Source organism: Desulfobulbus elongatus DSM 2908, assembly GCF_000621145.1.
In the GTDB taxonomy this organism is placed as follows: Bacteria; Desulfobacterota; Desulfobulbia; order Desulfobulbales; family Desulfobulbaceae; genus Desulfobulbus; species Desulfobulbus elongatus.
Map to the genome: position 1 here is coordinate 1 of NZ_JHZB01000030.1, position 48,501 is coordinate 48,501.

Annotated in this window: 44 protein-coding genes; 18 read left to right on the forward strand and 26 right to left on the reverse strand. The window is 60.1% G+C overall.

Features of this window, described 5'->3' with window-relative positions; translation table 11 throughout:
- The first annotated feature begins 94 nt into the window (after positions 1 to 94).
- A complete protein-coding gene (locus tag Q362_RS0113550; RefSeq protein ID WP_157470131.1) occupies positions 95 to 397 on the forward strand; it encodes a hypothetical protein in 303 nt (100 codons plus the stop codon).
- Positions 398 to 807: 410 nt separating this feature from the next.
- On the opposite strand, the gene Q362_RS0113555 is transcribed toward Q362_RS0113550, so the two are convergent.
- The 10 genes from Q362_RS0113555 to Q362_RS0113595 form a co-directional block, all read right to left on the reverse strand.
- Positions 808 to 1,845, reverse strand: coding sequence for an FAD:protein FMN transferase (locus Q362_RS0113555; RefSeq protein WP_028319129.1), 1,038 nt, complete (start codon positions 1,843 to 1,845; stop codon positions 808 to 810).
- Positions 1,846 to 1,869: 24 nt separating this feature from the next.
- On the reverse strand, positions 1,870 to 2,745 hold the full coding sequence (gene rnfB, locus Q362_RS0113560; RefSeq protein ID WP_028319130.1) for an RnfABCDGE type electron transport complex subunit B: 876 nt from the start codon (positions 2,743 to 2,745) through the stop codon (positions 1,870 to 1,872).
- 46 nt (positions 2,746 to 2,791) lie between these two features.
- Complete coding sequence (locus Q362_RS22335; protein WP_051554330.1) at positions 2,792 to 3,730, reverse strand: Rnf-Nqr domain containing protein; 939 nt, start codon at positions 3,728 to 3,730, stop codon at positions 2,792 to 2,794.
- The gene (gene rsxE / locus Q362_RS0113570) at positions 3,727 to 4,359 is read right to left on the reverse strand and encodes an electron transport complex subunit RsxE (RefSeq protein ID WP_028319132.1); all 633 of its coding nucleotides are present in this window, start codon (positions 4,357 to 4,359) and stop codon (positions 3,727 to 3,729) included. Before rsxE ends, Q362_RS22335 begins: the two co-directional genes overlap by 4 nt.
- A gap of 20 nt (positions 4,360 to 4,379) precedes the next feature.
- Complete coding sequence (locus Q362_RS0113575; protein WP_028319133.1) at positions 4,380 to 5,276, reverse strand: FMN-binding protein; 897 nt, start codon at positions 5,274 to 5,276, stop codon at positions 4,380 to 4,382.
- Positions 5,273 to 6,331, reverse strand: coding sequence for an RnfABCDGE type electron transport complex subunit D (locus tag Q362_RS0113580; RefSeq protein WP_342670241.1), 1,059 nt, complete (start codon positions 6,329 to 6,331; stop codon positions 5,273 to 5,275). Before Q362_RS0113580 ends, Q362_RS0113575 begins: the two co-directional genes overlap by 4 nt.
- A gap of 124 nt (positions 6,332 to 6,455) precedes the next feature.
- Positions 6,456 to 7,775, reverse strand: coding sequence for an electron transport complex subunit RsxC (rsxC, locus tag Q362_RS0113585; protein WP_028319135.1), 1,320 nt, complete (start codon positions 7,773 to 7,775; stop codon positions 6,456 to 6,458).
- A gap of 101 nt (positions 7,776 to 7,876) precedes the next feature.
- Complete coding sequence (locus Q362_RS0113590) at positions 7,877 to 8,860, reverse strand: dihydroorotate dehydrogenase-like protein (protein ID WP_028319136.1); 984 nt, start codon at positions 8,858 to 8,860, stop codon at positions 7,877 to 7,879.
- A 211-nt stretch (positions 8,861 to 9,071) separates the two neighbouring features.
- A complete protein-coding gene (locus Q362_RS23690) occupies positions 9,072 to 9,359 on the reverse strand; it encodes a hypothetical protein (protein WP_157470133.1) in 288 nt (95 codons plus the stop codon).
- An 816-nt stretch (positions 9,360 to 10,175) separates the two neighbouring features.
- Entirely contained in the window at positions 10,176 to 11,066 is an 891-nt protein-coding gene (locus Q362_RS0113595) for a LysR family transcriptional regulator (RefSeq protein WP_028319137.1), read from the reverse strand.
- A 121-nt stretch (positions 11,067 to 11,187) separates the two neighbouring features.
- On the opposite strand from Q362_RS0113595, the gene Q362_RS20700 reads away from it, so the two are divergent.
- Entirely contained in the window at positions 11,188 to 12,429 is a 1,242-nt protein-coding gene (locus Q362_RS20700; RefSeq protein ID WP_051554332.1) for an MFS transporter, read from the forward strand.
- 680 nt (positions 12,430 to 13,109) lie between these two features.
- On the opposite strand, the gene Q362_RS0113605 is transcribed toward Q362_RS20700, so the two are convergent.
- From Q362_RS0113605 to Q362_RS22910, 4 genes are all read right to left on the reverse strand, one after another.
- A complete protein-coding gene (locus Q362_RS0113605; RefSeq protein WP_028319138.1) occupies positions 13,110 to 14,132 on the reverse strand; it encodes a TOBE domain-containing protein in 1,023 nt (340 codons plus the stop codon).
- 63 nt (positions 14,133 to 14,195) lie between these two features.
- A complete protein-coding gene (locus Q362_RS24095) occupies positions 14,196 to 14,534 on the reverse strand; it encodes a hypothetical protein (protein WP_169737428.1) in 339 nt (112 codons plus the stop codon).
- A 46-nt stretch (positions 14,535 to 14,580) separates the two neighbouring features.
- A complete protein-coding gene (extKL, locus tag Q362_RS0113615) occupies positions 14,581 to 15,939 on the reverse strand; it encodes a multiheme c-type cytochrome (seleno)protein ExtKL (protein WP_248595817.1) in 1,359 nt (452 codons plus the stop codon).
- A 105-nt stretch (positions 15,940 to 16,044) separates the two neighbouring features.
- Positions 16,045 to 16,458, reverse strand: a complete 414-nt coding sequence (locus tag Q362_RS22910; RefSeq protein ID WP_084312731.1) for a cytochrome c3 family protein — start codon at positions 16,456 to 16,458, stop codon at positions 16,045 to 16,047.
- Positions 16,459 to 16,605: 147 nt separating this feature from the next.
- On the opposite strand from Q362_RS22910, the gene Q362_RS24100 reads away from it, so the two are divergent.
- The 3 genes from Q362_RS24100 (at position 16,606) to Q362_RS0113635 (ending at position 19,342) form a co-directional block, all read left to right on the forward strand.
- The gene (locus tag Q362_RS24100) at positions 16,606 to 16,878 is read left to right on the forward strand and encodes a hypothetical protein (RefSeq protein WP_169737429.1); all 273 of its coding nucleotides are present in this window, start codon (positions 16,606 to 16,608) and stop codon (positions 16,876 to 16,878) included.
- 599 nt (positions 16,879 to 17,477) lie between these two features.
- Positions 17,478 to 18,191 (forward strand): Bax inhibitor-1/YccA family protein, encoded by a 714-nt coding sequence (locus Q362_RS0113630; protein WP_035216793.1) that lies wholly within the window; start codon positions 17,478 to 17,480, stop codon positions 18,189 to 18,191.
- Positions 18,192 to 18,421: 230 nt separating this feature from the next.
- Positions 18,422 to 19,342, forward strand: coding sequence for a manganese-dependent inorganic pyrophosphatase (locus Q362_RS0113635; protein WP_028319144.1), 921 nt, complete (start codon positions 18,422 to 18,424; stop codon positions 19,340 to 19,342).
- Positions 19,343 to 19,424: 82 nt separating this feature from the next.
- On the opposite strand, the gene Q362_RS0113640 is transcribed toward Q362_RS0113635, so the two are convergent.
- From Q362_RS0113640 to Q362_RS0113650, 3 genes are all read right to left on the reverse strand, one after another.
- Positions 19,425 to 20,162: a bifunctional UDP-sugar hydrolase/5'-nucleotidase gene (locus Q362_RS0113640; protein ID WP_028319145.1), complete on the reverse strand. Its 738-nt coding sequence runs from the start codon at positions 20,160 to 20,162 to the stop codon at positions 19,425 to 19,427.
- Positions 20,163 to 20,282: 120 nt separating this feature from the next.
- Positions 20,283 to 20,432: a hypothetical protein gene (locus Q362_RS23695; protein WP_157470135.1), complete on the reverse strand. Its 150-nt coding sequence runs from the start codon at positions 20,430 to 20,432 to the stop codon at positions 20,283 to 20,285.
- The gene (locus Q362_RS0113650; RefSeq protein ID WP_028319146.1) at positions 20,407 to 21,771 is read right to left on the reverse strand and encodes a replication-associated recombination protein A; all 1,365 of its coding nucleotides are present in this window, start codon (positions 21,769 to 21,771) and stop codon (positions 20,407 to 20,409) included. The genes Q362_RS23695 and Q362_RS0113650 overlap by 26 nt, the downstream gene beginning before the upstream one ends.
- 146 nt (positions 21,772 to 21,917) lie before the next feature.
- On the opposite strand from Q362_RS0113650, the gene Q362_RS0113655 reads away from it, so the two are divergent.
- The gene (locus Q362_RS0113655; RefSeq protein WP_211248498.1) at positions 21,918 to 23,474 is read left to right on the forward strand and encodes a GAF domain-containing protein; all 1,557 of its coding nucleotides are present in this window, start codon (positions 21,918 to 21,920) and stop codon (positions 23,472 to 23,474) included.
- Positions 23,475 to 23,511: 37 nt separating this feature from the next.
- Here Q362_RS0113655 and Q362_RS0113660 read toward each other — a convergent pair whose 3' ends face one another.
- Complete coding sequence (locus Q362_RS0113660; RefSeq protein WP_028319148.1) at positions 23,512 to 23,946, reverse strand: PilZ domain-containing protein; 435 nt, start codon at positions 23,944 to 23,946, stop codon at positions 23,512 to 23,514.
- Positions 23,947 to 24,138: 192 nt separating this feature from the next.
- Between Q362_RS0113660 and Q362_RS0113665 the strand changes: the two genes are divergently transcribed.
- Positions 24,139 to 25,602: an NAD-dependent succinate-semialdehyde dehydrogenase gene (locus tag Q362_RS0113665; RefSeq protein ID WP_028319149.1), complete on the forward strand. Its 1,464-nt coding sequence runs from the start codon at positions 24,139 to 24,141 to the stop codon at positions 25,600 to 25,602.
- A gap of 7 nt (positions 25,603 to 25,609) precedes the next feature.
- Here the strand turns inward: Q362_RS0113665 and Q362_RS20705 are convergent, their stop codons facing one another.
- A complete protein-coding gene (locus Q362_RS20705; RefSeq protein WP_281172891.1) occupies positions 25,610 to 26,371 on the reverse strand; it encodes a GTP cyclohydrolase I FolE2 in 762 nt (253 codons plus the stop codon).
- Positions 26,372 to 26,542: 171 nt separating this feature from the next.
- On the opposite strand from Q362_RS20705, the gene Q362_RS0113675 reads away from it, so the two are divergent.
- From Q362_RS0113675 to Q362_RS0113715, 9 genes are all read left to right on the forward strand, one after another.
- A complete protein-coding gene (locus Q362_RS0113675) occupies positions 26,543 to 26,923 on the forward strand; it encodes an RNA-binding S4 domain-containing protein (protein ID WP_035216810.1) in 381 nt (126 codons plus the stop codon).
- 17 nt (positions 26,924 to 26,940) lie between these two features.
- Positions 26,941 to 27,570 (forward strand): IMP cyclohydrolase, encoded by a 630-nt coding sequence (locus Q362_RS0113680; RefSeq protein WP_028319151.1) that lies wholly within the window; start codon positions 26,941 to 26,943, stop codon positions 27,568 to 27,570.
- Positions 27,563 to 28,144: a phosphoribosylglycinamide formyltransferase gene (gene purN / locus Q362_RS0113685; protein ID WP_028319152.1), complete on the forward strand. Its 582-nt coding sequence runs from the start codon at positions 27,563 to 27,565 to the stop codon at positions 28,142 to 28,144. The genes Q362_RS0113680 and purN overlap by 8 nt, the downstream gene beginning before the upstream one ends.
- Positions 28,141 to 28,674 carry a bifunctional pyr operon transcriptional regulator/uracil phosphoribosyltransferase PyrR gene (pyrR, locus tag Q362_RS0113690; RefSeq protein WP_028319153.1) on the forward strand — a complete coding sequence of 178 codons (534 nt, stop codon included), beginning with the start codon at positions 28,141 to 28,143 and terminating at the stop codon, positions 28,672 to 28,674. The genes purN and pyrR overlap by 4 nt, the downstream gene beginning before the upstream one ends.
- Positions 28,675 to 28,740: 66 nt before the next feature.
- Positions 28,741 to 30,192 (forward strand): sensor histidine kinase, encoded by a 1,452-nt coding sequence (locus Q362_RS0113695; protein WP_084312737.1) that lies wholly within the window; start codon positions 28,741 to 28,743, stop codon positions 30,190 to 30,192.
- 83 nt (positions 30,193 to 30,275) lie between these two features.
- Positions 30,276 to 32,558 carry a peptidase U32 family protein gene (locus tag Q362_RS22340; protein WP_157470137.1) on the forward strand — a complete coding sequence of 761 codons (2,283 nt, stop codon included), beginning with the start codon at positions 30,276 to 30,278 and terminating at the stop codon, positions 32,556 to 32,558.
- A gap of 60 nt (positions 32,559 to 32,618) precedes the next feature.
- Entirely contained in the window at positions 32,619 to 34,370 is a 1,752-nt protein-coding gene (gene msbA, locus Q362_RS0113705; protein ID WP_028319155.1) for a lipid A export permease/ATP-binding protein MsbA, read from the forward strand.
- Positions 34,370 to 35,611, forward strand: a complete 1,242-nt coding sequence (locus Q362_RS0113710) for an O-antigen ligase family protein (RefSeq protein WP_028319156.1) — start codon at positions 34,370 to 34,372, stop codon at positions 35,609 to 35,611. Before msbA ends, Q362_RS0113710 begins: the two co-directional genes overlap by 1 nt.
- 38 nt (positions 35,612 to 35,649) lie before the next feature.
- On the forward strand, positions 35,650 to 36,735 hold the full coding sequence (locus Q362_RS0113715) for a glycosyltransferase family 9 protein (RefSeq protein WP_028319157.1): 1,086 nt from the start codon (positions 35,650 to 35,652) through the stop codon (positions 36,733 to 36,735).
- Here the strand turns inward: Q362_RS0113715 and Q362_RS0113720 are convergent.
- The 6 genes from Q362_RS0113720 to Q362_RS0113745 all read right to left on the reverse strand — a co-directional run bounded on the left by Q362_RS0113720 (position 36,722) and on the right by Q362_RS0113745 (position 44,823).
- Entirely contained in the window at positions 36,722 to 37,525 is an 804-nt protein-coding gene (locus Q362_RS0113720) for a glycosyltransferase family 2 protein (protein WP_028319158.1), read from the reverse strand. The genes Q362_RS0113715 and Q362_RS0113720 overlap by 14 nt on opposite strands.
- A complete protein-coding gene (gene pilB, locus Q362_RS0113725) occupies positions 37,522 to 39,768 on the reverse strand; it encodes a type IV-A pilus assembly ATPase PilB (protein WP_035216800.1) in 2,247 nt (748 codons plus the stop codon). Before pilB ends, Q362_RS0113720 begins: the two co-directional genes overlap by 4 nt.
- A gap of 182 nt (positions 39,769 to 39,950) precedes the next feature.
- Positions 39,951 to 40,886, reverse strand: a complete 936-nt coding sequence (locus tag Q362_RS0113730; RefSeq protein ID WP_028319160.1) for an FAD-dependent thymidylate synthase — start codon at positions 40,884 to 40,886, stop codon at positions 39,951 to 39,953.
- A gap of 73 nt (positions 40,887 to 40,959) precedes the next feature.
- Positions 40,960 to 42,144, reverse strand: a complete 1,185-nt coding sequence (nifS, locus tag Q362_RS0113735; protein WP_035216803.1) for a cysteine desulfurase NifS — start codon at positions 42,142 to 42,144, stop codon at positions 40,960 to 40,962.
- The gene (gene nifU / locus Q362_RS0113740) at positions 42,144 to 42,980 is read right to left on the reverse strand and encodes a Fe-S cluster assembly protein NifU (RefSeq protein ID WP_028319162.1); all 837 of its coding nucleotides are present in this window, start codon (positions 42,978 to 42,980) and stop codon (positions 42,144 to 42,146) included. Before nifU ends, nifS begins: the two co-directional genes overlap by 1 nt.
- Positions 42,981 to 43,065: 85 nt before the next feature.
- The gene (locus tag Q362_RS0113745; protein WP_028319163.1) at positions 43,066 to 44,823 is read right to left on the reverse strand and encodes a phosphohexomutase domain-containing protein; all 1,758 of its coding nucleotides are present in this window, start codon (positions 44,821 to 44,823) and stop codon (positions 43,066 to 43,068) included.
- Positions 44,824 to 45,092: 269 nt separating this feature from the next.
- Between Q362_RS0113745 and ppsA the strand changes: the two genes are divergently transcribed.
- On the forward strand, positions 45,093 to 47,543 hold the full coding sequence (gene ppsA, locus Q362_RS0113750; RefSeq protein ID WP_028319164.1) for a phosphoenolpyruvate synthase: 2,451 nt from the start codon (positions 45,093 to 45,095) through the stop codon (positions 47,541 to 47,543).
- 63 nt (positions 47,544 to 47,606) lie between these two features.
- On the opposite strand, the gene Q362_RS0113755 is transcribed toward ppsA, so the two are convergent.
- The gene (locus Q362_RS0113755; RefSeq protein WP_028319165.1) at positions 47,607 to 47,786 is read right to left on the reverse strand and encodes a Trm112 family protein; all 180 of its coding nucleotides are present in this window, start codon (positions 47,784 to 47,786) and stop codon (positions 47,607 to 47,609) included.
- 311 nt (positions 47,787 to 48,097) lie between these two features.
- On the opposite strand from Q362_RS0113755, the gene Q362_RS0113760 reads away from it, so the two are divergent.
- Positions 48,098 to 48,501 (forward strand): hypothetical protein (locus tag Q362_RS0113760; protein ID WP_028319166.1); only part of this gene is annotated, 404 nt, incomplete at its 3' end.

Consider the following 48,501-nt stretch of genomic DNA (forward strand, 5'->3'; position numbering starts at 1 on the left):
AGGACAGGCGGATATTGCAATATTTTTACTGAAATTTCAATATGTTGATTTTAACTTTGCGTTGATTTTGTAGATGTTTTTTCACTGAACCAGGATGGAACCTGGCGTTATGCTTTGTTATAATGAGGCGGTTTTGCTCAATGAAGTAAAGGCATTGGGGGTATTGTCCAAAGCCGCGAAAGTCGCAAAAATAAATGCCGCCCACGCCCGTGAGTTGATTAGAGAAATGAACAGGACATTTTCTCGGCCAGTCGTTTATTTCACAGGTGATGCATCGGATTCCGACATGGTCATGTTATCTGGATTTGGAGAAAAAATCGTGAATGCATATTGGCTGAAATTCGAACCGATATGGTTGGATATTATTGATGAACGGTGCAGGCATATCAAGACTTAGTGGATCGTTTCAAATTGCACAGGGAAACGATAATGGCGCGGAAAACAATGCGAGCACCGCTGGCACTCTCCGATGACAACAACAAGAAATTCCTTTCCGAACTTTCAGGCGCAATGACGCCATCGGCACGAGAAGTAAGCAGGGGTGCAGGCTATCGATCTGACGATGCCTGACCTGTCGTCGGCTTCTGTGAAAGATTTTTTTCCGGTAATCCCCGGCGAAGCCGGGGATTATGAGCGAAAGTCAACGGTTGGCTGAGTCGTGAATGGTTTGCGTAGACGCCATGAGAGATGACGACATGGATGGAGGAGGGGGGAGTCCTTGAGATGATGAATCTGTTGCGCACGCAGTTTTTTGAACGGCACCAGATCGGTTCACATCACCGGCTTCACCGATGGCGAACTCACTGCTTATGCAGGCCATCCAAGCGACTGCATGATTTTGCCTTCACGGTCCACAAGACAACATTCATAATCCGGACGGGCATTGATGAAATGCATGCCGTCCTTTGGTTCCATGACAAAGACGGCAGTGGAGAGAATATCGGCATCCATCGCCGTGGGCGCAGTGACGGTGACACTGGTTGACTGGAGCGGTGAGTGACCGCTCTTACCGTTGACAATATGATGAAATAACCGTTCCCGGTCGTAGTAGATCTCATAATTGCCCGAGGTGGAGACGGCACCTTCCCTTAGGCTGATCATACCAGGATATTCCTTTTTCTTGTTCGGGTCTTGAATAGCCACCGTCCATGCCGCGCCCTTGGCAGCATTGCCGCCCACCGTGATCTCACCTCCGGTATTGACCATATAATTCACGATCCCGTTCTCAGCGAGAACCCGTGCCGCGCGATCGGCAATATAACCGGGGGCGACGCCATCCAAGGTAATTCCCATCCCGGAATCAGGGAGAATAATGGAGCCGTTCGCAAAACGCAGGCGCTCGGCACCAATCCGGCCAATGACGGTTTCGATCTCTGTTTCGCTGGGCTGTCTCCCCGCCGCGAAATGGTTCTGATACAGGTCGACCAGCGGCTTGACGGTAATGTCGAAAGCACCGTTTGTTGCTCGATGGAAATAAAGGGAGCGTCCAAGAACCTCCGAGAGTTCTGGCCCCAGATGGTTGAGTCGGTTTTCGGCGTTGAGTTCGCAAACCGGTGACTGGTTGCCGTACCGTGTGAAAAGGGCACAGAGGCGGTCAACCTCGGCAAAGGCGAGGCCGAGCGCGTTTTCTGCCTGGTCGCGGGAGTCATGGATGACGGTCATGTCAACAAAGGTACCCATAGCCGTTCGGGTCTGGGAGACCTTGTACTCGTTTTTGCGGAAGAGAACGCTTTCGGCCTTCTCCATCGACAGCAATGCCGCCGAGGTCACGCCCAAACCAAGCAGGCCGGAGAGTTTTAAAAAGGAGCGTCGTTTGTGATCGTAAGAAGAAGAGAAGATTTTCATGGCTATTCCATTCGTTGGATTTTATTAACCGGCCATTTTCAAGCCATTGTCGATTGATCGGGATATGGTCTGCCGTCCCTGAAAGGGGCGGAAGATCTGCCGGGGGCACTTGCTGACGCAGACCTCCTCGCACGAAGGGCCGTAGGCTATGCATGTCTTGTGATCAATGACAATCCGGTTGTCGGTATAGGAAACCGCTTGTGCCGGGCAAGCCTTGACGCAGAGTTTGCATCCGATGCAACCGACCGCGCAAACGGCCTTCACGTCCTTGCCCAAGTCTTGTGATGAACAGGGCACAGTCACCCGCGCCTTTAACGTCTGTAATTCGATGATTTTTTTGGGGCAGGTACGGACACAGACGCCGCAGCTGACGCACTTGTCGGGATTGATGACCGGGAAATTGTCCACCATGGTAATGGCGTCAAAGGGACAGGCATCGGCACATTCGCCCAACCCTATACAAGCATACCGGCATTGAGACGGCCCGCCAAAACCGAGATTGGCGGCGGTGCAGGAACGAAAACCGATGTAATGATGCTTGTGACTCACCCGGCCTTCAACACGGGAACACCGCGCGACCGCCATCTGATCTTCAACCTCGACCATTTTTTTACCGGTCAGATTCGCCACCACGGCGGCAACAGCCTCTTTCCCGGGAAAACAGAGATTGGGGGGGACATCGGGGTTGGTGACAACAGCGATCGCATACCCTTCGCAACCGGGGTAGCCGCAACCGCCGCATTGGGCCAGCGGCAGGGAATGCAGCACCTTGTCTATCAGGGGATTCGTTTCCACGGCAAATTTATGGGCGGCTATGGCCAGGCCGACACCGAAGAACAGGCCGATGCAGCCAAGAAGAACCAGACCGCTCAAGGCTATTTTCACTAATTGCGGATCCATCACACCACTCTTTTCACTGTCTGTTTATTTTTGATCGGCTGGCCTGTCAGAACAACTGCAGCCCGGAGAACCCGAGAAAGGCCATGGCGAATTGCCCGGCCACGAGAAAAGCGATAGGCAGCCCTTTGAAGGTCGGGGGGATCTTGGCGATTTCCAGCCGCTCACGGACCGAACTCATCAGGTACAGCGCCAGCAGAAAACCGCCACCAGCCCCCAGGGCCAGCATAAAGGTCTCGAAATAATTGTAGTTGAGACTGGACATGACCAGTGGCACGGCGATGATGATGCAGTTGGCGATGACGAGGACCAAATAGACGCCGAAGGAATTAAAGAGGACCGGATTGACCTTGCGCAAGATCGTATCCACCGCCTGGACCGTGAGCGATACCAGTCCGATAAAAACGACGATCTGCAGGAAACTGAGGTTGAAGGGAATGAGGATGAACTTGAAAAACAACCAGCTCATACTGGCCGATACCACCATGACGATGGTAAACACCACCCCCATTCCCTTGGCCGTTGCCTTGCGTTTGGAGGTACCGAAAAAGACGCAGAGTCCCAGATATTTGGTGAAAACAAAGTTGTTGATCAGCAGCGCGGCGATGAGGATCGAAAACAAGGAGCCGAGGTAGGATTTCGATACCTTGAAGCTGAGGCCCTCTGCGCCTGCCGAACCTTGCATCGAAACCACATGGGTCTTGGTGGTGTTGAGCGGTTGGGCGAAGGTCAGCAGCACCGTCCGGCCGTCGGAATCGACCGAGGCGGAGAGGAGTTGGAGTTTGATATCGGGATCGTTCTCTTCGTAGACGGTATAATTGGCTTCATTGGTTGCTCGGGTTTTGTCAACCGGGGCGGAGAAGGTCACCTCCATCGTGGCCGCATCGGCAAAGGTGGCGCGGTCAACGAGGTCTGCCGCCTGCAACCATGCCGGCAACAACAGCAACGCCAACAGAAAGATTGTCGGTACAACGCGCGATCTGTTCATGCTTGTGTCCTTTTTTTCCGTTTGTAGACCACTTCGACCCAGTTGAAAAAGGCCATCATCAGACCGACGACAAAAAAACCGGCACTGGGGAGAATAAAGAACAGCAGGGGTTTGAACCCGAGCACATCATGGCCGAGCACAGCGCCGGACCCGAGCAGTTCGCGGACAAAGCCGATCACCACCATGCCCACCATGAAGCCCAGGCCCATGCCCACCGCGTCCCAGAAACTGTCTCCGACCCTTTCCTTGCAGGCGAACATCTCCAACCGCATGGTGATGATGGCGAAGGCGACGATCAGCTTGATGAAAATACCCATCTTGGCGTAGGCCCCGGGCAGATAGGCCGCCATGGCCAAGTCGATGACCGTTACCCAGGTTGCGATGGTCAGGGTATAGGACGGAATACGAATCCTCGGATGGATATGATTCTTGAACAGTGCAATGGTGACGCTGGAGAAAACCTGAACCAGCAGCACGGCGGCTCCCAGCATCAAGCCGTTCATCACCGTGGTGGAAATGCCCACGGCCGGACACATTGAAAGGGCCAGCCTGAATATGGGATTTTCGCTGAGAATACCCCGGCCGAGGAGTTCCCAGGTCGTTTTTGTGTTCGATGGATGCGTTGACACCTCAGCTCCTCCGTAATGGGTTAGAACGAAACGGCAATCTTCTGCTCTTCGAGCACCCGGTCAAGAACGTCGAGACGATAGGCACACTTCGTGACCAACCCCTTGACGCCATCGGTCAGCATCCGCGAGGAGATGGTCGCCCCGGTCAGGGCATAGATGTTCTTTGCCCTGTACTGTCCCATGATCCTGGCCGCATCTTCCTCGGTCACCTGAGCTTCCAGCGCTTGCCGATATTGTTCGGGCAACGGCTCCTTGACGACCTGCAGCCCTTTGAGCACATCAAAGGAACGCCCCTTGAACTGATTCTTGAAATAGTTTTTTTCGATCTCGGCCCCAAGTCCAGGGTCTTCCTCGTGTTCGAGCACTTCCAAACCCAGCATCGCATACTGTGGATCAAGTGCCAGCATCACGTTGATGAAGGTCTTGAACCCGGGAAATTTCCCTCCCAGGAGGTAGGCAACGCGCTTGCCGCTATCGGTCACCACAATGGTATGATCGGCGAAGCGGAGTCCCTTGCCCGGGCCGATGGCTTCCATGACGGCCCGGTCGCGGGTTTCCTTTTCCCGGCTCTGATCGCCGTCGAGCCGGGTCGGCTGCTGGCTGACCATTTTGCCGTCGAGGTCCAGGAGCACCAGGGTATATTCGGTTTTTCCCTCTCTGCCGGTGGGGAGCAAATAGCCGATGTGCTGCCGGCCCTGATCGGTGATGACATAGCGGTAAATCTGATGCAGCGCCAGGGTAGGGGGCACGGGCTTGCGTGCACCATAGCCCAACAGGCCGTACATGGTTTTTTCTTCGCGGACATGTTCGTTGTGTTTCTTGGCCTTGTCCGTGACGATGAACGCCGCACCCATCACCGCCGCCGCCATCAGGCAGGAGACGGTGAGGCGGAAGACGATGGTCAGGATATCTTTCATTGGCCACCTCCAGCAGGGGGCGCAAACCGCTTGGGTTTGAACCAGCCGTCCAGTACCGTGCTGATCGGATTCATCAGGAGGATGGCATAGCAGATGCCCTCGGGATAGCCGCCCTTGAGCCGGATCAGCACGGTCAGGGCACCGATGCCCATGCCGTACAGGAGTTGGGAGGTTTTATTGGTCGGCGAGGTGACATAGTCAGTGGCCATGTAGATCGCACCGAGGATGGCGCCACCGGAGAGTACGGCCAGCAGCGGATCGCCGGTAAACAGGGTTTTACCGCCAAAGATCCAGGTCAGCACGGCAATGGTCGCCAGGATGGAGACTGGGATATGCCAGGTGATGTAGCGTTTGTAGAGGAGAAAGAGTCCGCCCGACACCAACAGCAGCCCGGAGGTCTCGCCGATGCAGCCAGGACGCCAGCCGAGGAAAAAGGAGCCATACAGGCTGGAGCCGGAACCGAAGGCCTGGATGAAGCCGGCCATGCCCTGCGCCTTCATGACCGCAAGCGGGGTCGCGGCGGAAACGGTGTCGGCACCGGTACCGATATGGCTGAAAACGGCCATGCCATCCAGCGGTTGCAGCCAGGAAGTCGTCATGGCCACCGGGAAGGTGGCCAGTAAAAAGGCCCGACCCATCAGCGCCGGATTGAAGATGTTGTAGCCAATGCCGCCCAGCAGATGCTTGGCGATATAGATGGCCATCACCGCGCCCAAGACCGGCAGCAGGTACGAAACCCCAGGGGGAATGATAAAGGCCAGCAGCACCCCGGTCAGGGCGGCACTGCCGTCTCTGACCGTTACCGGTCGGCCGAGCAGTTTTTGGCTCACCATCTCCACCGCCATGCAGCTGATAACCGAAACCGCGGTGATGAGCAGGGTCTGGATGCCAAAAATAAAGACCGACACAACCAAGGAGGGCATGAGGCAGGACACCACGGTCCACATGATTTTTTCAACCGATTCATTGCTTTTTACGTGCGGCGAAACGGAAACAATCCAGTTCGGCTGCGCGGCAATTGACAGGTTGTCAGGCGCTTGCGTTTCGATGACGATACTCCTTCAGAACGATGTTACTGATGATTCCGCGTGGGGGATGACCTCACCCACGAACCTTTTTTCCGACATGCTCCCCTTGCAGGACACCTGCCGCGGGTCGCTCGACGCATTTGGCGGGGAGCTACCTCTTGGCCCTCATCTTGGCCAAGCGGACGAACTGCACCAGCGGACGCTTGGCCGGGCAGATGTAGGCGCAGCTTCCGCATTCGAAACAATCGAAAACACCGAATTGAGCCGTGTCCTCGGCCCGGTCGGCCTCGACGTACACGCCGATTTCCTTGGGCTCCAATCCCATGGGGCAGGCGTCGAGGCACCATCCGCAGCGGATGCACTGGGAATGGGGCCGGTTGTCGATCTCCCGTTCCGTGAGAAACAACACCGAGGAGGTGGTCTTGGTCACCGGAACGTCCAGGCTGGAGACGGCAAAGCCCATCATCGGCCCGCCCATGACCACCTTGACCACTTCCGATTTGATTCCTCCAAGATGGCGAACAATATCACTGACCCGCGTGCCGATCTTGACAAGCAGATTGGCCGGTCTAGCGATACCGCCGCCGCTGATGGTGACCACTTTCTCGCAGAACGGCTTGTTGAGCGCCACCGCCTCGTAGATCGCCCGGGCGGTGGCCACGTTATGGACAACGACCCCCACCGCCGAGGGCAGGGACATCGAGGGCACCTTACGGCCCGTCAATGCCTGGATGAGCTGTTTTTCGGATCCTTGCGGATACTTGATCCGCAACGTCTCCACCGATATTGAGCATCCCTGGGAACTGGCCTCACGCGCGGCCTTGTCCATTGCCGCGATGGCATCGGGCTTGTTGTTTTCAATGCCGATCCGGCAGGTGGTGATGCCGAGGATCTTGAGGATGATTTTTGCCCCCTCGATAATCTCTTGGGGATGTTCGAGCATCTGCCGATGATCGGCGGTGATGTAGGGCTCGCATTCCGCGCCATTCAGAAGCAAGGTGTCGACGGCGGCGTCAGCCGGGGGCTTGAGTTTGACGTGGGAGGGAAAACCGGCGCCGCCAATGCCGATGATACCGGCATCGTGCACCTTGGCCAGCAGTTCCTCCGCGCTGAGTCGCTGCCAGGGGTGCGGATCGAAGCTGACCGAAACGGCGGTATGATCGGTGGCGATGGTGATGGATGGCACCTTGACCCGCAACGGATGGGCCGACATACCGATATCCTTGATCAATCCGGCGACCGGCGCATGCAATGGAACGCCGAGCCCCTTGGCCACCTCGCCGATTCGCGCGCCCTCGATGACCGATTCGCGTTTTTTCACCGTTGGAGCGCAGGGCGCGCCGATATGCTGCCCCAGAATAATCTCCAGTTCATCCGGTACCGGCATGCGTTCGATGACAAGTGTTGCGGTCAGGTCCTTTGACTCCGGCGGATGCACACCGCCTTTGGGAAAGGTCAATAAGGAATTCATAAATTATGCACACTGAAAACGGAAATATTTGCGGCCAATTCTGCATATATGCTCTGGAAAGGACCGCCGAACACGGTGGATTGCAACGGCGACGATAATGGTCAGGCCATGCCGCCAAACTGTTTCATAAACTGAATGCGCTCAAAGGCGGCGGGGTTGCCGACCGGACGATGGCTGAGGGCACCGCGGAAGTCTGCGAGACGTTCATACCCTCTCTCGTTCATCCAGGATTCCAGTTCCTTGAGCATCCGGGTCAGTTGCCCGGCACCGTTCTTATACAATGTCGAAACAACCTGGACGGCAGCGGCACCGGCCAGAATCTGCTTGATCAGGCCGGAACCGTCATGCACTCCGGTGGAGGCCGCGAAATCCCGTTCGATTCGGGCTGAGAGCAAGGCGATCCAGCGCAGGGGTTCGATCATGTCTCCGGCGGTGCTGAACATATCGGCCTGTGTGACCTGCATCTGTTCCAGTGCAATATCCGGTCGGTAATGGCGGTTGAAGAGAACGAAGCCCGCGACCTTGCCGGTCCAGCTCAGTCGGCTGATCAGATTGGCAAGGGCCGGTGCATACGGGCTCATTTTAAGCGCGACGGGGATGGAAATAAGGTCGCTCACCTGATGGACAATATCGAAATACTGCTTTTCGATGGCTGCACAGGTCAGATTCGGGTCACTCGGCAGGAAGGAAATATTGAGTTCAATCGCCGCTGCACCGGCTTTTTGCACCGAAGCGGCAAATGCCATCCATTCCTTGGCGGACAGGCAGTTGATGCTGGCGATTATGGGGATGTCGACCGCGTTTTTGGCTGCGGCGATGAGGTCGAGGTATTCATCGAGGGCGCTGGTCCGCGTATACCCACGGATGTAATCAAAAGCTTCCGGGTAATCCGCCTGGTACTGATCGAGATTGTGAGCGAATTCCGCCGCGATCTGTTCCTCGAACAGCGACTTGAGTACAACGGCACCGGCACCGTTTTCGGCAAAGCTCTGAATCGATTCGACGGTATTGGTGAGGCCGCAACTCCCCACAATGAGTGGAGTTCGAAGTGGCAGCCCGAGATAGGAGGTGGACAGATCTCTCATGTTGTTTCACCGGATGTTGGCCACGTCTGCGGCTCTGGACGATGAACGCCCGCGACAATTTGCCCAGATTCCACGGCACGACGGTGGAGACGACAGCGATTCCTCCCGACGACTCCGATAATGCGGTCTGGCGTACTGGCGACAGGCAATTGTGGGAGCAAACAATGCATGGCGGGCAATATGGGGGTTCATCATTTCAACTTGATGCCTCTCAATGCAGTTCGGCCTTTGGGGCTGGCATCGCCGAATCAACAAAAGCTTGCTGTCCCTCTTGCCCGCGCCCAATAATCATTTCGCCAGCCTCGGCAATAGCGAACGAAGGGGTGTGTTTGCAGGGCAATTTATATTTTATTAAATATAACGAGTCAACAATAAAATTTGAGTTTTTTTTGCATTTGTTTTGATTTTTTTGATGATAAGATGAAGCCTCGTTTATATGAGAATGGAATCCTCTCGGGGAATAAGGACCACTTCGTAACGCCCGATTGTTCGCGGTCACGATGAGCTCCTTGGCCGGTGGCATGTTTTTTGGGGAATTCGAATTGTTAAAAATAACGATGAATTAAAATGATGGCATGTGGTGGCGTGATGGCAAGATTACAGCGAATAATAAAATGATCCGGAAGTGATTGGATGAGATGGAGCGGGGTGGTTGGAGCAGGTGGAGAAAGCGCTTGCCTCCAGGGAAGTGGTCGCCTGGAGATCGAAGATTCATTGATTGGCGTGAATGGTCTCTAAGGCGCTGTTCGATGGCCGCTGTTCGTTGCTCGTGGTCGGTATCTTTTGGGCACAGCTTCTCCGCGATCCCCTTGCCGTCCAGGCCCGATTCTCATTGCCCCCTGTACTGGCCATTCCCTCGCTGTCGTTTAATGATCGCGCCCACCGCATCGGTGGCAGCTGTTTGTCGGCCACGCCACTTCGCCCGTATCTTCTTGTACAGCCTCGATCAGGGACACCGCGGCATGGACAGATGCCGCGCCAGCCTTGGTAATCTTGCTCAGGATGGATGGCGGGGTCGATTGTTGTGCCACCTCTGCCATTGTCGGTCTGCGATGCCACCGCCGATGCGTCAGCGGCGCCGACAGCCGACCTCGGCAACGCTCAACCCTCCATTGACAACCAACAGCACCGCTTTCTCTTCTCGCGTGCGACTGTCTCGGCATTCGTTCCGTGGGCAGTCCTCGTTGCCTCACCGGCCAGCAGATTGGTGCCCATTATTTCCACACAGCCTTCCCCGGGACACTCTGCGCCGGAGAGGAGAGAAAATTTTGTCTGGCGGCCGCTCTTGTTTTCCTGTCCGCCGGCGGCGTGCTCACTATTGGCCGCTATACATCTGCAGCTGCGCCATGAGAAAATCAACGAAGGCCTTGTTGGCGTGGGAAAGATAGGCCCCCTTTTTCCAGGCCATCATCAGGTCGAGATGGAGCGGTGGATCAAAGGAGACGGTACAGAGCTCGTGATCGTCCTCGGCCACCATTCTCAGGAGGGTGGCAACACCCAAGCCACGCTTGACCAGGGATTTGACCAGGGAGAAAAGATTGGTTTCAAAAACCACATGGGGTTGCACATCAGCACTTTCGTGGAAGAGTTCCAGAAGCATTTCCCGCTGGTAATAGCCCTGTTTGAACATGATCAGGGGTTGGGTGGCGAACTCCTGGATGGTGACCGACCTCCTCAGGGTAAAGGGATGACCGGCAGGAACGCAGGCCACCACCTCTTCGCGCAGGACGTGCCGGACCTCCAAGTTATCCGGTACGTGTCCTCCGGCAATGACGCCCATGTCCAACTCGCCCTGGTTGATTTTCCGTTGAATGCTGCCCGCCCCTTCCCCCGACACCGCCAACTGTAAATGGGGGTACAGCCTCTTGAATTCGTGGATGATGGCCGGGAAGAAATAGGTGCTCATCATCGGCGGGATGCCCAGGCGCACCTCTCCTTTCTGCAACCCCTTCAAGTCTGCCATTTCCAGGCTTGCCGCCTTGAGATCCTCCATGATACGCTTGGCGTGGATAAGGAAAACTTCCCCTTCCGCGGTCAGGGACACCTGCCGGTTGCGACGGTTGAACAGAACTGATTCCAGTTCTTCCTCCAGCTTCTGGATGGCCATGCTCACGGCAGGTTGGGCGATATTGAGTGTTTCCGCTGCCTTGGTGAAATTTTTGTGCCGGGCGATTTCGATGAAGAATTTCAGCTGTCGGATATCCATGGAAGTGTGGAATAATATATGGTTATCGAATAGATAATTTTTATATATTTTATTTATAAAAGATGGGGGAGTATATTCAAGCGCAAATGAAATCAATGCCCGTGGAGACGGGTCGCGCACCATGAACAGTCCACGCATTCAAAGCGGTTCCATCGCATTCCGCAAGGTGAACCTGGCGCTTTTCGCCGCTGGCTTCGTCACTTTCATCACCCTCTACGACGTGCAGCCGCTGCTGCCCGAATTCGCGCGCGAATTCGGGATTCGTCCCGCCTGGGCCAGCCTGCCGCTTTCGGCCGCCAGCTTCACTCTGGCGATGGCCATGCTTCTTGCCGGGACCCTGTCGGAAACCCTCGGCCGCAAGCCGGTGATGATGTGTTCTCTTTTCCTGACTTCGATCCTGGCGCTGCTGACCGCGTTCAGCCATTCATTCTCGTCTCTGGTGCTGCTGCGCTTTGTTCAGGGGATCGTGCTCGCCGGCCTACCGCCGGTGGCAATGGCGTATCTGAGCGAAGAAATCGAACCCGCCACCGTCGGCACGGCCATGGGCCTTTACATCAGCGGCAATGCCATCGGCGGCATGTCGGGACGGCTCTTTACCGCCACAGTGACCGATTATTTTTCCTGGCACATTGCCCTGGGACTGGTGGGGGTGATCTCCCTAATGCTCAGCATCTATTTCGCCTGTAGTCTTCCCCCCTCGACCCACTTCCGCAACCGACCATTCGAGAATCGCTATCTTTTGACCTCCGTGCTGCAGCAGCTGCGCGATCCCAGCCTTCTCTGCCTGTATGGCATTTCCTTCATGGTGATGGGCAGTTTCGTCACCGTGTTCAACTACATCACCTTCCGGCTGCTCGGCGAAGAGTACGGATTGAGCCAGACCATGGTCAGCCTGATCTTTCTTACCTATCTGCTGGGAGCGTATAGCTCTTCCTCGGTGAGCAAGCTGGTCAACCGTTTTGGCCGTTTTTTCGCCATTCGGGCCTGCGTAGTGGTCATGTTCGCCGGTATTGCCATAACCCTGGCGAGACCGCTGCCTCTGGTGATTGCGGGAATCGCAGTGTTTACCTGCGGTTTTTTCGGCGCGCACACCATCGCTTCGACATGGGTGGGCCGGCATGCCAGAACCGCCAAGGCTCAGGCCGCGGCACTCTATCTCTTTTTCTACTATCTCGGCGCCAGTATTTCCGGTACGGTCGGCGGGTTTTGCTGGGCAGGGGTCGGTTGGCAGGGGGTTGTGGGCTTCATCAGTCTGCTGTTAGTCACAGCGCTATGCCTCACCTTGGTGTTGGCCCGCCTTTTCATCGAGCCGAAGGAAGCTGCGCTTCCGGTCCGGAATCAAGCCCGGGGCGGCAATGGATAGATCGCGAGGTTGCTGGCCGCATGTGCGAAACATCGCACCGAGTGAGGAGAAGAGGAGGAACGGAATTATTGGGTGGCTTGGAGCAAACGGCTACCTACCTTTCATGCGGCGGGCCGGCAGATTGACGAGAGAGTTCTTGGGACAGAACGAGAAAGGCCCTCCATCGAATCAACTCGACGGAGGGCCTTATACGTTTGGAACCTTACAACCAAACGGAATTCAATATATCTTAAAAAAAATAACGTTCAAGCAAAATCTTCTCCGCCACAAAAATTGACGGAGAAAATGGGATTCGGTTACAGGTGGGGTTGTTCTTTTTTATGACGAGTTGAACAGTTGGTCGGTTCAGGTTTGTTTTTTTTGTGGCACTCCTGGCATTGGACATGAGCAGCTTTTTTGAAGGTGTCGACTCTGCTCCGGCATCCCGGCTTTGCTGTTGTGGCAACTTTCACACGTTTCTATCTGCGGGGGCCTTGTCTTCCGCTTTCCCCTCTTCGTGGAGAAGCATCACTCCCGAAAGCAAAACACGTGCAGCCCCAATCGCCTTTCCTTACATCGTCTGCTCTTTTTTTCTCTTTCGAAACTACGGCAAGTTAATGGGTGCTGCGCTCTGCGATCATTGGTTGCTCCTGTTGGTCACTGGTGTTTGTGCACGCGAAAAGATTGATGTTTTCCTGCTGTTAGTTGGCATGCAGGAGGACGGCAAAACTGTTGAACGCCACCCAGACGGTTTTGCCGACCTTAAGGCCAAGGGTTGCTGCGTAATGGGCGGAGTGGAGGGAATGGACGTTCGTGCCGCCACCAATGTGGACAATACATTCCAAGGAAACTCGGCCACGGGTTATACCGACGATCTCTCCGGAAAAACAGTTGTCGACGCTGCTGGTGGCGTAGGGATTGCGCCCCTGCAGATTGACCGAATGCGCTTTGACCTCAGCGGTTACCATTCTGCCGGGCCTGAGTCCCAACCGTTCCGCACTGTCATTGGTGACCATGGCGCTGATGGGATGACCGGCATCGGTGAGCAGATTGATTTGCGCCTGAAGTGTATCGTGGTGTACTTCTACAATATTTCCGAAAAAACAGTTTCTTTCTGTTGTCGTGCCGGCAAGTTCCCATGCGGATGACGACTGGGCTGTTTGCCGCGTTGCCGCAACGGTAGGCGATCTCCGATCCCAGGACAGGTCTGGCAGGGAACACCCCAAAAGGTGCTCGATCTCCCGTTGCGGGGTGTCCTTGCGCAGTAACTCCATAACCCGAGCCCAACGGATCATTTCCGGGCAACTCAGTTCCTTGGGAAAGCCGCAGGCCTCGGCGCGCTCGGAAAATTTATGACGGACAACTGAAGGGTTGAGCGACCGAAGATCGGTCAAGAGTTCGCGGAGATCCGGGTTCTCCAAAGCTGTCTGGATCTCCTGGGCGATATGTCCGGCAAGAAGAACGTTCCGCGCCGAATATCCGGGAATATCGGGATTGCGAAAGAAGACCGCGCTATCGACAAGATCCGTAATCAGGTTGAGCGAGAGTACTTCGTGCAGGGCGGCGCCGGTATAGCGGATGAGGAGAAAAACGATCAGGATGCGGTGCCGTTCCAGACGGACCTCGTAGCGATTGGTGAGTCTTCCCCACTGCCGGAACGACCATTCCAGTTGAATCAATTGCAGCGGATCCAGGCAGGGATCGGGAATCCGGTATCTGCCCACGGCATTTCGGCTCTGATCCGTGCTGGAGATGGAGAGGAGGGGGGTAGCGGTTGTTGTCATCGCTCAAGCATCATCTTTCTGGTCTGAAAGGAAATCATTGCGTTCCTTGAAAAGAATGAGGGGCAGTTCATGAAATGTCCATTCCAGCGAATCCGGCGTCCGGACGGGTGATTGCTGCGCCGGAGTAAATTTTCCTACATTCAAGCAGGCGGCTGACCATCGGTTCGAGGTGGTTCCGGGGCGGAATGCAATTGATCTCACCTCGTTCGGTTTTCCGGTATTGCAGGATCCGGAGCCGGCTGCCGCCACGCGGAGGGAATCGTCCCTTTCGTTTACCTCGTCAAACGGTTGAGATGGGATGCGTAAGAGGGAGGCGGCCTGTTGCACACTCTGCTTCGACACCCCCGGCCTCCCATGCATCGACGTCCGTTGACATCCTGTTGATTGTCTATTTGCCCCCTTCCTCTATGCGCATTGCCTTGGATGTGGTGAACCATTTCTGCGCATTCCCCGAATCATCCTTACGGCCATAAGGCAAATACCACAGTTCGACATCAATGGTGAAATCGTTGGCAATGATGTCCCTTACAGTTTTTCCGTCTTTCTGCTTTTCGGTATAAACAGGAATTGAAAATTCTTCCTTGATGGTTTTATGCGGCGGAATGCTTGTATCACGCAACAATCCGCTTTTTTCATAGGGTCCCCGGCCCATTTTATCGCCTCGTCCCATTTGCTGGGGGATAGGCATGAAGATTTTTTCTTCTGAATAAAATTCCTTACCATCTTTCGTTTTCGCGGTCACATACAGTGCCACCCGGTTGGGGGTCGGTCAGCCGTCGGGAATGGCGTGTCCGGCTTTGTTGGTCAATGCCACCGTGACCTGTGCCGCCGGTGTCATCGTCGAAACGTCACGCCACTGAAATGCTTTTGCCTCAACATCGACATCCAAGGCCATCTTGGCCATTTCCGGTGAGCGATAACTCTGGATGTTGTGGCCTAGTTTGCTCTTTTCCATGTGGCATTCCTGGCATGTTGCCTGGCCGCCTTCAGGGATGTATGCAAACAGGTGGGATCCGTACAGTGTGGCGCATTGGGTTGGGTTTTCGAGTTCGAAGTTAGGTCCTAACCCATGACATTGCCCGCATTGAATGGACTCCTTCATGATTTTGCTTTGTTTCAGAAATGGATGTTTGTCATCCATGTGCACATCGTCTTTGGTCCCATAAACAGCGTCTTTCTGAGGGGTCCCATCTGTCCACTTGTGGACGATGGCGTTACGGTTATGGCACACCATGCAGCCGATGTTGAGTGACTGCAATGCCTTCTTGGCCTCCAAGTTGTCAGGATCGTCTACAAACGCATACACATTTTTTACAATTTCTTGCGCAACACTGTCCTCGGCTTCCTGGAGTTGGGGGAGGTGGCACTTGGCACAGATCATGAGATGCTTCACCCCGACATCTTCAGGTTTTTTCACGCCAGAGAAGGCCCATTCTTTCAGTCCGTTTTCAATGGTCGTTTTTAGGGTGGCGGCTGTTCTGCCCACCTTGTCAGGCCCGAAAATCGAACGGGCATGAAGTGATTTTTCCCACGCATCATAGACTTCCATATGGCAATCCATACATGGGGCAGAGTCGTACCGGGCCGCCAATTCCGCAATTGTTTGAGCTTTTTTTTCTTCGGTAATTCCTATGAGTTCTTGAGCGTGGCCGTTGTCTTTGGGCAGATTTTCATTTGCAAGGGTAAGCGATGAATCAAACAGAAGAGTAATCATTGCCAATGAAAATATTTTCTTATTGATACTCATCCTTTCTCCTGATACGCAAAAATATTGTTGACCCAATCTGTTACAAATTTTCTTCGCAAGAAATGCTGTCGTAAAGAAAAGTATGACTGCATTTAATACACTTGTTCATATATTGTGGCAAACTTCACAGGTAGCGTATTCTTTGCCTTGCTTGCGATGGCATGCCAAGCAGAGTCTATGACTTGCCCGTTTCAAGGTCGCGACTTTTTCGGGGAGAGTCATTCTGCTGTTGTGGCACGTTTCACATTTTTCAATGTTCTGCCCCGCGACATACTTGATCTTCTTGCCGTCGGCTCCTTTACCGTGATGGCAACCGTCACACTCCAGCCATTGGTGCGCCCGATGAGGCAGGTAAGCCGGTTTGGCCACTTTTTCCGTATCAATCGTGGATTGGATGATGACAAAATCTGGACCCCGGTTGTCCCCGTTGCTCTTGCCGTTTTCGGCGAAAACTACATGTGTTGCGCCGCTGACAAAGAATAAAACGAGTAAAAACGGGTAAACAAATAGGTGCCACATACTTTTTTCCGGAATTAAGACGTTCGTGCGGTGGCAATTATTGATGCAACCTTTCAGCAGGCGGCCCGGGAATGATCAATTTTTCCACTTGACTGGTCCGCGCCGATTTCCAACCACTGACCTTAATACATTGTTTCGTTATATTTTATGCAATATATTGATGTCAATAAAAAACAGCCTCCGACGGCAGGTCGCCAGAAAGAAAAAAACGGCAAGATGGTTAGATGTGTTCGTGTTCGATCCGGTCCCGAAACCGAGCGACGTCCGGAAAAAATTGCCGATGGCCTGCGTGCCGGCATCGGTCAGCCAGGCGCCGCCGCGCCGGCCACCGGCCTGTTTTTCAACCAGCGGCGAGGGCGCGACAGGATATTCATGTCCTCGACCAAGGTACCAGGCGTGGTTGAAGCTCATCTGCATTGATTTGGCGGCAGCGGAGACCGGGCCGTACTCGCCGATACGTTCGAGCAGGACGATCCGGCCCCATGAAAGATAGGTTCGCCCCTCGTTCTTGATCCAGAGGCGTCAATCGTCAGCACCTATGGTCGAGAGGGGAATATCTCTTCCATTGTGCAAGAAATACTGAAATTATTTTGGGTGAGCAATTACAATGTCGAGGCACCTTGTGCCGGGCACTCCCCGTTATGCATCCGCTACCCGTCCGGAGAACGACAGGACGGTCAACGCCCCCTTGCCTCGCCCAAACCCCTGGCCTGGCCAGGAACAAGCCGGTGACGATTGATCTGTTGCTTTTTCCTGGATGGATTGGATGCCGAGGGTTTTCCCTCTTCACCGAAACAGCCGGGCGTCCCTTTTTTTGGTGTCGTAATTTGTTAATATTTCTTTATTGTTGAGAGAGGTGGGTTCTTGTTGTGTTACATGTTCATCCTCGCCCTCGCTGTTCTGAAGATTGCCTGGTTTTGTGTATGCGCGGTCCGGTCCGGGTTGCCTTTCCGGCTGAACTGGTTATTATATTGGGCCAAAACTATTGGTATCATCAATTCACCAAGGAGAAGGCAGCAATGCAGACACAGATTGGAACCCGCGATATCACCTTGGCGCAAGCACGACAGCAGGCGTCGACCGTCTTTCTGGCCAAGGTCTTCAACTGGATGGCCATCGGCCTCACCGTAACCGGCGTCGTCGCCTATTTTGTCGCCGCCTCGGGAATGGTGCGCGCTCTGATCGCCAGCCCGGTCTTTTTCATCCTGGTGCTGGTCGAACTCGGATTGGTCTTTTTTCTTTCCGCCAGGATCGAACGGATGCAACCGGGCACGGCCACCGGGCTTTTTGTCGGTTATTCGGTCCTGAACGGCGTAACCCTGTCGACCATTTTTCTCGCCTACACCCATGCCTCCATTGCCGCCACTTTCCTGGTGACCGCCGGCATGTTTGCGGCCATGGCGGTCTACGGCATGGTCACCAAGCGCGACCTCTCCGGTCTCGGTTCGTTCATGTTCATGGGCCTGATCGGCATTCTGCTGGCCTCGCTGGTCAATCTCTTTTTGAAGAGTTCTTCGCTCCATTGGGCGATTTCCGCCATCGGCGTGCTGGTCTTCGTCGGGTTGACCGCCTATGACGTGCAGAAGATCAAGAATATCGGCGAGGACGGCATTATGACCCAGGGAGAGGCCGCCGTCCGCAAGGGGGCGATTATCGGCGCCTTGGCCCTCTATCTCGATTTCATCAACCTCTTCCTGATGCTGCTGCGCTTTTTCGGTGGCAGCCGCGATTGATAGTTTCGCCTTGTCCAAATCGCAGCCAGGGGGATCGAGTCCATCGATCCCCCTGTTTTTGCTGAAGGGCCGAGATTGCCGGGGTTTTTTCCTTTTTCTGCTTGACGCTTATCAGTGAACATTATAAGGTCGTTCAATTTTATTGTTTCCGGCCCGTAAGCGGTCCGGAGGAAAAGAGAAGCGCACATATTAGTATGTGTCACTGAACACGTTCTGGGAGGTATTACGCTATGTCTGTTTATGTTGTAGGCCACAAAAGTCCGGATACCGATTCTGTCACCGCCGCCATTGCCTACGCCGAGTTGATGAAGGCCAAAGGTGAGGATTATATTCCCGCCGTATCGGGAAAATTGAATCCCGAATCCGAGATGGTGCTTAAGCAGTTCGGTTTTGCCGCCCCTGAGCTTCTGACCGATGCCACCGGCAAGAAGATCGCCCTGGTCGATCACAGCGATCTGGCTCAGGCTCCGGATAACCTCGGTGCCGGCGAAGTCGTGGCCGTGGTCGATCATCACAAAATCGGTGATGTCACCACCAACCAGCCGATTTTCTTTTGCAACATGCCGGTCGGCTGTACCGGAACCGTGCTCAAGATCCTCTATGATCTGGAAGGCGTCACCGTTCAACCCAAGGTCGCCGGCCTGATGCTGGCCGCCATCCTGAGCGACACCGTCAACTTCAAGTCCCCGACCTGTACCGATGCCGACAAGAAGGCCGTGAAAGAGTTGGCTGCCATCGCCGGCGTCACCGATACCGACGGATTGTTCATGGAGATGCTCAAGGCCAAGAGCGCCGTGGCCGGCGTGCCCGCCATGGAGCTGCTCCATCGCGACTACAAGGATTTCGACATGAAGGGCAAGAAGGTCGGCGTTGGCCAGCTCGAACTCGCTACTCTGGATCAGGTGGCTGACATGCGCGATGCCCTGTACAATGCCATGAAGGATCAGAAGGGCGGGGAGCGTCATTCGGTTCTGCTGATGCTCACCGACGTTGTCAAGGAAGGCACCGACCTGATGGTCCTCTCCGATGATCCGGCCCTGATCGAAGGCGCCTTCGGCAAGAAGCTGTCCGGCAACTGCATGTGGATCGACGGCATGATGAGCCGCAAGAAGCAGACCATTCCGAACCTGCAGAAGGCATTCGGCTGCTGATCGGCCGAAGTTCTCATAAGCTGCATAGATATAGAAAGGCCGCCCTCGGGCGGCCTTTCTATTTTATCGACAGCGCCGGCCGTCAGGGGGACTGGCTTCGCTCCTGTCGGTCAATTCGCCGCTGGGTCTGTCCGACCAAGGCTTCGATTTCGGGATCCCCGGCCAGAGATTGTCTGAGGGCGATGAACCGGTTGGCATAGGTGGAAACCGGCTGTTCCTTTTCCCTGCCCGGCGCTGGCTGCCCCGCCTCGGCCCATGCGGTTCGGCCGTGCCAGTCGATGTCGAGAATCCCCACATATTTACCCCTGATTTCGGTCTGGGCGAGCAAGGACCTGTTGATCGGGACCGGGTCCATGTTGCCGATGACGTGACCAGCCTGGAGAATCAGGGAGATTGAACTGTGTGCTCGGGCTATCTCCTGGTTTTCGCTGAAGGAATAGTTGGATAACAGCAGAATGAAATCCGCCTCTTGCTCGGCCCTGGCCAGAACCGGAGGCAGCGCGGTCCGCCAGTCCAGCACCACGAAGTCCTTGGAACCGTTGGGAAAGGAGGCATGATCGGTGAGCGCCAGGATGGCGATCCTGATGCCGCCAACCTGGCGGTGGATCACGGGCGCGAACAGCGGGTTGCCGGTCGAGGAGTCGACGAGATTGAGGGAAAGCCAATTGAATGCCGGCGGCTGGTGGAAGGCCTTGAGAAAGGCGCTGCCCGCTGCCAGGTCGCGCGCGCCGATACCGGCAAAGGTGGCGCCCATTTTCTGGCTGGCCTGGAGCACGCCGTCGGCGGCTATTTTTGCCTTCTCCGCGTCATCGGCGGCCAACTGCTCCCGCTCGAACAGCAGATTGCCACCGGTGACGACCAGTGCCGGCCACCGGGGATCGTTGCTCTGTTCCTTGACAAGGAAGGCCCTCCTGGACAGACCGCCCAGTTTGCTGTTGCGTCAGCCGCAGCCGTCGAGTTCGCCGAGATTGTCGTTGCCGTAGATCAGTCGGAAAGAGGCGGCTTGGGAGCCGGATGCGGTGAAGAGGATCAGCAGTGCCGGAAGCACGAACTGGGCCGCCAGGTCATGCAGTGTTTTTTTTGTGCGCATGGTGCTGTGCCCGTTGCTTGAGGATTTGTTTCCATTTGGTGAGCCGATCCTTGATCACCGCTTCGTAGCCGCGATTGGTCGGTTCATAGTAGACGGTGCCCGCCAGTTCCGGCGGCAGGTGCTCCTGGGCGACCAGCGCGTCGCGGTCATCGTGGGCGTACTGGTAGCCCCGACCGTAACCGAATTCCTTCATCAACGTGGTCGGGGCGTTGCGCAGATGGAGGGGGACCGGCAGGGAACCGGTGCGCTGGATGTCGGCCCGGATCTTCGCAAAGCCGGCGTAGAGGGCATTGCTTTTCGGGGCGGTGGCCAGATAGGCGGCCGCCTGGATCAGGGCCAGCTCGCCCTCCGGCGAGCCGAGCATGTGATAGGCGTCGCGGCAGTTGAGGGCGATCTGGAGGGCCTGGGGATCGGCATTGCCGATATCCTCGGAGGCAAAGCGGATCATCCGCCGGGCCAGGTACAGAGGGTCCTCGCCGCCGGCCAGCATCCGCGCCAGCCAGTACATGGCGCCGTCGGGGTCGCTGTCCCGCAGGCTCTTGTGCAGGGCGGAGATGAGGTTGTAATGCTCCTCGCCGCCGGCATCGTAGCGCAGGGTTTTCTGTTGCAGGGTTTCCCGGACGCAGGCCGCGGTGATCGTCCGGGGGGCCTCGTCCTCCGGTGCCTGCCGCTGGCGCGCCTCCAGGGTGAGGTTGGCCGCGGTCTCCAGGTAATTCAAGGCTCGGCGGCAGTCGCCGTCCGCCGCCTCCGCCAGCAGGCGCACCGCCTCCTCTTCCATGGCCAGGCGGTGTGCACCCAGGCCGTCGTCGGTGTCGGCAAGCGCCCGCCGGACGACCTGCGCGATATCCTCCGGCCGCAGGGGAGCGAGCAGCAGCACCTGGCAGCGGGAGAGCAGCGGCGCGGTGATTTCAAAGGAGGGATTCTCGGTGGTGGCGCCAATCAGGGTCAGGAGGCCGCTCTCCACATGGGGCAGGAAGGCGTCCTGCTGGCTCTTGTTGAATCGGTGGATCTCGTCGACGAACAGGATGGTGGCCTGGCCGCTCTGCTCCCGGAGGGTCTTGGCCTGCTCGACGATCTGCCTGATCTCCTTGACGCCCGAGAGCACGGCGGAAAAAAAGACGAAATGGGCGGCAACGGCACGGGCGAGGATGGTGGCCAGCGTGGTCTTGCCGGAGCCGGGCGGCCCCCAGAAGACCAGGGAAGGAATGGTGCCGCCCTCGATCAGTTGACGGAGAAATTTCCCCTCGCCGACCAAGTGCTGCTGGCCGACAAAATCATCCAGGCGTTTGGGGCGCATCCGTTCGGCGAGCGGACTGTGGCGTGGCGTGCGTGCGGGCATGGCCGGGAGTATACCCTACTCCTGTAAAAATGGACAGGCAGGAGGCAACCTCGACGCCGTTTCGGGCCAATTCCTTGCCTTGCCTCTTTCGGAATGGTAATGTAGGCAAATACAACACTTCCGAAGGCAAACCCATGGGCACCCCTATGCATACGGCCGTAGTTCTCTGCACCCACGACGATCGCCAGGCCGAGGCCATTGCCGCCGCTTTGCCGTGGTTGCAGACGATTCGCTGTCGGGACGGGGAGTCGGCCCGGCAGGTATGCCTGACCCAGGAAGCGTGCCTCGTCCTGATCGTGGATGCGCCTCCCCGTACCGACGGCTGCCGCGTGTTTGCCGAACTGAGTGCACTTCAGCCCGGTCTCGCCGGAGTGCTGTTTTCCGGCGCCGTGGACTCGGCTCTTCTTCACCATGCCTTGGAGGCGGGGTTTTCGGGGCTGGTCGAACTGCCGATCAATGCGATGCAGGCCAACCGGGTGGTCAATCAGGCCCTGGAGCGGTATCGGCTGCAACGGGAAAACACCCGGCTGCGCACCCTCATTCCCCTGTACAGCCTGGGCGAGCAATTGGCCGCCGCCGCCAGCGAGGAGGATATCCTGGCACGATTGCTCGATGCGGTCGAGCGGCAGACCGGGGCGCGCCGCAGTTCGGTGATGCTGTACGACCAGGAAGAGCGCTGTCTGCGCATTGCCGCCGCCCGCGGCCTGGATCCCGCCCTTGCCCGGTCAATCTGCCTGCAACCCGGCGACCAGATCGCCGGCTGGGTGTTCCAGCAGGGGAAACCGGTTCTGCTCAACAAGGAAGACCAGGAAGAGTCCGTCTTTTCGCCGCTGTTGCAGCAACCGGATATCGTCTCGTCCATCTCCTTCCCCCTGCGGATCGGCGAGCGGATCATCGGTGTGCTCAACATCAGCCAGAAGGAGACCGACGAACGCTTTTCCGAGGCGGACAACGAAATGCTCGCCATTCTGTGCAGCCAGGTCGCCATTGCCCTGGAGAATCTGCGCGCCCGTCTGCAACTGACGGAAACGATCCGCATGCGGACCCTGTTCGAGCAGTATGTGGCCCCGGAGGTGGCCGAGCTGCTCCTGGCGCAGAATTCCGATCTGATGGGCCTGGGCGAGATCAAGCAGGTCACCGTGCTTTTTGCCGACATCCGCAACTTCACCCGCCTGGTTCAGCAGATCGATCTGCAGTCGTTGCGATCCTTTCTCAATGAATTCTTCCATTTTTTCACCGAGGAAGTGTTCCGCCACCGGGGGACCGTCGACAAATTCATGGGAGACGCCGTGCTGGCCGTGTTCGGGGCGCCGGTCAAGCTGGACGGACCCAGTCTGGCGGCGGCACATGCCGCCGTGGCGATCAAGACGAGATTTGCGGCGTTGCGGGAGCAGTGGAGCAGCCGCAGCGAGAAGTTCAAGGGGGTCGATCTGGGGATCGCCGTCACCAGCGGCACGGTTTTTCTGGGCAATATCGGTTCGACCAGGCGGCTCGACTACACGGTGATCGGCAACGAGGTCAACATTGCGCAACGGCTGGCGGCCGAGGCCTCGGCCTGCCGGATTTACACCACCGACGCCGTGCGTTGTGAAATAGCCGGCAGTTTCGACCTGGAAGAGCTGGGCGAGATCGAACTGCGCGGAGTCGAGAACAAGACCCGCGCCTTCTGTCTACTCGGCGGCAAAGAACAACAAGGGCTCTAGATCGGCAGCCCTTCCCCCCGGGACGCAGGGAGGCGCCCTAAACCCGGTAGTGCTTCCGCCACCATGCGCCCCGCGCCTCCTGATCCCGGCGCATGGCCGCCCGCAATTCCCGCATCTGCTTCCTTTCCGGATCCTCCGTGAATTCCACCCCCATCTTGAAGGCCCTGATCTCGCCCTGCCGGAAAATATCCAGCCAAATGGGATGGGCGGTCAGGATATGGGGGCCGAGGTCCGGCGGCTGATCGATGGTGAGCCGGAGCACGGCCTCGTCGGTGTCGCGGGTCGAGTGGAAGACGTGAAAGCCGTGGTTCATGATCTGGGTCATGAGGAGACAGGCCCCGTGGGCCGAAATGTCGATGATCCTGCCGGAAAAAGGGCCGGCGAGCATCCGGCCGTCCTGCCCGTGCACCACATGGATTTCGAGGGGGAGAAAGTCGACGATCCGTTCGGATCTTCGTTGTTCAATGGTCATAAGAGCCCGGTCTTTTGTTGAGCGATGGTGATCGGGGATGAAAAAAGCGGCATCCCGGTGTATGATGGCACTCTTTCCGGTAGAGTAGCACACCGCCGGGGGATTGAACATGTGTTTTCACGTGGACAGGCAGCAACGGTCTTTTTCCGACGCGCTGCCTGTTTGCTTTTGGTGCACTCGGGGAGTGGAGGAATGGAACTTGGTCGATGGGAGCTGCTGCGCTCCCAGTGTTACGTCAACGGCAGGTGGATCGACGGCGCGACGGGCGACAGGATCGCGGTCGTCGATCCGGCGACCGGCGCCACCGTCGGCACGGTGCCGGCGCTGGGGCGGCGGGAAACCGCTGCCGCCATCGAGGCCGCCCACCGCGCCTGGCCGGCCTGGCGCGCCCTGACCGCCAAGGAACGGGCCCATCTGCTGCGGCGCTGGTACGATCTGCTGATCGCCCATCAGCAAGACCTGGCCGTCATCATGACCATGGAGCAGGGTAAACCCCTGGCCGATGCCCGGGACGAGATCGTCTACGGTGCCGGATACATCGAATGGTACGCCGAGGAGGCCAAACGGGTGTACGGCGACACCATCCCCATGGGCCAGCCGGGCAAGCGGATCATCGTCCTCAAGGAACCGGTGGGCGTGTGCGCCGCCATCACGCCCTGGAATTTCCCCTCGTCGATGATCGCCCGCAAGGCGGCCCCCGCGCTGGCGGCCGGCTGCCCGGTGGTGGTCAAGCCGGCCAGCCAGACCCCCCTGTCCGCCCTGGCCATGGCCGCGCTCGCCGACGAGGCCGGCATCCCGCCGGGCGTTTTCAATGTGGTCACCGGGCCGGCGGCCGAAATCGGCGCCGAGATGACCGCCAACCCCCTGGTCCGCAAACTCAGCTTCACCGGGTCGACCGCGGTGGGCAAGCTGCTGATGCGCGCCTGCGCCGCCACGGTGAAGAAGATTTCCCTCGAACTGGGCGGCCATGCCCCCTTCATCGTGTTCGACGACGCCGACCTCGAGGCGGCGGTGCGCGGGGCCGTGGCCTGCAAGTATCGCAATTCCGGGCAGACCTGCGTCTGCGCCAACCGGTTTTTCATCCAGGAGGGGGTGTACGAGCAATTCGCCGCCAGGCTGGTGGCGGCGGTGCGTGAGCTGAAGGTCGGCAACGGTTTCGAGGCCGGGATGCAGCAGGGGCCGCTGATCGATCTCGACGCCGTCCGCAAGGTCGAGACGCAGATCGCCGACGCCGTGGGCAAGGGCGCCCGCATCGTCTGCGGCGGCAGGCGGCTCGGGGAGGCCGGCTTCTTTTTCGAGCCCACGGTGCTGCTCGACGCCACCACCGCGATGCACATCGCCCACGACGAGACCTTCGGCCCGGTGGCCCCGCTCTTTGTCTTCAAAAAAGACGAGGAGGCGGTTGCCCTGGCCAACGATACCCCCTACGGCCTGGCCGCCTATTTCTACAGCCGGGACATCGGCCGGATCTGGCGAACGGCCGAGGCCCTGGAGTACGGCATGGTCGGCATCAACACCGGACGGATGTCTTCTGAGGCGGCGCCATTCGGCGGGGTCAAGGAATCGGGCATCGGCCGGGAGGGTTCGAAGTACGGCATCGAGGAATACCTGGAACTGAAATATCTCTGTCTGGGAGGTCTGGAGCAACGCCCCTGACCGGCGATCAGCCGTGGGGATCGGCCGGTTTGAGGTCGCGGCTGTCGACCAGGGCGTAGGCGCTGTGGTTGTGGATGGACTCGAAGCTCTCGACCGCCACCGAAAACCAGGCGATATCGGCGTGGGCAAGGGCCTTCTGGGCGACCTGGCGGGCCACGTCCTCGACGAACATCGGCCGGGCATAGGCCCGTTCGGTCACGTATTTTTCGTCGGGCCGCTTCAGGAGGGCGTACACCTCGGAGGAGCCGCAGGACTCGGCCATGGCGATCAGGTCTTCCAGCCAGATCAGGGCCAGCGGCCGGACGGTGAGGGTGATCTCGGCCCGCTGGTTGTGGGCCCCGGCCGCGCTGATCTCCTTGGAGCAGGGGCAGAGGGTGGTGACCGGCACCACCACGGTCAGCAGCGGTTCGCCGCTGGCCGCCGAGGAGGCGGTGAAGGTGCACTGGTACTCCATCAGGCTGGGCGTGCCGCTCACCGGCGCCTTCTTGGCGATGAAGTAGGGAAAGCGCATGGTCAGCCAGGCCTCGGCGGCCTGCAGTTGTCGGCACACCTCGGTGAGCAGCTCCGGAAAAATGCCGGCGTGGATGTCCGGCAGGAAGCGGGTCAGCAGGGCGGCCATGGTGCTGACGCAGGATTCGAGCCGGCCCCGGGGCACCTGGGCCTGGAGGTCGATGGTGGCCACGGTGTGCTGGATGCCGCCGCCCTTTTCGGGAATGCGGACCGGGCAGGTGAACTGGTTGATGCCGACGGTGTGCAGGGACATAAGGATACTTCTCGCGGAGGATGAGCCTGCCCCTTACCTCATTTTCGCGGCTTCGGCAACTCTCTTGGCGTCGCCGGCCGTCCCAGGGGCGGAGGAGGGAGCGCGGCCGCTTCTTTGTTTGATCGATCCGGACAACCGTGGTATTTTGCCGGGATAAAAGGAGCGCCGGTGGCGGACATGGAACAGGTACGGATCGATAAATGGCTCTGGGCGGCCCGGTTTTTCAAGACCCGGTCCCTGGCCGCCAAGGAGGTGGGGGCCGGCCATGTGGCGGTCAACGGCGACAGGGTCAAGCCGGCCCGCATGGTGCGGACGGGCGATCTGCTGACCATCCGGCAGGGCTTTCTCGAAACCTCGGTCCGTATCCAGGAGGTCAGCGAGCGGCGCGGCCCGGCAGTGGTCGCCCGGACCCTGTACGAGGAAACCGGGGAATCGCTGGCCAAACGGGAACAGGTGCTGGCGGAACGCGCGGCCATGCAGCTGCATGCCAGTCAACCCGACCGGCGGCCCGACAAGCATGAACGGCGGAAGATCCGCCAATTTCTCAAAAAAGAATAAGCAGGGGACAAACAGAGATGAGACGAGTGGAGCGGGCGCTGATCAGCCTGACCGATAAATCCGGATGCGAGGAATTTGCCAGGGCTCTGGCCGCCATGGGGATCGAAATCCTGTCCACGGGCGGCACGGCCCACAAGCTGCGTGCCAGCGGCCTGGCCGTGACGGATGTGTCGGCATTCACCGGCTTCCCCGAGATGCTGGACGGTCGGGTGAAAACCCTCCATCCCCTGGTGCACGGCGGCATTCTCCATCAGCGCGACAACGCGGCTCACCGGGAGCAATGCCAGCGGCACGGCATCAAGCCCATCGACATCGTGGCCGTCAACCTCTACGCCTTCGCCAAAACCGTGGCCGCGCCCGGCTGCACCCTGGCCGACGCCATCGAAAATATCGACATCGGCGGCCCGACCCTGCTGCGGGCATCGGCCAAGAATTTTCAGGACGTCACCGTGATCGTCGATCCGGCCGATTATCCGCAGGCCGTGGCTGAATTGCAGGCCCAGGGCAACACCACCCTGGCCACCCGGTTCCGTCTGGCCCGCAAAGTCTTCGAGCTGACCGCCGCTTACGATGCCGCCATCGCCCAATGGCTGCGCACCGTCGATCCGGCCACCAATCCCTATTTTGCAGGAGCCGAGCATGCGTAACATGGCGGTCCTGCTCTCCGGCAGCGGCAGAACCCTGGACAATTTTCATGAACGGATCGCGGCCGGCAGCCTGCGCACCCGGATCCGGGTGGTCATCGCCAACGTCGCCGACGCCCTGGGCCTGGAAAAGGCCAGGCGGTACGGCTATCCCGCCTTCCATGCCCCGGACAACGACGAGATCAACCGGATTTTGGCGAACTACGAGGTCGATCTCGTCGTTCTGGCCGGCTATCTCAAGCTCTACACCCCGCCCGCCCACCTGCGCCGTTCAGTGCTCAACATCCATCCGGCGCTCATCCCGTCCTTCTGCGGGGCAGGCTTTTACGGCCACCACGTCCACGAGGCGGTCAAGGCACGGGGCTGCACGGTGAGCGGCTGCACCGTCCATTTCGCCAACGAACTGTACGATCAGGGGCCGATCGTGCTCCAGCGCTGCGTGGCCCTGGAGGACGGTGACACCCCCGACGACATCGCCGCCCGGGTGTTCGCGGTGGAATGCGAGGCCTATCCCGAGGCGATCAATCTGGTGGCCGCCAAGGGCGAGGCCTATTTCTGGGAGAGGGTGCACCAATGACCGCACGGACCATCATGATCGGCAGAGACATCGAACGCAGCCTGGACCGCATCGGCATGGAGATCGTGGAGCGCAACCACGGCGTCGCCAACCTGTCGATCGTCGGCATCCACACCGGCGGGGTCTACCTGGCCCAGCGCATCAAGCAGCAGATCGAAGAGCGCGAGGAGGTCACCCTGCCCGCCGGCACCCTCGACATCACCCTGTACCGCGACGACTGGAGCCTCATTTCCCAGAACCCGATCGTCAAGAAGTCGGATATCGGCTTTCTTCTGGAAGACAAGCGGGTCATTCTGGTCGACGACGTCATCTTCACCGGCCGGACCATCCGCGCCGCCATGGATGCGATCATGGATTACGGCCGGCCCTTGTCGATCCAGCTGGCGGTGCTGGTCGACCGCGGCGGTCGCGAGCTGCCGATTCAGCCCGACTATGTCGGCATGACCGTCACCCCGGCCGCCAACGAACGTGTGGATGTCCTGCTTGCAGAGAAGGACACCCGTGACGCCGTGGTCATCACCAAACGATAAAGCCGGCAGCGGCCGTGCCGGCACTCGGTGGGGTTGCCTGCGGAAACCTTTTGCTCGCGAATGCCCATGAACGGCTCATTGAACACCCCGTCCATCCCGCCGGATCTGGAGGCGGTCTGCCAGCGCGTCCGGGAAAAGGCGGAGAGCTACGAGCACTACAACTTCACCCAGGGACGCAACGACTTCCTGAAGGCGTTCTTCGATCTGGCCCAGGAATACGATTCCCTCGACGATTTTTACCGGATCTGTGTCTCCGTTCCCCTGGCCCTGGTCGGCGTCGCCAGCGGACTCTATCTGTGCGAGAACCGGGAACGCGGCCTGCAACTGGTCTGTTCCAGCGAGGATGGGGTGCTGGCCGAACCGCGGCCGGCGGACTATCCGGTCCAGATGCAGGAGATGCCGTACGAACTGGGCGGCTCCTACATCATCCCCATTTTCAGCAAGCAGCCCTTTTCCAAGGATACCGACGACCGTACCGCGGACCGGCAGATGAAACTGTGGGACGATCTGCGGGGATTGTGCGGCAGCGGCCGGATCCTGGGGATGTTCGAAGTCCGGCGCAAGGAACGGCTGACCGAGTCCGACAAGTTTTTTTTCGCCAAATACGCCAACCGGATCGGCTACAACCTCGACAACCGGCTGATCGCCCGGCAGAACATCGAACGGTTGAAATTCATCAACACCCTGGTGATCGATATTGAGCACAACATCATCGTGCCCAATATGTATTTCCGGCATCTGTTCAACCAATTGAAGAAGAAGATCGGCCTGATCGAGGAACTGAAACGCGAAATCACCTCGAGCCAGGAAACGCCCGCGCCGCGATGCGGCTACTGTTTCGGCCGCCTGCAGGCCCTGCAGGCGGACCTGGTCAAATACCACCAGGAAATCGTCAAGCATCACGCCAACATGAGCCTGTTCATTGAAAGCCTGTTCCGCAGGGAACATTTCGAGCGTGGCCACTTGGTACTCCACCCCAAACGATGCTTTGTCGAAAAAGAGGTGATCCTGCCCCAACTGGACCACTACGCCAGCCGGCTGCAGGCCGCCAACGTCACCGTTGACCGGCCGCAGAACATGTACGAGGAGGAATTCCCGATCCTGGTCGACATCGGTCTGCTGGCCCAGGTCTATGCCAACCTCTTCTCCAATGCCGCCAAGTACACCAAGGAAATCATCGATCACCGGGGACAGGTGCGGAAGGCCATGGCCTATGGCCGGGAAATTGTCGACAATTTCCCGCATCCCGGTAAAAAGGGGATCAAATTCAACGTGTTCACCACTGGGGCCAGCATGTCGGTGGAACAGGGCAACCGGTTGTTCCAGGAAGGGATGCGCGGCGACGACAATCTGGATATTCCCGGCACCGGCCACGGCCTGTCGTTCATCCGCTTGGTGGTCGAGATGCACGGCGGCAAAGTCGGCTACGAACCGACACAAGAGGGCAACAACTTTTATTTCATCCTGCCCCTGCCGCCGGTCGATTATCCGCCGGCCCTGTACCACAACGCCGGGTAGGCCCGCCCTAGTCCGGTAATTTTCGTTTTGTTTCGCGGTTACAGCCTTCTTCACTCTCTCGGTTTCCGATGGTCCCCTCTGCCATGAGCACGTCCGTCCCCGTCCCCGCCATGGAGCTGCTGGCCCCCGCCGGCACAATATCCGCCTTCGAGGCCGCCCTCGAGGCGGGCGCGGATGCGGTCTACGTCGGCGCGCCCGGCCTGAACGCCCGTGCGCTGGCGCGCGATTTCACCCTGGCCGAGATCGCCGCCATGACCGGCCATGCCCACGAGCGCAACAAGAAGCTCTATGTGGCCATGAACAGCCTGGTTAAGGAAGACGAGATCCCCCTGGCCCTGGAAACGCTGGCCGTGCTCGACGGCATCGGGCCCGACGCCCTGATCATCCAGGACCTGGGCCTGTTGCTGCTGGTGCGCCGCTTTTTTCCCCGGTTGCAGGTGCACGCCTCGACGCTGATGACCGTCAACCATGCGATGGCGGCCGATTATTTTGGGGCCTTGGGTTTTTCGCGCATCGTCCTGGCCCGGGAATTGAGCCTGGATGAGATCCGGGCCATCCACCGACAGAGCGACATGGAGTTGGAGATCTTCATTCATGGGGCCATGTGCTTCAGTTATTCCGGACTCTGCCGCTTTTCCAGCCTGCACGGCGGCAAGTCGAGCCTGCGCGGCCAGTGCGTGCAGCCCTGCCGCCGCCGCTACGACTGGCTGCCCTCGGGCAAGCGGGCCGGCGCCGGCCAGGGCGGCAAGGGCGGTGGCTATCTTTTCTCCATGAACGATCTCAGCGGCATCGATCATTTGGCCGGGGTGCGGGCGGCCGGCGTGGTCAGCCTCAAGATCGAGGGGAGGCTCCGGTCGGTGGCCTATGTCCGCAGCACGGTCGGGGCGTACCGCCTCGCCCTGGACGCGCTCGATGCCCCGGTCGACCGGAGGGCCGGCATGCTCGCCGAGGCGCACCGGCTCCTGGATGCGTCCATGGGGCGGAAGCGCGCCTCCGGATTTTTGCTCGCCGGCCAGGAGGACCGGTTGATCGTGCCCCGGCTTTCCGGAAGCACCGGCGAGGTGATCGGCAGGGTGGTCCGGCTGGAGATTGCCGCGGGACAAAGGGTGGACCGGGCGGCGACGGCGCAGGTGGTGTTGCAGGCCCCGGTCCGGGTGGGCGACCGTCTGCGGCTCTACCAGGAGCGCACCGGCGACCGGACGAGCTTCACCCTGCGCTCCCTGACGCTCAAGGGGAAGCAGGTGGCGGAGGCGGAGGCGGGGCTGACGGTGGGTATCGGGCTGGCCGGCATCGAGGTGAAGCACCTGCGGCAGCCGTTTGCCGGGATTCTGTTCCGGGTCGATGTGAGTGGGCGCGATGAGAAGAAACGTTCGGCTGTGGCGCGGGCGGCTGAGCGCATGATTGTGCCGTTGCCCGATCCCGCAGCGCTGGCCCACCGGTTGGCCGATCTTGACATGGAGCCCGCAACGGACCAATCGAGCTCGACGGGGCAGCAGGCGGGCGGAGGCCGCCGGACCGGCCGCGGCGCGCCGCAGCACGGCCGGCCGACATCGCCGGAATGGTGGCTCAAGGTCGCCACCCCCGAGGCGATGACGCTCCGGTATCCCTTCAAGGTCGCCAGGGTGCTGGTCGAACTCACTGAAGAGACATTGGCTTGGGGCCTGCACGGCAGGCAGCGGAAACCGGGAGGCGTGCCGTTGGTCTGGACCCTGCCGCCGGTGCTGCATCAAGAGCGGCTGCCCTGGTACCGCGAAGCGGTGGCCCAGCTCCGGCGCCAAGGAGCGAGGTGTTTCCAGATCGGCCACATCGGCCAGATCGCCCTGTTCGTCGATGGGACCGGCCAACTGCCAGCCGACGGTGGCCTGGAACTCTATGGCGACTTTACCTGCAATATCCTCAACAGCGCCGCCCTGCGTCTGTATGCGGCGCGCGGGCTGGCCGGGGTGCAGTTTTCCCTGGAAACAGACCGGGCCACCCTTGCCGCGGCCCTGGCCCATTTCTCCCGTAGCGTCTCTGCGCCGGGGACGATGCGCATGAAGGTCGGACTCACCGTGCACGGCCGGCCGCCGCTCTTCACCGCGCGGCTCGACGCCCCCCATTTCCAGGGGCAGCGATCCTTCGCCAGTCCGCGCGGCGAGCGGTTCTATCTCGACCGCCGGGGGGAGGCCGTCTCCGTCCACTCCCATACCGTCTTCTCCCTGTTGCCGCATGCGGACGAACTCGTTCGGCTGGGTATCGACTACCTCGTTGTCGACGTCAGCCATGGCCAACCGAAAAGGATAGCCGCCGAAGTGACCGCCCTGCTCAGCGGCCGGGGCGAACTGCCGCCGTCTTTTTCCGGGAACTATGCTGGCATCCTTTCATGAAATGCGGTAAAGGCAAAGCCCAATTGTGCCGATCCTTGCCCACCTCTTTCGTGCCTGAACATGACGAATAAAGAGATCATTGTCCGCCTGATGGCGGTGCTCAAGCCCTATACGGCCAAAATGGCGATCGCCATGGCGTCGATGGTCGCGGTCGGGGGCTTCAACGCGGTGCAGGCCTATCTGGTCAAACCCCTGCTGGATGAGATTTTCATCAAACAGGATGCACACCTGCTGAATTTGCTGCCGCTGGCCCTGCTTCTGGTCTTTTTCATCAAGGGGATCTTTTATTTTCTCCATTCCTATTTCCTGGAGATGGTGGGGCAGTGCGTTATCAGGGATTTGCGCACCCAGGTCTATGACCACATCATGGATCAACCCCTGCGTTTTTTTCACAAAACGCCGACGGGTGAGCTGATCTCCAGGATCATCAACGATGTCAGCATCGTCCAGAACTCTGTTTCCTATACCCTGATCCGCTCCCTGCGGGATCTCTTTTCGGTGTTCGGTCTGTTGGGGGTGATCTTTTACATGGATTGGCGCCTGGCGCTCATTTCCCTGGTCTTTCTGCCCATGGCCGCAGTGCCGATCATTGTCTTCGGCCGGAAATTCAGGAGGATCAGCACGAATTACCAGGTGAAGCTCGGCGAGGCCACCAGCCAGTTGCACGAGACCATCGCCGGGGTGAGCATCGTCAAGGCGTTTTGCATGGAACCGTTCGAGAAAAAACGGTTTGCCAAGCGGATGCAGAACATCATGAACATCCTGCTTTCCGAGACGTGGTACAACAGCCTGTCGCATCCCTGCATAGAAATACTCGCGGGCCTCGGCATGGCTATCATCATCTGGTTCGGCGGCGGTCAAGTCTTGGCGGGCCATTCGACGCCGGGGGCGTTCATGGCCTTTCTCACCGCCCTGCTCATGCTGTACGAACCGGTCAAGGGGGTGAGCAAGGTCAATTCCAACATCCAGCAGGGCGTTGCCGCCGCGCACCGCATTTTCACCCTGCTGGATGTCGGCTCCGACATCAGGGAAGCGCCCGGCGCCCCGGACATGCCCCCGTTTCGCCGGCAGATCGAGTTCGCCGACGTCACCTTCGGCTACGAGCACGATATCCCGGTGCTCCGGCAACTCACCTTCCGGGTGAACCGGGGCGAGGTGCTCGCCGTGGTCGGGCCGAGCGGCGGCGGCAAAACCACCCTGACCAATCTGATGCTCCGCTTCTACGATGTCGATGCGGGGCGCCTTTTGATCGATGGCGTCGATGTCCGCACCTACACGCTGGCCTCCCTGCGCCGCCAGATCGCCGTGGTCACCCAGCAGACGATTCTGTTCAACGACACGGTGCGGAACAACATCGCCTACGGCCGCGACGACTGCTCGGAGGAGGAACTTCTGGCCGCGGCGCGGGCGGCCTACGCGCTCGACTTCATCACGGCCCTGCCGCAAGGGTTCGACACGGTGATCGGCGAATCGGGCTCGCGGCTCTCGGGCGGGCAACGGCAGCGGCTCTCCATCGCCCGGGCGCTCCTCAAGGACGCCCCCATCCTCATCCTCGACGAGGCGACCTCGGCGCTCGACAACGAGTCTGAGCGCGAGGTGCAGCAGGCTCTGGACAACCTGATGCACAACCGCACCACCATCGTCATCGCTCATCGCCTGTCGACCATCCAGAACGCCGACCGGATTGTCGTGCTGAAAGAGGGCCGGTTGGCGGAAGAGGGCAGGCATGGCGAGCTGCTCGCCCTCGGCGGCGAGTACAGTTTCCTCTATAACCTCCAGTTCGCTGGCGATGCCAACAAGGAGCAGGAATAATGCAGCGGCGAATGGAGCAGGTGTGCCTGTGGCTGCACATGGCGCTCGCCTTTTTTCTTCCTCTTTCGACCTCGGCCGTCAGCGTGGCGGCGTGCCTCATCCTGCTCTGTGGTCTGCTTGAAGGAAGGTATGCCGAGAAGTTGCGGGAGATGGCCGCCAGCCCGCTCGGTCGCGCGGTCCTCGTCTATGCCGTGGTGCTGCTCCTCGGTTTGTGCTGGACCGAATCCCTTCAGGATGGCCTGGCCGTCATTCGCAAGCAGTGGAAGGTGATGCTGGCGCCTTTTCTGCTCACAACCATCCGCTGGGAATGGCGGCAGCGGTATGTCGTCGCCTTCATCGCCGGGGTGACCGCCACCATGCTCGCCGTTTCGCTGGATCAATTCGACTTGTTGCAGAAGGGCTTGTCCGAGGATGAACTCTTCTTCCACACCCTGACCATCCAGTTGCAGTACACGCCGATGCTGGCCTTTGCCATCTATCTCCTGGCGCATCAACTCCTGTGGGGCGGGAAAAACGGCTGGCAATGGTGGGGCCTGCTGGCCTTTGCCGCTCTTCTGACCGTTCACCTGTTCACAACGATGGGGCGGGCGGGGCACTGCGCCTTTTTCGTGCTGATGGCCGTGCTGCTGTTTCAGTATTACCGGAAGAATGTGCTCAGGGCCGGCCTGATTGCCGCGGTGCTCTTTCCGCTTGTTTTTACGGCGGCCTATCGTCTGAGCCCGGTGTTCCAGGGGCGCATGGACGCGATTGTCGAGAATATCCGGACTTTCCGCGACAACCCCAACACTTCTGTCGGCCTGCGCCTGCACTACTGGACGATCTCGTGGCAGATCATCAGACAGTCACCCTGGATCGGAGTGGGGACCGGCGATTTCGCCTCTGCCTACAGCGCGATGAACGAGAGCGTCTCGCCCGGCGTGCCGACGACCAACAACCCGCACAACCAGTATGTTTTTCTTACGGTGCAGCTCGGCGTCCTCGGGCTGTTGAGCCTGTTGGGCCTGTTGTTCGTCCATTTCCGTCGGGCCGGTCGGATCGTGGACGGCTGGGAAAGGATCCGCCTCGCCTTTCCTGTCTTTTTCATGGTGATCATGTGCTTTGAATCCTATCTCAATCTCGTCGGCACCGGTTTCCTCTTCTCCCTGATGAGCGCGATCCTCTTCAAGAATCCCCAGCCGCTCAGACCGGCCGTCACCCAGGGGGAGGTGCCCGCCACAACCCCGATGGTCCAGGAGGCGTGAGGCCGGCGCGGCCCGCCGCCGGCCCTGCGGATTGTCGTATGGACGACCGACTCGACGGCAAACGAATCCTGCTGATCAAGCAGAGTTCGCTGGGGGATGTCATCCACGCCCTGCCGGTGGCGCATGCATTGAAACGCTGCGCGCCGTCGTGCCGCATCGGCTGGGTGGTGGAAGCGGCGTTTGCCTCCCTTGTGGCGCGCGATCCGGCGGTCGACGAGGTCTATCCCATTCATGTGCCCTCGACCAGCGATCCTGATGCCACCAGGGGTGCCTATTTCCGCGCCTGCACCGCCACCATCGGCGTGCTGGCGCGCTTGCGCGCCGCCTTCCGCCAAGCCCCCTACGATTGGGTGCTCGATCTCCACGCCTCCTTTCGCAGCGGCCTGTTCGCCCTGATGAACCCCGGCGGCGTGCGGGTCGGGTTCGGCGATGCCAGGGAGTTGAACACCCTGTTTCAGCACCGCCTGCTCACGGTGGCGTCCGGGCCCATGCACGCGGTGGACAAGAACCTGCTTTTCTGTTCGTTTTTTGGTTGTTCCGCCAGGGAAGAGGATTTGTATCTGGTCACCGACCGGAACGACGAGGACCAGGCCGAGGCGTTCCTGCGGGCATCCGGGATCGGTCCGGAACAGCGCTTCGTCTACGTCAATCCGGCCGCGCGCTGGCAATCCAAGTTCTGGATCGCATCGCGCTGGAGCGCGCTCTGCGACCTGCTGGAGTCAGCCGGGGTGCGGACCGTCTTCGGCGGCAGTCCCGGCGATCGCGCCCACATCGAGACCATCGTGACAGACATGCGCCATGAACCGGCCGTTGCCGCCGGCCGCCTGAGCCTGATGGCCTCGGCCGCCCTGATGAAAAAGGCGGCGGCCTATGTCGGGGTTGATACCGGGCCGATGCATATGGCCGCCATGGCGGGCACGCCGGTGGTGGCCCTGTTCGGCCCCACCCATCCGGAGCGGGTGGGACCGTATGGGATGCACAACGCGGTCATTCAGGCGGAGGGGCTCGATTGCCTCTGCTGCCGGAAACGGGTCTGCGCCCAGCAGCGGTGCATGGAGGGGATTACCGTGGAGAGGGTCTACGATCGGGTCATGACCCTGATCGGGGAGGTCACTCCTCGGTGACGCGCGGCAGCGGCGGGGAGGGCGGCGGGGTCCAGCGGGAGCGCAGCTCGTGGAACTTGGCGTACTTGTAGAAGGTGCCCTCGAAGTTGTACAGGGCGATGATGAAGCCCGGCCAGCCGTCGAGAATGCCCCGTTTGAGGAAATACATGTGACAGAAGGACCAGATGCCGTGGGCCAGGGCGGTCCACAGTGAGCAATTGCCGCGACCGGTCAGGGCCAGCTTGTCGGCCCCGAGGGTGGAGTATTTGTTGGCCTTGTGCAGCAGCTCCTCCAGCCGTTTGAAGGGAAACTGCCAGATCGCGTGACGCAGATAGCCCACCGGCCGGTTGGTGACCACGCTGAATTCCTCGTGCACCGGGTCGTCTTCCTTGAAGACCAGGGCGCCTTTTTTAAACAGCTGGGGCTGGCGGTAATCGGGGTAGAACCCGGAGTGGCGGATCCAGCGGCCCATGAAGAAATTCCGGCGGGGGACATAGTAGGCGTCGGCTCTCGGGTCGCGGAGGCAGGCCAGGATCTCGTCCCGCGCCTCGGGCGTGCAGCGCTCGTCGGAATCGAGCGAGAAGATCCAGTCGTGGGTGCAGGCGGCCATGGCCCGGTTGCGCAGGTCGCCGAATCCCCGAAAGGGAATCTGCACCACCCGGGCACCCAGTTCCTCGGCCAGGGCGGCGGTGTTGTCCTGGCTGTGGGAGTCGGCCACCACGATCTCGTCGGCCCAGAGCACCGAGCGGATGGCATCCTGGATCTTGTCGGCCTCGTTGTAGGCGATGATGTAGACAGAAACCTTGTTCATGCCTGGCGCACCACCTGCGGCGGACGGACTTTGGTGGCGCTGGCGAGTTGGACCACGATGCGGTCGGTCTTGTGGAGCCGCTCTACCAGGGTCCGGAACAGATGCCTGGAGACGTCCGGATACTTCTCGATCAACTCCGCCAGCTTGTTGCCCGGATAGCGTTTGATGGTGCACCGGCCCACCGAAATGATCGAGGCGGAGCGCGGCTCGTCCAGGATGGCGGCCATCTCGCCGAAGTATTCACCCGGCTCGGTGATCTCGGCGATCTTCTTGCCGGAGCGGAGCACGGCCACCTTGCCCCTGATCAGCTTGAAAAAGTCCTTGTCCTTGTTGCCTTCCTGAATCACCACGTCACCGTCCTCGTATTCCTCCACGTCCGGATTGACTAGATAAGCGGGCAGACTGTCCTCGTGGGCCACCGTCCGCTTCAACACCTCCTCCAGGCTGGTGATGCCTTCGCGGGCCTTTTGCAGGCCAGCCTCGCGGAGGGTGTACATGCCTTCCTGCATGGCCACCTTGCGCAGCTGCTCCTCGGAGACCTCGGCCTGGATGGCCTGGGCCACCGCTTCCGTCACCTCCATCAGCTCGAAGAAGCCGACCCGGCCCTTGTATCCGAGGCCGTTGCATTCCGGGCATCCCTTGGCCTTGAACAGTTTGAGTTCGTCCAGCTCGCTTTCCTTGAACCCGGCGTTCAGCAGCGTCTGCCTGTCGTATTCGGCTGGCATCTTGCATTTCGTGCAGAGTCGCCGTCCCAGGCGCTGGGAAAGCACCATGGTGAGCGAGGAGGCCAGGATGTACGGCGGGATACCGATATCCACCATACGGCTGACCGTGGCCGGCGAGTCGTTGGTGTGCAGGGTGGAGAACACCAGGTGGCCGGTCATGGCCGCCTTCATCGCGATTTCGGCGGTTTCGATGTCGCGGATCTCGCCGACCATGATGATGTCCGGATCCTGGCGGAGAAAGGCCTTCAGCGCCGCGGCGAAGGTCATGCCGACCTCGGCGTTGACGTTGACCTGGTTGATGCCCTTGAAGTTGAACTCCACCGGGTCTTCCGCGGTGAGGATCTTGATGTCCTCGTTGTTGAGTGAGTTCAGCGCGGAATAGAGAGTCACGGTCTTGCCCGAACCGGTGGGGCCGGTGACCAAAAGCAGGCCCTGCGGCCGGTTGAGGCACCGTCTCAGGGCGGCGAAGGTGTTCTTGGTGAATCCGAGCTTGGTCAGGTCCACATTGAGGGAATCCTTGTCCAGGATACGCAGGACGATGCCCTCGCCGTGGAGGAGCGGCAGGGTGGAGACGCGGAAGTCGACCGCCCGGTTGCGGCCCAGCCGGATCTTGATGCGGCCGTCCTGGGGCACCCGCCGCTCGGTGATGTTGAGGCCGGCGAGAATCTTCATTCGGGCGGCCATGGCGTTCTTGATGGTCAGCGGCAGATTCATCGACTTGAACAGCGAGCCGTCCTTGCGGTAGCGGACCTGCATGGTCTTTTCGAAGGGCTCGATGTGAATGTCGCTGACGCCCTCGTGCACCGCCTTGACCAGAATGCCGTTTACCAGCTTGATGATGGGCGCGTCCGAGGCGGAAAACTGTTCGTAGGCGTTGTCGTCGGTACCGCCGCTATCGAACTCGAAATCCTCGGCGGCGTCGGACACCAGGGCGCCGAAGTCATCGACCTGACTGACCGTGTCCTCTTCGGCCTCGGCCTCGGATTTGAAGAAGGACTGATACTCCTCGTCGCTGATATGATAGTATTTTTTGTACGCCTCGATGATGTCCTTGGCAGTGGACACGCAGACGTTGAGATGTTTCTGGACAATGTCCTGGAGCTGCTCGACCTCCACCGTGTCGGTGGGTTCGGTCATGGTCACCTGCAGGGTGTTGCCGGCCAGCCGGAGGGGCAGGCACATGAACTGCCTGGCGGTTTCGTAGGGGACCAGTTGCAGGGCTTCCTTGCTCGGCACTTCCTGGTCGAGCGCGACCAGGGTGTAGTTGTGCATGCGGCTGAGGAAGTTGGGGATGGTGTCCCGTTCGATGACGCCGCTTTCCAGCAGAATCCGGCTGAGCCGTTCGCCGGTTTTTTTCTGGATCGCCTTGGCTTCCTCAAACTGGGTCAGGGTGATGTAGCCGGCCTTGCTCAGCAACTCGCCGATCTTGAGCCTGCCGGCACCCGATTGGTCCTTGACCGTCTTTTTCAGCGAGCCTTTCTGGGCGTCTGGCGCGGATTGTCCTGGTTTGAGAGCCATGGGTGCACTGATGTCCCTGCGAGAGGAATGGAATGTGGTGATTTCGCAGTATTGTATAGCAAATAAAAAAACGGGTCAAAAAAGAAGAAACATTTTCAAAAAAGAGGGCCCGGCGGAAAAAACGGCCGGCGCTGGTCGTAGGGGGCGACGAACCGGCCGCGGCCGTCTTCTTTCTTCACGGATCAGGAAAAGATGGCAGGATAACGCTGCCGCAGGGCCTCGGCAAGAGGAATCATCACCTCGCGCATCGAGGGCTCGGCGGCGGGCGAGGTGCGGAGGGAGAGGATGTGGCGCCATTCGAGGAGGTTGGCGTAGACGATGATTTCGGTCTTGCAGGAATTGGGCAGCACGGTGCGGGCCGCCTGGGGCGAGGAGGTCTCGAGCAGGCGGAGATACCGGGCCTCCATCATCTCCATCGACTGCCGCCAGAGGGCGAATTCCTCGCTGTCTTCCTCGAAGAAGACCGGTTTGATGAAGGTGACCTCGTTGCCGAACTTGTCGGCGGAATAGCGGCAGTAGCGCTGGCTCTCCTGGAGGAAGGTGCAGGGCCGGTGGCGGACCAGTTCATGGGTAACCGCCCGGTTGACGATGAACCTGACCGCCAGGAACCGGTGTCTGGCGTGCATCGGCGGAGCGAGCCGGTCCACGGCGGCGAGGCCCATTTTCTCGATGGTTACCCCGACGGCGCGCTCCGGGTCCGCCGCCAGCGGCAGCGTCTCGAAGAAATAGGGGTGGCGGCTGTCGAGGAACCGGACAATGGCCAGGGAAATGGCATCGTCGGGGTGGAAGAGCAGCATCTCGCGAAAGGCGCGAACCGAGCCGGTGATCAGCAGTTGCCTGTCATCCAGCCGGTCGATGTGCAGAAATTTGGGCTGACGGAAAAAAAGGGCCTGGATGGGCTCCGGCGTGGCACAGGTGGCGATCAGCGTGGTCACCCCCATCTCCAGGACGGAATTGTGCCCGTTCTCCGCCATCTTCCTGACAAAGGGGATGGCCGAGCCGCTGTCGATCCGGTTTTCGCTTTTGTAGCAGATCCGGCCGCAGTATTCGATGCGAACCGGAAGGGATTGCTGGTCAAGTTCATCTAAGATGGTGAAGCTTGGGGCAATGATGCGCATGGCGGCTCGACGGGAAGGGGTTGTGAGGAAAGGCGCCGCCGGCCGGAACGCGGCGGCGCCACAGGACGGTGGCCTATTTGTCTTCCCAGAAGGGAGACAGGGCCCGCAGTTTGGTGATGATGTCGGGCATCCTGGCCAGCACGAAATCGACCTCCTCTTCGGTGTTGTAGATCGAGAGGCTGAAGCGGATCGAACCGTGCGCCGCGGTGAACGGCACGCCCATGGCGCGGAGCACGTGGGACGGCTCCAGGGAGCCGGAGGTGCAGGCCGAGCCGGAGGAGGCGCAGATGTTGAGCTGGTTCATGTGCAGGAGGATGGCCTCGCCCTCGACATACTCGAAGCTGATGTTGGCGGTGTTGGGCAGGCGTTGGGTCGGATGTCCGTTGCGCAACGCCTTGGGCACCGTGCTCAGCAGTCCTTGTTCCAGCTTGTCGCGCAACGCCCGCACCCTGGTGTTCTCCTCCTCCATTTTCTCGGCCGCCAGGGCGCAGGCCCGGCCCAAGCCGATGATCGAGGCCACGTTTTCGGTACCGCCCCGGCGGCCGTGCTCCTGGTGGCCGCCGTTCATGAACGGGATATAGGGCGTGCCCTTGCGGACATAGAGCACGCCGATCCCCTTGGGGGCATGGAGCTTGTGGCCAGAAAGCGAGAGAAAATCGATGGCCGTTTCCCTGAGGTTGATCGGCACCTTGCCGACTGCCTGCACGGCATCGGTATGAAAGAGGACGCCCCGCTCCCTGGCGATCTGCGCCATCTCCTCCACCGGGAAGAGCACGCCGGTCTCGTTGTTGGCCCACATCACGCTGACAATGGCGGTGTCGTCGGTGAGGCTTTCCCGGTACCGCTGCATATCCAGGGTGCCGTCGGCGGCGACCGGCAGGCGGGTGACGTGGTATTTGCGGCCGGTGAAGATTTCCAGGTTGTCGCAGAGGTTCTTCACCGCCGGGTGCTCCACCCTGGTGGTGATCACATGGTTTTTCTCCGGGAAACTCTGGATGGCGGAGAGAATGGCGGTGGAATCGCTCTCGGTGCCGCAACTGGTGAACACGATCTCGCCGGGATCGGCGCCGAGCAGATCGGCGATCTGCTGGCGGGCCTGGCTGATCGCCTGGCCGACCTGGCCGCCGAAGGTATGCATGGAGGAGGGGTTGCCGTAAAACTGGGTCAGGTAGGGCATCATGGCGTCCAGCACCTCGGGGGCGATCCGGGTGGTGGCGTTGTTGTCCATGTAGATGACCTGCTCGGGTAGCACCGCCATTACTTGTCCTCCTCGACGATCAGGCTTTCCAGAACCTGTTCGCGCAGCTTTCTCTCCACGTATTCTTTCAGGGTGGTCCGCGACGAATGGCAGTTGGCGCAGGAGCCGCGCAGCGACACGGTGACGAAATCGCCGTCCACGTCGATCAGGCGGATGTCGCCGCCGTCCTTTTTCAGGGTCGGTTTGATCTCCCGCTCGACGACCTCCTCGATCTTCTTGATCTTTTCCAGGGTGGTCATGCGTTTTTTCTTGGCCACGCCCGTGGGCTGGCCGGCTTCCCCGGCCATCGTCTCGGTGAGCAGCGCCCGCAGTTTGCCCTCGCACTTGCCGCAGCCGCCGCCGGCCTTGGTGAAGTTGGTGATGTCCTCCACCGAGGTCAGCGCATTTTCCCGGATGGCGCGGATGATCTCCAGGTCGGTGACGCCGAAGCATTCGCACACCACCTCACCCTGCGCCATGGGCAGGATGGCGCCGGTATAGTCGGCGATGGCCGCCTCCAGGGCCTCGCGGCCCATGACCGAGCAGTGCATTTTTTCCTTGGGCAGGCCGCCCAGGGCCCTGGCGATGTCGTCGTTGGTCAGCCTCTTGGCGTCCTCCAGCTTCATGCCCTTGAGCATCTCGGTGAGCATCGAGGAGGAGGCGATGGCCGAGGCGCAGCCGAAGGTCTTGAATTTGGCGTCGGTGATCACCTGGTTCTCGTCGACCTTGATGGTCAGCCGCAGGGCGTCGCCGCAGGCGATGGAGCCGACGTTGCCCACGCCGTCGGCATCCTCGATCTCGCCGACATTGCGGGGGTTGATGAAATGGTCCTGAACTTTATCGGTATATTCCCACATGGCAAATCTCGATGGTGATGGGTTGTCGATGCGTGCAAACCCCTTGTTGTCCGAGGGAACAGGGGGGCGAATTCACCTTGCTACATTAGGGCAAGAGTCCTGTTTCGGCAAGCATCGATTTGGCACTTTTTACCAGCAGCACGGTTTCCTCCCGGCTCCTGGCCTCGACGTAAAACCGGACCTTGGGCTCGGTGCCCGAGGGGCGGATCATAATCCAGGAACCGTCGTCGAGGATCATCTTGCGGCCGTCGATATCGATCACCTCGGTGATGGTCCGCTCGCCCTCGCCGACCCGGATCGTGCTGCCCGGTCCGTAGGCGCGCAATTTGTCCAGGCTGCACAGCAGGGCCTCGCCCTGCTGGGAGACGGCGACGCCGTCGCGGTCGGGATAGTAGTGGCCGAATTGATCCTCGATGTCGGCGAGGTACTGGCCCAGCGGCTTGTTCAGGGTAAGCGTCATGTCGATGGCCAGGATCAGGCCGATGAAGGCGTCCTTTTCCGGGGTGTGGCCGATGATGGAAATACCGTCCGATTCCTCGAAAAAGACCAGGGCCCGGTCGATCACCGGCTTGAACTCCTTGAAGCCGACCCTGGGCTCGAACACCTCCTCGCCCAGCTGGGCGGCCAGGGCGTTGGCCAGGTTGCTCGTGGCCACGGTCTTGGCGACCATGCCGCGCTTGCCCTTGATTTCGTGGAGGAAATGGTAGGCCATCGCCCCGAACTGGTTCATCGAGATCTCGACGTCGCCGTCGGTGAAGCGGATGCGGTCGCCGTCGGGATCGATGATCGCCCCGATCTTGAGCGGCTCGGGCCGGGCCGCGAGCGCGGCCAGCACCGGCCGCATGTTGGCCGAGGACGGTTCCGGCGCGATCCCGCCGAAGGTGGGGTCGGCGGTGGCGCGGAGCAGGGTCAGCCGCTCGGGCGGCGGATTGTCCAGGAGCCGGGCCAGATAGGTGCGGGCGGCGCCGTGGACCGCGTCGACGCACACGGTCACCCTGCTGTTCGCCGCCAGCCCGGCCAGCAGCCGGTCGTAGTCGATGCCGTGGCGCTGGACGTTGTTGCGGACCAGGTGCTGCCAACTGGCCAGGGCGTCTTCGGGGACGAGGCCCGGCTGCTTTTCCAGGGGCCTGTTGACATCGAGTTCGGCCGGAAGAAGGTCTGCGCGGCCCGATGCCATGTACTCCCCGGCCAGGCGGGTGATGGTGTCGGTGAGGATCGGCGCGGCCGGACCGCCATCGGCGGCGTTGTACTTGAAGCCGCCGTACTCCAGGGGATTGTGGCTGGGCGTGAGGTTGATGGAGAAGGCGGCCCGGCGGACCAGGACCGAGGCCGAAAGCGCGCCGGTGGTGGCTTCGCCGGCGTAATAGACGCGCACGCCGTTGGCGCAGAGGACGTCAATCGCCGCCCGGGCCAGCAGCGGTCCGCCGAAGCGGTTGTCGAAGCCGACCACGCAGCCGCGCAGCCGCATCTCGGCGAAACCGGATACGCCCAGGGCCTGCCGCAGCGCCTCGTTGCGGTCCGCCTCCTTATACATGCCGAGGATGGCCGCGGTGACCGTTGCCACCGAACGGACAAACAAATCCTTGCCCAGCGTGCCCCGCCAACCCGAGGTGCCAAAGGCCACGGCTTTGGCGGGCGCGCCGGTGCGGGTCCGCATTTCGTCCTCGATCAACTGATAGATCCGGTCGATTTCGGTCTGCCACGGCACCCGGTCCGCAGGCGACGCGGCCGCGTTGCGCCCCGCGACCAGCCGCTTGATCGCCTCGAAATAGCGGCTTTGCTCATGGTTTCCGGTGACAATGCAGTCGGTGCTGATGGCGGCAATCTCGTGGGCGATGGTCATGGCGGCTCCGTTATGCAACACCTGCTTGATAGGAAAAAAACAAATATATTCCGTCAATATAGCCCGCCGGGCCGATCTTGGCAAGGCTGCGGGGGCGGTGCCTGTCTGTGGTCCCGGCAGGGCAGGCCCACGGGACGTTTCGGTTGACCGGGAGACGTTTTTTTTTTACAATTAGTATCTTACAAACCAATTTTACGCCGGTTGCCGACAACGGGGGTTGCCGGGCGGGCCCGGCCCAGCCGACGGTTTTCTTTGCGAGGGGGTAGGTGATGAACAACACGCACGAAACAGCGCTCATTCTCTGGTTTGACGAGATCGGCATCGAGGATGTCCCGCGGGTGGGCGGCAAGAACGCCTCCCTGGGCGAGATGCACCAAAAATTGACCTCCAAGGGGGTGGCGGTGCCCAACGGTTTCGCCATCACCGCCTACGCCTACCGGTATCTGCTGAAGGAAGCCGGGTTGGAGACCGCCATTCGCGAGGCACTGGCCGGCCTTGATACCGGCGATCTGTACAATCTGCAGGAGCGCGGCGCCAAAGCCCGCGAAATCGTCCGTACCGCCGAGTTCCCGGCCGATCTGCGCCAGGCGATTCTCGACGCTTACCGGAAAATGGAGGAGGACTACGGCCCCGAGGTCGATGTCGCCGTCCGCTCGTCGGCCACCGCCGAGGACCTGCCCGACGCCTCCTTTGCCGGCCAGCAGGACACCTACCTCAACATCCGCGGTCCGGAGGCGCTGATCGACGCCTGCAAGCGCTGCTTCGCCTCCCTGTTCACCGACCGCGCCATCTCCTACCGCCACGACAAGGGTTTCGGCCAGTTCGACGTCTACCTCTCCATCGTGGTGCAGAAGATGGTCCGCTCCGATTCCGCCTGCTCGGGCGTGATGTTCTCCATCGACACCGAATCGGGCTTCAAGGACGCGGTCTTCCTCACCGGCGCCTGGGGCCTGGGCGAAAACGTGGTCCAGGGCGCGGTCAATCCCGACGAGTACTACGTGTTCAAGCCGGCCCTCAAGGAGGGCAAGCGGCCCATTGTCGGCAAGCGGGTGGGCACCAAGGAAATCAAGATGGTCTACAACACCGATCCGGGTGCCGAGGAGCCGGTGAAGAACGTGGCAACCACGCCGGCGGAACGCGGCTCCTACATCTTAAGCGACGACGAGATCCTCCAGTTGGCGCGCTGGGCCTGCATCATCGAGGACCATTACGGCCGGCCCATGGACATCGAATGGGCCAAGGACGGCGACGGCGCGGCCGTGGGCACGGGCACCCTGTTCATCGTCCAGGCCCGGCCGGAGACCGTGCATTCCCAGGCCAGCAAGCGGACCATGGAGACCTACGTGCTCAAGGAAAAGGGGGCCCTTCTGGCCAGCGGCCAGGCGGTGGGCGCCAAGATCGGCCAGGGCGTGACCCGCGTCCTCCGCAATGTCGGCCAGATCCACGACTTCAAGCCCGGCGAGGTGCTGGTCACCGACATGACCGACCCGGACTGGGAACCGATCATGAAGACCGCCGGGGCCATCGTCACCAACCGCGGCGGCCGCACCTGCCACGCGGCGATCATCTCGCGCGAGCTGGGCATCCCCTGCGTCATCGGCACCGAGAACGGCACCCAGGTCATCGAGAACGGCCAGCAGGTGACGGTCTCCTGCGCCGAGGGCGAGACCGGCCATATCTACGAGGGCCTGCTCAAGTTCCAGATCGAAACGCTCGATCTCGACAACATCCCGCCCACCCGCACCAAGGTGATGATGAACGTCGGCTTGCCGGAAAAAGCCTTTGTCGAGAGCCAGTTGCCCAACGAGGGCGTCGGCCTGGCCCGCGAGGAGTTCATCATTAACTCGCACATCGGCATCCACCCGCTGGCCCTGATCAACTATGAGAAGCTCAAGGAGCAGGCCGAGAACGACGACGAGATCTTCGATATCGTCCAGGACATCGACGACCGTACCTCGGCCTACCCCACCGACAAGCGCCAGTACTTCATCGACAAGCTGGCCGAGGGCGTGGGCCGGATTGCCGCCGGCTTCCATCCCAAGGACGTGATCGTCCGCCTGTCGGACTTCAAGTCCAACGAGTACGCCAACCTGATCGGCGGCCATCTTTACGAACCGGAAGAGTCCAACCCGATGATCGGCTGGCGCGGGGCGTCGCGCTACTACGATCCGCGCTACCGGGCGGCCTTCGACCTGGAGTGCAAGGCGCTGTTGAAGGCGCGGGGCGAGATGGGGCTGACCAACATCAAGCTGATGGTGCCCTTCTGCCGCACCCCGGAAGAGGGGCGCAGGGTCATTGAAGTGATGCGGGAAAACGGGCTGGTGCAGGGCGAGAACGGCCTGGAGGTCTACGTGATGTGCGAGATCCCGTCCAACGTCATCGCCGCCGACGCCTTCTGCGACGTGTTCGACGGCTTCTCCATCGGCTCCAACGACCTGACCCAGCTGACGCTCGGCCTGGACCGCGACTCCGACCTGGTGGCGCACATTTACAACGAGCGCAACGAGGCGGTCAAAACCCTGATCAAGATGGTGATCGCCACCGCCCGGCGGCGCGGCCGCAAGATCGGCATCTGCGGCCAGGCGCCGTCGGATTTCCCGGACTTTGCCACCTTCCTCGTGGAGGAGGGGATCGATTCGATCAGCCTGGTGTCGGACACGGTGGTCAAGACCCGCCTGGCCATCGCGGCCAAGGAGCGTGAACTGGGCATTGCCCCGTAACGCTTGGCCAAGCGGTTGAAGGCGACAAAGCCGGCGGCTCCTAGTGGTGCCGCCGGCTTTGTTTTACGGTTTGCTTTCCTCCAGCGGTTTGGCCTCGTCGATCAGCATGATCGGGATGCCGTCGCGGATCTCGTAGCGCAGCCGGCAGGCCCGGCAGACAAGGCCGTTTCCCTCGGGGGTCAGTTCCACCGGCCCCTTGCATTGGGGGCAGGCCAGGATGTCCAGCAGTTCTTTCTTGATCATCGTCGTGTCCTGGTGTGCGGGTGAAAGGCGCCGTTCCGGCGGCCGTTCCGAACGGATGCCGGAGCCGGCCCGGCTCTTCGCGGGCGGGGCGCCCATTGCCATCGGCACAGGTTGTATCCGGTTGCGCGGTTTTTTTCATGCCGGATGTGGGATGGCCGTCGAAAAAGTTTTTTTGCCGGCTGCGGGCGCAGTGCATCGGGCCGATTCCCGGTGGCGGGAAGAGGCAAAGATGCCTATAATACCCGGCTCAGGCCCGATGCGGCGTTTTTACGGTAGGGAAAGAACAATCAGGGACGAGCGGCACGCGGAACATGACGGACAGCGCGCGAAAAAATATCATTCCGGTAGAGGATGCGGTGGGGATGGTGCTGCCGCACGACATCACCGAGATCGTCAGGGACGAGTTCAAGGGGCGGGCTTTCCGCAAGGGGCATATCATTCGGGCGGAGGATGTGGAGCATCTCCGCCGGCTGGGCAAGGACCATGTGTATGTCTTGCAGTTGGGTCCGGACGAGATCCACGAGAACGAGGCGGCCCTGCGGATGGCCGAGGCCCTGGCCGGCAGCGGCATCGAGTATTCTACCGAGATCGTCGAGGGCAAGGTCAGCCTGACCGCGGCCATGGACGGGCTGTTGAAGGTCAACCGGGAGGCACTCTACCGGTTCAACCTGCCGGGGGAGGTGATGTGCGCCACCCTGCAGGACAACACCCCGGT

Excerpts from the sequence above, each read along its gene's own strand:
- Q362_RS24100 (WP_169737429.1), top strand. The coding sequence starts at position 16,606 with ATGCAATATATTGATGTCAATAAAAAACAGCCTCCGACGGCAGGTCGC.
- Q362_RS0113745 (WP_028319163.1), bottom strand. The coding sequence starts at position 44,823 with ATGACCATCGCCCACGAGATTGCCGCCATCAGCACCGACTGCATTGTC.
- ppsA (WP_028319164.1), top strand. The coding sequence starts at position 45,093 with ATGAACAACACGCACGAAACAGCGCTCATTCTCTGGTTTGACGAGATC.
- Q362_RS0113575 (WP_028319133.1), bottom strand. The coding sequence starts at position 5,276 with ATGAAAGATATCCTGACCATCGTCTTCCGCCTCACCGTCTCCTGCCTG.
- Q362_RS0113665 (WP_028319149.1), top strand. The coding sequence starts at position 24,139 with ATGGAACTTGGTCGATGGGAGCTGCTGCGCTCCCAGTGTTACGTCAAC.
- Q362_RS22910 (WP_084312731.1), bottom strand. The coding sequence starts at position 16,458 with ATGTGGCACCTATTTGTTTACCCGTTTTTACTCGTTTTATTCTTTGTC.
- Q362_RS0113555 (WP_028319129.1), bottom strand. The coding sequence starts at position 1,845 with ATGAAAATCTTCTCTTCTTCTTACGATCACAAACGACGCTCCTTTTTA.
- nifU (WP_028319162.1), bottom strand. The coding sequence starts at position 42,980 with ATGTGGGAATATACCGATAAAGTTCAGGACCATTTCATCAACCCCCGC.
- Q362_RS0113650 (WP_028319146.1), bottom strand. The coding sequence starts at position 21,771 with ATGCCCGCACGCACGCCACGCCACAGTCCGCTCGCCGAACGGATGCGC.
- nifS (WP_035216803.1), bottom strand. The coding sequence starts at position 42,144 with ATGGCGGTGCTACCCGAGCAGGTCATCTACATGGACAACAACGCCACC.
- pyrR (WP_028319153.1), top strand. The coding sequence starts at position 28,141 with ATGACCGCACGGACCATCATGATCGGCAGAGACATCGAACGCAGCCTG.
- Q362_RS20700 (WP_051554332.1), top strand. The coding sequence starts at position 11,188 with ATGAACAGTCCACGCATTCAAAGCGGTTCCATCGCATTCCGCAAGGTG.
- Q362_RS0113730 (WP_028319160.1), bottom strand. The coding sequence starts at position 40,886 with ATGCGCATCATTGCCCCAAGCTTCACCATCTTAGATGAACTTGACCAG.
- rsxC (WP_028319135.1), bottom strand. The coding sequence starts at position 7,775 with ATGAATTCCTTATTGACCTTTCCCAAAGGCGGTGTGCATCCGCCGGAG.
- Q362_RS22340 (WP_157470137.1), top strand. The coding sequence starts at position 30,276 with ATGAGCACGTCCGTCCCCGTCCCCGCCATGGAGCTGCTGGCCCCCGCC.
- Q362_RS0113635 (WP_028319144.1), top strand. The coding sequence starts at position 18,422 with ATGTCTGTTTATGTTGTAGGCCACAAAAGTCCGGATACCGATTCTGTC.
- Q362_RS0113550 (WP_157470131.1), top strand. The coding sequence starts at position 95 with ATGGAACCTGGCGTTATGCTTTGTTATAATGAGGCGGTTTTGCTCAAT.
- Q362_RS0113710 (WP_028319156.1), top strand. The coding sequence starts at position 34,370 with ATGCAGCGGCGAATGGAGCAGGTGTGCCTGTGGCTGCACATGGCGCTC.
- Q362_RS0113595 (WP_028319137.1), bottom strand. The coding sequence starts at position 11,066 with ATGGATATCCGACAGCTGAAATTCTTCATCGAAATCGCCCGGCACAAA.
- Q362_RS0113630 (WP_035216793.1), top strand. The coding sequence starts at position 17,478 with ATGCAGACACAGATTGGAACCCGCGATATCACCTTGGCGCAAGCACGA.
- Q362_RS0113655 (WP_211248498.1), top strand. The coding sequence starts at position 21,918 with ATGCATACGGCCGTAGTTCTCTGCACCCACGACGATCGCCAGGCCGAG.
- purN (WP_028319152.1), top strand. The coding sequence starts at position 27,563 with ATGCGTAACATGGCGGTCCTGCTCTCCGGCAGCGGCAGAACCCTGGAC.
- Q362_RS0113590 (WP_028319136.1), bottom strand. The coding sequence starts at position 8,860 with ATGAGAGATCTGTCCACCTCCTATCTCGGGCTGCCACTTCGAACTCCA.
- Q362_RS0113660 (WP_028319148.1), bottom strand. The coding sequence starts at position 23,946 with ATGACCATTGAACAACGAAGATCCGAACGGATCGTCGACTTTCTCCCC.
- pilB (WP_035216800.1), bottom strand. The coding sequence starts at position 39,768 with ATGGCTCTCAAACCAGGACAATCCGCGCCAGACGCCCAGAAAGGCTCG.
- Q362_RS23695 (WP_157470135.1), bottom strand. The coding sequence starts at position 20,432 with ATGCGCACAAAAAAAACACTGCATGACCTGGCGGCCCAGTTCGTGCTT.
- Q362_RS0113755 (WP_028319165.1), bottom strand. The coding sequence starts at position 47,786 with ATGATCAAGAAAGAACTGCTGGACATCCTGGCCTGCCCCCAATGCAAG.
- Q362_RS0113715 (WP_028319157.1), top strand. The coding sequence starts at position 35,650 with ATGGACGACCGACTCGACGGCAAACGAATCCTGCTGATCAAGCAGAGT.
- Q362_RS0113720 (WP_028319158.1), bottom strand. The coding sequence starts at position 37,525 with ATGAACAAGGTTTCTGTCTACATCATCGCCTACAACGAGGCCGACAAG.
- Q362_RS0113675 (WP_035216810.1), top strand. The coding sequence starts at position 26,543 with ATGGAACAGGTACGGATCGATAAATGGCTCTGGGCGGCCCGGTTTTTC.
- rnfB (WP_028319130.1), bottom strand. The coding sequence starts at position 2,745 with ATGGATCCGCAATTAGTGAAAATAGCCTTGAGCGGTCTGGTTCTTCTT.
- Q362_RS0113680 (WP_028319151.1), top strand. The coding sequence starts at position 26,941 with ATGAGACGAGTGGAGCGGGCGCTGATCAGCCTGACCGATAAATCCGGA.
- Q362_RS0113695 (WP_084312737.1), top strand. The coding sequence starts at position 28,741 with ATGAACGGCTCATTGAACACCCCGTCCATCCCGCCGGATCTGGAGGCG.
- msbA (WP_028319155.1), top strand. The coding sequence starts at position 32,619 with ATGACGAATAAAGAGATCATTGTCCGCCTGATGGCGGTGCTCAAGCCC.
- Q362_RS22335 (WP_051554330.1), bottom strand. The coding sequence starts at position 3,730 with ATGAACAGATCGCGCGTTGTACCGACAATCTTTCTGTTGGCGTTGCTG.